This is a genomic window from Flavobacterium selenitireducens, from assembly GCF_014748335.1.
In the GTDB taxonomy this organism is placed as follows: domain Bacteria; phylum Bacteroidota; class Bacteroidia; order Flavobacteriales; family Flavobacteriaceae; genus Flavobacterium; species Flavobacterium selenitireducens.
Window position 1 is genome coordinate 173,015 of record NZ_JAAVIY010000004.1, and the last position, 57,671, is coordinate 230,685.

Annotated in this window: 52 protein-coding genes and 2 tRNA genes (2 of these 54 running past the window's edge); 26 read left to right on the forward strand and 28 right to left on the reverse strand. The window is 48.4% G+C overall.

Features of this window, described 5'->3' with window-relative positions; genetic code table 11:
• The 10 genes from HC229_RS08565 to HC229_RS08610 form a co-directional block, all read left to right on the forward strand.
• Window positions 1-212: the final stretch of a 3'-5' exonuclease gene (locus tag HC229_RS08565; protein WP_191020066.1), read on the forward strand. 562 nt of this gene lie to the left of the window's left edge; only the last 212 of its 774 coding nucleotides appear in the window; its start codon lies beyond the left edge, outside the window; its stop codon occupies window positions 210-212.
• A gap of 303 nt (window positions 213-515) precedes the next feature.
• Window positions 516-1,127, forward strand: coding sequence for a fumarylacetoacetate hydrolase family protein (locus tag HC229_RS08570; protein WP_191020067.1), 612 nt, complete (start codon window positions 516-518; stop codon window positions 1,125-1,127).
• The gene (locus HC229_RS08575; RefSeq protein WP_191020068.1) at window positions 1,127-1,474 is read left to right on the forward strand and encodes an Hpt domain-containing protein; all 348 of its coding nucleotides are present in this window, start codon (window positions 1,127-1,129) and stop codon (window positions 1,472-1,474) included. Before HC229_RS08570 ends, HC229_RS08575 begins: the two co-directional genes overlap by 1 nt.
• Window positions 1,475-2,082: 608 nt before the next feature.
• Entirely contained in the window at window positions 2,083-3,342 is a 1,260-nt protein-coding gene (locus tag HC229_RS08580) for a CinA family nicotinamide mononucleotide deamidase-related protein (RefSeq protein ID WP_191020069.1), read from the forward strand.
• A gap of 73 nt (window positions 3,343-3,415) precedes the next feature.
• Entirely contained in the window at window positions 3,416-3,652 is a 237-nt protein-coding gene (gene rpmB, locus HC229_RS08585) for a 50S ribosomal protein L28 (RefSeq protein ID WP_191020070.1), read from the forward strand.
• A 27-nt stretch (window positions 3,653-3,679) separates the two neighbouring features.
• The gene (rpmG, locus tag HC229_RS08590; protein ID WP_176005939.1) at window positions 3,680-3,862 is read left to right on the forward strand and encodes a 50S ribosomal protein L33; all 183 of its coding nucleotides are present in this window, start codon (window positions 3,680-3,682) and stop codon (window positions 3,860-3,862) included.
• A gap of 10 nt (window positions 3,863-3,872) precedes the next feature.
• Entirely contained in the window at window positions 3,873-4,025 is a 153-nt protein-coding gene (locus HC229_RS08595; protein WP_169528377.1) for a DUF4295 domain-containing protein, read from the forward strand.
• A gap of 361 nt (window positions 4,026-4,386) precedes the next feature.
• Entirely contained in the window at window positions 4,387-5,340 is a 954-nt protein-coding gene (gene ftsY / locus HC229_RS08600; protein ID WP_191020071.1) for a signal recognition particle-docking protein FtsY, read from the forward strand.
• Window positions 5,340-5,519 carry a hypothetical protein gene (locus HC229_RS08605; RefSeq protein ID WP_191020072.1) on the forward strand — a complete coding sequence of 60 codons (180 nt, stop codon included), beginning with the start codon at window positions 5,340-5,342 and terminating at the stop codon, window positions 5,517-5,519. Before ftsY ends, HC229_RS08605 begins: the two co-directional genes overlap by 1 nt.
• On the forward strand, window positions 5,512-5,718 hold the full coding sequence (locus tag HC229_RS08610) for a hypothetical protein (protein WP_191020073.1): 207 nt from the start codon (window positions 5,512-5,514) through the stop codon (window positions 5,716-5,718). Before HC229_RS08605 ends, HC229_RS08610 begins: the two co-directional genes overlap by 8 nt.
• A 2-nt stretch (window positions 5,719-5,720) precedes the next feature.
• Here the strand turns inward: HC229_RS08610 and HC229_RS08615 are convergent, their stop codons facing one another.
• Both HC229_RS08615 and HC229_RS08620 read right to left on the reverse strand, forming a co-directional pair.
• A complete protein-coding gene (locus HC229_RS08615) occupies window positions 5,721-6,521 on the reverse strand; it encodes a hypothetical protein (RefSeq protein ID WP_191020074.1) in 801 nt (266 codons plus the stop codon).
• An 18-nt stretch (window positions 6,522-6,539) separates the two neighbouring features.
• Complete coding sequence (locus HC229_RS08620; RefSeq protein WP_191020075.1) at window positions 6,540-7,601, reverse strand: serine hydrolase domain-containing protein; 1,062 nt, start codon at window positions 7,599-7,601, stop codon at window positions 6,540-6,542.
• 250 nt (window positions 7,602-7,851) lie between these two features.
• On the opposite strand from HC229_RS08620, the gene HC229_RS08625 reads away from it, so the two are divergent.
• Entirely contained in the window at window positions 7,852-8,271 is a 420-nt protein-coding gene (locus tag HC229_RS08625; protein ID WP_191020076.1) for a lipocalin-like domain-containing protein, read from the forward strand.
• 1 nt (window position 8,272) lies between these two features.
• The gene (locus HC229_RS08630; RefSeq protein ID WP_191020077.1) at window positions 8,273-8,569 is read left to right on the forward strand and encodes a DUF721 domain-containing protein; all 297 of its coding nucleotides are present in this window, start codon (window positions 8,273-8,275) and stop codon (window positions 8,567-8,569) included.
• A 331-nt stretch (window positions 8,570-8,900) separates the two neighbouring features.
• On the opposite strand, the gene HC229_RS08635 is transcribed toward HC229_RS08630, so the two are convergent.
• The 3 genes from HC229_RS08635 to HC229_RS08645 form a co-directional block, all read right to left on the reverse strand.
• Window positions 8,901-9,320 (reverse strand): nucleoside-diphosphate kinase, encoded by a 420-nt coding sequence (locus HC229_RS08635; RefSeq protein WP_191020078.1) that lies wholly within the window; start codon window positions 9,318-9,320, stop codon window positions 8,901-8,903.
• Between the two features lie 133 nt (window positions 9,321-9,453).
• Window positions 9,454-11,043 carry a bacillithiol biosynthesis cysteine-adding enzyme BshC gene (gene bshC, locus HC229_RS08640; RefSeq protein WP_191020079.1) on the reverse strand — a complete coding sequence of 530 codons (1,590 nt, stop codon included), beginning with the start codon at window positions 11,041-11,043 and terminating at the stop codon, window positions 9,454-9,456.
• A 197-nt stretch (window positions 11,044-11,240) separates the two neighbouring features.
• Window positions 11,241-14,603, reverse strand: coding sequence for a T9SS type B sorting domain-containing protein (locus HC229_RS08645; RefSeq protein WP_191020080.1), 3,363 nt, complete (start codon window positions 14,601-14,603; stop codon window positions 11,241-11,243).
• A gap of 287 nt (window positions 14,604-14,890) precedes the next feature.
• Here HC229_RS08645 and HC229_RS08650 point away from each other — a divergent pair, with 287 nt between their 5' ends.
• Window positions 14,891-17,092: a B12-binding domain-containing radical SAM protein gene (locus HC229_RS08650; RefSeq protein ID WP_191020081.1), complete on the forward strand. Its 2,202-nt coding sequence runs from the start codon at window positions 14,891-14,893 to the stop codon at window positions 17,090-17,092.
• On the opposite strand, the gene HC229_RS08655 is transcribed toward HC229_RS08650, so the two are convergent.
• Window positions 17,089-17,769, reverse strand: coding sequence for a response regulator transcription factor (locus HC229_RS08655; protein WP_191020082.1), 681 nt, complete (start codon window positions 17,767-17,769; stop codon window positions 17,089-17,091). The two genes, HC229_RS08650 and HC229_RS08655, sit on opposite strands and share 4 nt — an antisense overlap.
• Before the next feature lie 46 nt (window positions 17,770-17,815).
• Window positions 17,816-19,069: a sensor histidine kinase gene (locus tag HC229_RS08660; protein ID WP_191020083.1), complete on the reverse strand. Its 1,254-nt coding sequence runs from the start codon at window positions 19,067-19,069 to the stop codon at window positions 17,816-17,818.
• Between the two features lie 147 nt (window positions 19,070-19,216).
• Here HC229_RS08660 and HC229_RS08665 point away from each other — a divergent pair, with 147 nt between their 5' ends.
• Together HC229_RS08665 and HC229_RS08670 are read left to right on the forward strand one after the other, a co-directional pair.
• Window positions 19,217-19,621 (forward strand): DUF1573 domain-containing protein, encoded by a 405-nt coding sequence (locus HC229_RS08665; protein ID WP_191020084.1) that lies wholly within the window; start codon window positions 19,217-19,219, stop codon window positions 19,619-19,621.
• A gap of 159 nt (window positions 19,622-19,780) precedes the next feature.
• Window positions 19,781-20,305: a hypothetical protein gene (locus HC229_RS08670; RefSeq protein ID WP_191020085.1), complete on the forward strand. Its 525-nt coding sequence runs from the start codon at window positions 19,781-19,783 to the stop codon at window positions 20,303-20,305.
• Window positions 20,306-20,311: 6 nt separating this feature from the next.
• Here the strand turns inward: HC229_RS08670 and rimO are convergent, their stop codons facing one another.
• The 3 genes from rimO to HC229_RS08685 all read right to left on the reverse strand — a co-directional run bounded on the left by rimO (window position 20,312) and on the right by HC229_RS08685 (window position 24,440).
• The gene (gene rimO / locus HC229_RS08675) at window positions 20,312-21,625 is read right to left on the reverse strand and encodes a 30S ribosomal protein S12 methylthiotransferase RimO (protein ID WP_191020086.1); all 1,314 of its coding nucleotides are present in this window, start codon (window positions 21,623-21,625) and stop codon (window positions 20,312-20,314) included.
• Window positions 21,626-21,939: 314 nt separating this feature from the next.
• A complete protein-coding gene (locus HC229_RS08680) occupies window positions 21,940-23,397 on the reverse strand; it encodes an OmpP1/FadL family transporter (protein WP_191020087.1) in 1,458 nt (485 codons plus the stop codon).
• Between the two features lie 86 nt (window positions 23,398-23,483).
• Window positions 23,484-24,440: a hypothetical protein gene (locus tag HC229_RS08685; RefSeq protein WP_191020088.1), complete on the reverse strand. Its 957-nt coding sequence runs from the start codon at window positions 24,438-24,440 to the stop codon at window positions 23,484-23,486.
• Between the two features lie 113 nt (window positions 24,441-24,553).
• Here HC229_RS08685 and proS point away from each other — a divergent pair, with 113 nt between their 5' ends.
• The 4 genes from proS (at window position 24,554) to rpsT (ending at window position 26,701) form a co-directional block, all read left to right on the forward strand.
• Entirely contained in the window at window positions 24,554-26,032 is a 1,479-nt protein-coding gene (proS, locus tag HC229_RS08690; protein WP_191020089.1) for a proline--tRNA ligase, read from the forward strand.
• Between the two features lie 77 nt (window positions 26,033-26,109).
• Window positions 26,110-26,181: transfer RNA gene (locus HC229_RS08695), tRNA-Glu, on the forward strand.
• Window positions 26,182-26,226: 45 nt separating this feature from the next.
• Window positions 26,227-26,298: transfer RNA gene (locus HC229_RS08700), tRNA-Glu, on the forward strand.
• A 148-nt stretch (window positions 26,299-26,446) separates the two neighbouring features.
• Complete coding sequence (rpsT, locus tag HC229_RS08705) at window positions 26,447-26,701, forward strand: 30S ribosomal protein S20 (RefSeq protein ID WP_191020090.1); 255 nt, start codon at window positions 26,447-26,449, stop codon at window positions 26,699-26,701.
• A gap of 59 nt (window positions 26,702-26,760) precedes the next feature.
• Here rpsT and HC229_RS08710 read toward each other — a convergent pair whose 3' ends face one another.
• The 3 genes from HC229_RS08710 to HC229_RS08720 all read right to left on the reverse strand — a co-directional run bounded on the left by HC229_RS08710 (window position 26,761) and on the right by HC229_RS08720 (window position 31,857).
• A complete protein-coding gene (locus HC229_RS08710; protein ID WP_191020091.1) occupies window positions 26,761-27,153 on the reverse strand; it encodes a response regulator in 393 nt (130 codons plus the stop codon).
• 24 nt (window positions 27,154-27,177) lie between these two features.
• The gene (locus tag HC229_RS08715) at window positions 27,178-30,684 is read right to left on the reverse strand and encodes a PAS domain S-box protein (protein ID WP_191020092.1); all 3,507 of its coding nucleotides are present in this window, start codon (window positions 30,682-30,684) and stop codon (window positions 27,178-27,180) included.
• Window positions 30,685-30,921: 237 nt separating this feature from the next.
• Window positions 30,922-31,857, reverse strand: coding sequence for a sensor histidine kinase (locus tag HC229_RS08720; protein WP_191020093.1), 936 nt, complete (start codon window positions 31,855-31,857; stop codon window positions 30,922-30,924).
• A 177-nt stretch (window positions 31,858-32,034) separates the two neighbouring features.
• Here HC229_RS08720 and typA point away from each other — a divergent pair, with 177 nt between their 5' ends.
• Window positions 32,035-33,834, forward strand: a complete 1,800-nt coding sequence (typA, locus tag HC229_RS08725) for a translational GTPase TypA (RefSeq protein ID WP_191020094.1) — start codon at window positions 32,035-32,037, stop codon at window positions 33,832-33,834.
• 72 nt (window positions 33,835-33,906) lie between these two features.
• Here typA and HC229_RS08730 read toward each other — a convergent pair whose 3' ends face one another.
• The 10 genes from HC229_RS08730 to HC229_RS08775 all read right to left on the reverse strand — a co-directional run bounded on the left by HC229_RS08730 (window position 33,907) and on the right by HC229_RS08775 (window position 48,761).
• Window positions 33,907-34,965, reverse strand: a complete 1,059-nt coding sequence (locus tag HC229_RS08730) for an alpha/beta hydrolase (RefSeq protein WP_191020095.1) — start codon at window positions 34,963-34,965, stop codon at window positions 33,907-33,909.
• 4 nt (window positions 34,966-34,969) lie between these two features.
• Window positions 34,970-39,424, reverse strand: coding sequence for a T9SS type B sorting domain-containing protein (locus HC229_RS08735; RefSeq protein ID WP_191020096.1), 4,455 nt, complete (start codon window positions 39,422-39,424; stop codon window positions 34,970-34,972).
• A 24-nt stretch (window positions 39,425-39,448) separates the two neighbouring features.
• Complete coding sequence (locus tag HC229_RS08740; protein WP_191020097.1) at window positions 39,449-41,734, reverse strand: choice-of-anchor L domain-containing protein; 2,286 nt, start codon at window positions 41,732-41,734, stop codon at window positions 39,449-39,451.
• Between the two features lie 16 nt (window positions 41,735-41,750).
• Window positions 41,751-42,584: an ABC transporter permease gene (locus HC229_RS08745; protein WP_191020098.1), complete on the reverse strand. Its 834-nt coding sequence runs from the start codon at window positions 42,582-42,584 to the stop codon at window positions 41,751-41,753.
• Complete coding sequence (locus tag HC229_RS08750) at window positions 42,581-43,486, reverse strand: ABC transporter ATP-binding protein (protein WP_191020099.1); 906 nt, start codon at window positions 43,484-43,486, stop codon at window positions 42,581-42,583. The genes HC229_RS08745 and HC229_RS08750 overlap by 4 nt, the downstream gene beginning before the upstream one ends.
• Before the next feature lie 140 nt (window positions 43,487-43,626).
• Window positions 43,627-44,205: a hypothetical protein gene (locus tag HC229_RS08755; protein ID WP_191020100.1), complete on the reverse strand. Its 579-nt coding sequence runs from the start codon at window positions 44,203-44,205 to the stop codon at window positions 43,627-43,629.
• A gap of 558 nt (window positions 44,206-44,763) precedes the next feature.
• Window positions 44,764-45,822 carry a nucleoid-associated protein gene (locus tag HC229_RS08760; protein WP_191020101.1) on the reverse strand — a complete coding sequence of 353 codons (1,059 nt, stop codon included), beginning with the start codon at window positions 45,820-45,822 and terminating at the stop codon, window positions 44,764-44,766.
• Window positions 45,823-46,147: 325 nt separating this feature from the next.
• On the reverse strand, window positions 46,148-46,681 hold the full coding sequence (locus HC229_RS08765) for an IS1096 element passenger TnpR family protein (protein WP_191020102.1): 534 nt from the start codon (window positions 46,679-46,681) through the stop codon (window positions 46,148-46,150).
• Window positions 46,682-46,786: 105 nt separating this feature from the next.
• The gene (locus tag HC229_RS08770) at window positions 46,787-47,173 is read right to left on the reverse strand and encodes a hypothetical protein (RefSeq protein WP_191020103.1); all 387 of its coding nucleotides are present in this window, start codon (window positions 47,171-47,173) and stop codon (window positions 46,787-46,789) included.
• A gap of 400 nt (window positions 47,174-47,573) precedes the next feature.
• Window positions 47,574-48,761, reverse strand: a complete 1,188-nt coding sequence (locus HC229_RS08775) for an outer membrane beta-barrel protein (protein ID WP_191020104.1) — start codon at window positions 48,759-48,761, stop codon at window positions 47,574-47,576.
• Window positions 48,762-48,938: 177 nt separating this feature from the next.
• Between HC229_RS08775 and HC229_RS08780 the strand changes: the two genes are divergently transcribed.
• From HC229_RS08780 to HC229_RS08805, 6 genes are all read left to right on the forward strand, one after another.
• Window positions 48,939-51,101 (forward strand): TonB-dependent receptor, encoded by a 2,163-nt coding sequence (locus HC229_RS08780; protein WP_191020105.1) that lies wholly within the window; start codon window positions 48,939-48,941, stop codon window positions 51,099-51,101.
• Window positions 51,102-51,335: 234 nt separating this feature from the next.
• Window positions 51,336-51,962 carry a hypothetical protein gene (locus HC229_RS08785; protein ID WP_191020106.1) on the forward strand — a complete coding sequence of 209 codons (627 nt, stop codon included), beginning with the start codon at window positions 51,336-51,338 and terminating at the stop codon, window positions 51,960-51,962.
• 18 nt (window positions 51,963-51,980) lie between these two features.
• The gene (locus HC229_RS08790) at window positions 51,981-53,324 is read left to right on the forward strand and encodes a 2TM domain-containing protein (RefSeq protein ID WP_191020107.1); all 1,344 of its coding nucleotides are present in this window, start codon (window positions 51,981-51,983) and stop codon (window positions 53,322-53,324) included.
• Window positions 53,315-53,635 carry a 2TM domain-containing protein gene (locus HC229_RS08795; protein WP_223845561.1) on the forward strand — a complete coding sequence of 107 codons (321 nt, stop codon included), beginning with the start codon at window positions 53,315-53,317 and terminating at the stop codon, window positions 53,633-53,635. The genes HC229_RS08790 and HC229_RS08795 overlap by 10 nt, the downstream gene beginning before the upstream one ends.
• Window position 53,636: 1 nt before the next feature.
• Entirely contained in the window at window positions 53,637-53,966 is a 330-nt protein-coding gene (locus HC229_RS08800) for a 2TM domain-containing protein (protein WP_191020108.1), read from the forward strand.
• A gap of 73 nt (window positions 53,967-54,039) precedes the next feature.
• Window positions 54,040-54,795, forward strand: coding sequence for a LytR/AlgR family response regulator transcription factor (locus HC229_RS08805; RefSeq protein ID WP_191020109.1), 756 nt, complete (start codon window positions 54,040-54,042; stop codon window positions 54,793-54,795).
• Here the strand turns inward: HC229_RS08805 and HC229_RS08810 are convergent.
• The 5 genes from HC229_RS08810 to HC229_RS08830 all read right to left on the reverse strand — a co-directional run.
• Window positions 54,792-55,469: a DUF2490 domain-containing protein gene (locus tag HC229_RS08810; RefSeq protein WP_191020110.1), complete on the reverse strand. Its 678-nt coding sequence runs from the start codon at window positions 55,467-55,469 to the stop codon at window positions 54,792-54,794. The two genes, HC229_RS08805 and HC229_RS08810, sit on opposite strands and share 4 nt — an antisense overlap.
• Window positions 55,470-55,622: 153 nt before the next feature.
• Window positions 55,623-55,805 (reverse strand): CsbD family protein, encoded by a 183-nt coding sequence (locus HC229_RS08815; protein ID WP_191020111.1) that lies wholly within the window; start codon window positions 55,803-55,805, stop codon window positions 55,623-55,625.
• Window positions 55,806-56,010: 205 nt separating this feature from the next.
• Window positions 56,011-57,036, reverse strand: coding sequence for a COX15/CtaA family protein (locus HC229_RS08820; protein WP_191020112.1), 1,026 nt, complete (start codon window positions 57,034-57,036; stop codon window positions 56,011-56,013).
• Window positions 57,037-57,137: 101 nt separating this feature from the next.
• Complete coding sequence (locus HC229_RS08825; protein ID WP_191020113.1) at window positions 57,138-57,503, reverse strand: hypothetical protein; 366 nt, start codon at window positions 57,501-57,503, stop codon at window positions 57,138-57,140.
• Window positions 57,500-57,671, reverse strand: partial view of a CCA tRNA nucleotidyltransferase gene (locus tag HC229_RS08830; RefSeq protein WP_191020114.1) — the end only. 1,259 nt of this gene lie beyond the right edge of the window; 172 of the gene's 1,431 nt are visible here — the last part of the coding sequence; its start codon lies beyond the right edge, outside the window; it ends in the stop codon at window positions 57,500-57,502. The genes HC229_RS08825 and HC229_RS08830 overlap by 4 nt, the downstream gene beginning before the upstream one ends.

Sequence of the window (57,671 nt, forward strand, 5' to 3'; positions counted from 1 at the left end):
GTAAAAAATCGGTCGACTTTGCCGGATTTATCGCCCTCGACGACAAAGGGCGCGAAATCTTTACTTTCGGAAAGCATAAAGGCGTGCTTGTCGACACGGTTTTCGATAACGAGCCCGGCTATTTCGGCTGGATACAAAACGCCGATTTTCCGTTGTACACGAAGAAGGTTTTGACGGCGATTAAGCTTAGGAGGTTGAACAATAAATTTTAATTAGATAATTAGATAATTAGATAATTAGCGAATTAGCGAATGAAAAATGAAGTTAATTACAGCTAGTTGTTTCCGATTTGGAACAATAAGTTTAATTAGCGAATTAGTCAATTAGCAAATTATCGAATGGAAAATGAAGTCAATTACAGTTAGTTGTTTCCGATAATCAAAAAATCATTTACCAAACATTTACTAAAGATCGAATTGCATTCGCTATTACCGCATTACCAATTGTCACAATTCGCTAATTGCCACGTTCGCTAATTATCACATTGAATCCGCTAATTACCACATTCGCTAATTATGAAAATCATCTGCATCGGTCGCAACTACGCCTCACACATAGCCGAACTCCAAAATGAGCGTCCGGACGAGCCGGTCATTTTCCTCAAACCGGATACGGCCGTTCTTCCAAAGCAATTTCCGTTTGTCATTCCCGAATTTACCGACGATGTGCACCATGAAGTAGAGCTCTTGGTCAAAATCAACAAGGTCGGTAAGTATATCGATGCGAGGTTTGCCCATAAATACTACGACGAGATCGGAATCGGCATTGATTTTACGGCCCGCGATGTGCAGCAAAAACTCAAAGACAAAGGTTTGCCCTGGGAAAAAGCAAAGGCTTTTGACGGTTCAGCGGTGATTGGCGACTTCTTGTCGAAAAAAGTTTTCAGTTCTCTTGAATCCATTACCTTTGAACTCACCAAAAACGGAAAAACCGTACAAAAAGGTGATTCTGCACACATGTTGTGGAAGATTGACGAGATAATTTCCTACGTTTCCCAATACTTCACGCTGCGCACCGGAGACATCATTTTTACGGGAACGCCCTCCGGGGTCGCAAAGGTAGCTTCGGGCGACGTGCTTGAAGGTTTTATTGAAGAAAAAAAACTATTCAGAATACAAATCAAGTAATGGCCCTACACTATAATTTAGCCAAAGTTCACGCACTTTCGGACAACGACGACGAATTCGTGATGCAAATCATCACTTTGTTCGTGACCGAGGTGCCTCAGGACGTGATGCAGATCAAACTCGGCATCAAAACCAAAGACCACAAGCTCGCTTACAGCTACGCACACAAGATAAAACCGACGCTCGATTTGCTCGGCATGACCCAGGCATTCGAAGAAATTCTCGAGGTAGAGGCCTGGACAAAGCGCGAAGGCAAGCGAAAGGAAATTAACGATACGTTTGAGAGTATTGAAAATCAAGTGGATAAGGCGGTTAAGGAGCTGAAGAAGGATTTTGATCTTAATTAGTCAATTAGTCAATTAGTCAATTAGATGATTAGTCGATTAGATAATTAGTCAATTAGATGATTAGTCGATTAGATGATTGGTCGATTGAATGATTGGTCGATTGAATGATTGGTCGATTGAATGATTAGTCGATTGAATGATTAGTCGATTGATTGTTAGTCAATTGAATATTAGCGGATTGAATAATTGGTCGATTGAATATTAGTGGATTGAATGATTAGTCACTTAGATGATCAGACAATGGAATTGTGCCATTGTATCGATCGGTCTCCAATTATCTCATTATCTCAATTATCTAATAATCTCATTATCTCATTATCTAATTGTCTCCCATCGATTTGAAGCTATTCCGGCTGTCCGCTGCAGCTTCTTTAAAAAATAAGGTTTTGCACGATTTTGCGCGAGCTTCCTTTGGTCGCTGCGCAAAATCGGCAAAACCTTTTATTTTTTCGCAAAAGGCTGCCTGCTTCCATCCGGGCTAGGCAATTAGCGAATTAGATAAATAGCGAATTAGCCAATGTGTGAACCTGCGAATTTTGTACCTTTGGGAACCACTTGTACGAGCGACCGTTCGCTAAATCGCTAATTGCCAAATTCGCTAATTCAAATTGACCGCAACCATAATCACCATTGGCGATGAAATCCTCATCGGCCAAATCCTCGACACGAATTCACAGTATATCGCAAAGGCGTTCGACCGCATTGGTATTGACGTTCGTGAAATGATCTCCATTTCGGACGATCGCGCCCAAATTCTCGACACGTTTTCTCGCTTGCAGGACAAGGTCGATTTCGTGATCATAACTGGCGGGCTCGGGCCCACGAAAGACGATATTACAAAAAAGACACTGGCCGATTATTTCGAAGACGATCTCGTCAGCGATCCAAAAGTCCTGGCGCACGTCGAACAGCTTTTCAGGAACTTTACCGGAACCGATAAGCCGTTGCTGCAAACCAATATCGACCAGGCCCTCGTGCCGTCCAAAGCCACGGTGTTGCACAACCAATACGGGACAGCTCCCGGAATCTGGCTCCAAAAAGGGAAAACCGTTTTTATTTCGATGCCTGGCGTTCCGTACGAAATGAAAGGATTGATCGATGAGATCGTCATCCCGAAGATTTCCCGGGATTACCAGCGCCCGTATATCATTCATCAAACCGTCATGACGTATGGCGTGGGTGAGAGCTTGCTGGCCGACAAGATTTCAGGTTGGGAAGACGCACTCCCGGGTTTCATCAAACTTGCTTATCTGCCATCGCCGGGGCGCGTCAGGTTGCGGCTTTCCGCCAGAGGAACCGACAAGTTCCAGCTCGAGCAAGCCCTGGCTGACAATATCGCAAAACTCACACAAATCCTGGGTCGCATCATCACCGGGTTTGACGAAGGAGAAACCATTGAAGCCGTACTGGGCCGCCAGCTCACACAGATAGGACAAACGCTGGCCACTGCCGAAAGTTGCACGGGCGGCAAGATCGCCCAGGTCATCACGTCGATTCCCGGATCTTCAAAATATTACAAAGGAAGCATCGTGAGTTATGCCAAAGAGGTCAAGCTTGAAACCCTGGGTGTATCCCAAAAGACCATTGACGAGCATTCCGTCGTGAGTGCCGAAGTAGCGACGGAAATGGCCCAAAACGTCCGCAACATACTCAAGACAGATTACGGGATAGCCGTCACGGGAAATGCCGGCCCGGCTTCGGACGACACAGACGAGGAAATCGGAGTTGTATTCATTGCCGTAGCCACGCCCGAAAATACCGTAACGGAGCGCTTCAACTTTGGCCAGCCGCGTGAAAAAGTCATCGACAGGGCGGTAAATAAATCGCTCGAAATGTTGCAGAAAGAAATTTTAAAAAATGTCGGATAAATGTTTTGCGCAAACGTTTATTTTTCTTTTCTTTGCACCCTGATTTTGAATAACGACTAAAGAGAAAGCAATAATGTCAAGAGTTTGTGACCTTACCGGTAAAAGAGCGATGGTTGGAAATAACGTTTCCCACGCTATGAACAAGACCAAGAGAAAGTTTGCGGTGAACCTCGTGAAAAAGCGCTTCTACCTTGCTGAGGAAGACAGATGGATCACGCTCCGCGTAGCTGCCTCTACTATCAAAACAATTAACAAGAACGGGATTGCCGCTGTTTTGAAACAAGCAAAGGCGAACGGATTCATTAAGTAATCTTTTCCCGAAAACCACTATAGCAAAATGGCAAAAAAAGGCAACAGAATCCAAGTGATTTTAGAGTGTACTGAACACAAAGGGACTGGTCTTCCAGGAACTTCGCGTTACATCACGACCAAGAACAAAAAGAACACTCCAGATCGTTTGGAGATCAAGAAATTCAACCCTGTTTTGAAAAGGGTAACCGTTCATAAAGAAATTAAATAACAGTTAAGTCATGGCAAAGAAGACCGTTGCAACCCTGCAAACTCAGTCAAAGAGATTATCAAAAGCCATCAAAATGGTGAAATCTCCAAAAACAGGCGCCTACACGTTCGTAGAGTCTATCATGGCTCCTGAACTTGTTGACGAGTTTTTGAAAAAGAAATAATTTGCTGAAAGGCAAATGGAAAAGCTGCTTCGATTGAAGTGGCTTTTTTTTTGGTGTAAAGCCTAAATTTTTTTGACACAAAGTACAATGGCACGAAGGCGTAAAGAAATTCTGCTTTCTCGATGAGAAGTTTTTATATTTGCAGCTAATCCGGCTTTTCGCTGCAGATGCTTGCCTTCACCCAACACAATTTATAAATTTGAGTGTGAGGTAATGGCTTTTAGTCCGGGCTACAATGAGTCAATTAGCGAATTAGCGAATTAGCGAATTATATCGCGATCGCATTCACATTCGCTAATTGCTCCGCCCGTTCGGCAGAATGCCTCGGGTCGCTAATTAACTAATTCGCTAATTATCAAGAATGTCATTCTTCAAACGAATATTCTCCTCCGAAAAAAAGGAAACCCTCGACAAAGGTCTCGAGCAGTCCAAGACGTCGTTCTTTTCCAAACTCACCAAAGCCGTTGCCGGTAAATCCAAAGTCGACGATGAAGTTCTCGACAATCTTGAAGAGATTCTCGTTTCGAGCGATGTCGGCGTAGAAACCACGCTAAAGATCATACAACGCATCGAAAAGCGTGTGGCTGACGACAAATACCTCGGTACGGACGAGCTCAATAGGATACTAAGGGAGGAAATCGCGGCGCTGCTGTCTGAAACCAACAACGGCGAAGCCACCGAATTTTCGATCCCACCGAATAAAAAACCGTACGTCATCATGGTCGTCGGCGTGAACGGCGTGGGGAAAACGACCACGATCGGCAAACTGGCCAACCAATTTACCAAAGCCGGTCATAAAGTGGTACTTGGCGCTGCCGATACGTTCCGAGCCGCGGCCATCGACCAGCTTCAGATTTGGGCCGATCGGGTGGGAGTTCCTATCGTCAAGCAGCAAATGGGTTCGGATCCGGCTTCGGTCGCTTTCGATACGCTTCAGTCTGCGGTTTCCCAAAATGCCGATGTCGTAATCATCGATACGGCCGGTCGCCTTCACAATAAGATCAACCTGATGAACGAACTCACGAAGGTCAAGCGCGTCATGCAGAAAGTAGTGGAAGACGCGCCCCACGACGTCCTTCTCGTACTCGATGGTTCGACGGGCCAGAATGCGTTCGAACAAGCCAAGCAGTTCACGGCTGCCACGGAGGTTTCAGCCCTAGCCGTAACCAAACTCGATGGAACGGCAAAAGGAGGCGTTGTCATCGGCATATCCGACCAATTCCAGATTCCCGTGAAATACATTGGTGTTGGGGAAGGCATCAACGATCTTCAGGTGTTCAATAAATATGAATTCGTAGATTCTTTTTTTAAGTAATGGGAAGAAGGCGTCGCAGCAATTTGCCTCCGGGCCTGGCCACTTTCTTAGGTGGCGTGCTCATTTTTGCGGCGGCCCAGTCGGTGCGGCAATTCGCGACCGCCTATTATATCCTTACCGGATTGGCTGTCTTGGTCGCATTGGCCGCAATTTATCAGTATCTGAAGCGCAATGGCTAAAGCGAAGGCAAAATCCAAAAAGCCGAATTCGGCAAAGGGTATTTCCCCTCGCATCCTCTATTTGTCGGCGGTGGCTTGTTTTGTACTGTCGAAGATATTTCACAAAGCCGATCTCGTAAATTATGCGTTCGCGATTACTGGCTTTGCGCTTTTCGGGATAGCGTTCTACCGCTTCTTTACATCACGCCGGAAACGCTGATCTCACATTTGGGATTGCTCATACCTACCGATATAAATCCGAACGTGTTTTTCGATTGCGGAAGCGTCCTTGTCGAATTCTGCCAGCTCGAGCGCGTGGTCGGATAAGTTGGCGATGCGATAACGGAAGTGGGTTTGGGAAACGTCAATTCGGCTTAGCAGTTGCCATTCCATGAACGGCCCGTCTTTTACCTGCATGCCCTGTTCATTTAGCGTCAGCTGAGGTTCCCGGTTGCGCATTTGCCTGTAACTTTTGATAGCGAGGTAATCGCCGGCAAGGAAAATGGCGGCCATCGCGAATTGATCTTTCAAAATTCCATAAATTCCGATAGCGATGAGGAATGATCCGATGCAAAAGGCGATCATTTTATCGCGTTTGGAAAATCGGATGATGGTTTCGGACGGAATGCTGGGATCGTCGTAAAAAATGTCCGGTTGTTCAAGCCGTTGTTCAAGTTCGAGGAGTTTGAGGCGCTGTGCCCGGGTGCGGATTTCGGTTCGCTCGAAAAAACTGCCTCGCGGCCAGATCAATTTTTGGCTCACTGCTTTGGCCTGCAACTCGTGAGCGTTTCTCACGTTGGTAAACGCCCAAATGCGCCAATGCGTCACCGCCAGGCTCCAGGTGAGCCACGCCAGGATGATACAAAAAGCGATCAGGGGCAGCGCTAGAATCCCGTTTGCGCCGGTTTCCGAAATGAGGATGGCGCCGGATATAAGCGTCAAGAGAAAAATTAGCAACGGCATGATGATCAGCATCAGTTTGCCTCTTTTTAATGCTTGTATGACGGTAATCCCTTGTTCCACAATGCCAAAAATAACCACTTAATTGATAACTGCGTTTATTTTTTGCCAAAGTACGTCGTCAAATTTCGATAGGGTGAAATTGGTACCTTCAGCCGATTCTCCCATTCGGATCACGACCATGTTCCGGCTCGGGATCACGTAGATTTTCTGGTCGTTTTTTCCCAGGGCCATGTACATATCGCTCGGGCCGTTGGGGATCAGGCTGCCTTGGAACTCCAATTGGGTTTGTGGGAGGTGGTAGTTTTCCTGTCCGTTTATCCACCACAAATACCCATAGGCATTGTTGAGGTTTTGGGAAACCGACGTCGCTTGTTCCATATAACCTTGAGGTACGACCGCCTGATCCTGCCATTCGCCCTGACGAAGCGCTAACAGGCCAAAACGCGCCATACTTCTCGTAGTGCTGAAGTAAACGCTCAGTGCGTTCATTTGCATCCAGGTGCCGCTCATCCCGATCTTATTCTTCAGGTTAGTGTTGAAAAAGCTCTCCCAGGACTGCCCTGAAGCTTGGGCCACAATTTTCTGGAGCAATACATAAACGTTCGAATAGGCCCATGGTGTTCCGGCGTTTGCGGAATATTCGAGGCACTCCGGTAGCACGCATTCGCCATGGCTTTGGTCGTCGAGCCCGGAAGTCATCGTGAGCAAATGTCGAATCGTGATCTGGTTTTCTTGTTGGGGCGTGAGGCTTGACCAACCGCTTCCGAGGTGCGTCGAGACGGGATCTTCTAAGTGGAGAAGCCCTTGTTGTTGCGCAATTCCTACAGCCGTCGCGGTAAGGGTTTTTCCTGCACTGGCCCAATACCAGGGTGTTGCCGCGGTGTGCTCATTAAAGTAGCTCTCGATGACGATTCGGCCGTTGACGAGGATCAAGAAGCTTTTGGAGTTCTTCTGATCCAGGAAGTCCAGAAGTGGCTGGATTTGGGATGTGTTCCAACCGAGTTGGGACGGTGTCGTGGTTTCCCACGTGCTTCCTGAGGTGGGCGGGAAATAGGCATTTTGGGAAGGAGGATTCTGGTCTTCGTTTTTGTCGCAGGCCAAAAGGACGAAAATAATGGTGGCGACGATCAGATTTTTCATCGGTTCGGTTTAGGGAACGAATGCGAATATACGCAATGGTTTAACCGGGACCTTCCGAGAACGCAATTTGGTTTGTTTACGGCGTCCCAGCCGGGATGGAAGTGGATAGCCTTTTGCCCGAAAATTGTGGTTTTGCCGCAAAGTGAGGGCGACCGAAGGAAGCCACGAAACTGCGTTGCAAAAGCCAATTTTTTGGTAAAAGCTAAAAACGGACAGCCCGAAAAGCTGGCAAAATCACTATTTTTGCGATATGAAGCATCTTACCGCCCTAATTGTTTTTTCGCTGTTTTTGATTTCCTGTCAAACCAAGATTTCGAGGGAGCAGATGGCCCACCTTAACGGCTATTGGCAGATCGAAAAAGTAATGACGGCCGATGGCGAGCAAAAGGATTACCAGGCCAATACGTCTTATGATTTTTTTGAAATCAACGGCGACAAGGGTTTTAGGGCGAAAGTGATGCCTCAGCTCGACGGATCTTTTATCACGAACAATCTGAAGGAGCAAATTTTGGTAACGTATGAGCAGGATGGCACTTTCCTGAATTATGTTACCCAATACGCAAAGTGGCGTGAACAAATTAAAACTCTTACTGAGGACGAACTCGTTGTGGAGAACGCCCAGAAAATCGAATACCACTACAAAAAGGCAGGTCCTATCAACCTAGACTGACATGGCAAAACGGCACAGCAACGAAGGTTCGATCGCCGACGTCCTGAAGATCATTTTTTCTGACAGCAAGTTGCAGCCGGGAATGGATGCCGTCGACGTGCAACAAGCCTGGTTTGCCTTGATGGGAAACGGCGTCAAGACGTACACACGCAATGTCGTCCTAAAAGGCGCTACACTTTACGTGGAATTGACCTCGGCAGTTTTGCGTGAGGAATTGAGCTACGGAAAGGAGAAAATCGTCGCGATGATCAACGAGGAATTGGGTAGGGAGGTCGTGAAGGATGTCGTGTTGAGGTAGTCTGCAAGCCGTAAATGGCACTTTGTAGGAATACTTCAGTATTTTGGCTACATAAAAAAGCCGCCACCACCCACCCGTAAAAATACCGGGATTCGCTATTGCCCACGTACAGAAAAACTGTATAAAATCTTAAATGTTATCCGACCGTGCGACTTGCGTCAGCAAGGCATCGCGTTCCCGGCCGGAGTATCCAACCGCCACGCCCGCTGATGAAACCCGTGAACCAGTACAAATTCGGGTTGAAGACGCCTCTACACCACAAAAAAATCCCGCTTGAAAACCAAACGGGATTTTTATTTTCGCCTAGAGCCTAAAGCCTAAAGCCTAAAGCTTAAAACTGCTCACGACCGGCAAAGTGGAACGCTCCTTCAATGGCAGCATTCTCGTCGCTGTCTGAACCGTGAACCGCGTTTTCACCAATCGATTTGGCGTATTTTTTACGGATGGTACCCTCGGCAGCGTCAGCAGGATTCGTAGCCCCGATCAGCGTGCGGAATGCCTCCACCGCGTTGTCTTTTTCAAGAATGGCGGCAACGATTGGCCCGCGCGTCATAAATTCCACCAACTCCCCGAAAAACGGGCGAGCGTTGTGAACCGCGTAAAACTGTTCGGCATCAGCCTTTGTCAATTGCGTAAGTTTAAGGGAAACGATCTTGAAGCCCGCTTCTGTAATCATATTCAAGATACCACCGATGTTGCCAGCCTCGACAGCATCAGGCTTGATCATTGTAAAAGTTCTGTTAGTTGCCATAGTGCGTTTAAATTTTAACGTTGTTAAATTCGGCCTCCGGCCAAGGTGCGCAAAAGTAAGCTGATAAACCGAATAAAAAAAGATTTTTCGCCCGGTTTTCAAGCCCTTGTTTAAAAAAAATAAAAGAGGAGATTTAGATCACGACAACCTCAAACTGCTGATCCAACGGCTTAAGGCGCGACAGCAATAACGGAATCAAACGGTCGCCTTCGCTGAGGAAGAATTCGGAGAAGTTCGCTTTGCGTTCCTGCAAACCCTGGAACGGAAAAAGTTCATTCTGCAGTTGCGTCAACCGTTCCAGTTCGTCGGCGTGCTTGCGCTTTTGGGCTTTTATGAAGCGCTTTTCCAAATTTTCGAGCCCTTTTAGCTGCTTGGCTTGTTGCGCTTTTACGGCTCCGGTAAATGATTTATCCGTTTGTTCGGCCAACGCCAAAAGATCGTCAAATTGCTTTTGGAGTGCAAGTTTATGAGGTAGCAAATGCAGCGGAAAGTCACTGATTTGGGAAACTTTTAGGTTGATGAGTTCGGATTGTTTGCGGAATAAATCCTTCCAGCTCAAACCCAAAGTGTCCGCTTTTTTGGCTTGTTTTTCGGATGACAGCAACACCGAATTCCGAACGAGCAGCATCGGAAACGTCACGCCGACCGCGTCAAAAAACGACTTGATTTCCAGCCAATAAGCAATTTCGCCTCCCCCGCCGATGTAGCAAAGATTCGGCAAAATCACTTCCTGGTAAAGCGGGCGCATAATGACGTTCGGGCTGAATTTTTCGGGATGGTTTTCTACTTCCGACAAGATTTCAGCCTCCGAAAAAGAAAGAGACGTCCCGTTGACGCGATAACTCCCGTCCTCGAAAACGATGCGTTCGCGCAGGTTGTCCTCGAGGTAAAATAAGTTTATCTCCCGCGGATTCACCTGCACGTCATAAGGTGCGAAATTCCGGATGGTTTCCGATACTTTCGAAAACGAAACCTGTTGCGTCAGCTCCTGCTTTACGTAAGGCGCAAAAATGCTTTTGAGGCTTTTGTCGTCACCGTCGACGATGACCAGTCCGTAGCTCCCGAAAAGCGCATTAGCCAGCCATCTTGTGGCATCGGCGAGATTTTCGTGTTGGAGATAGGCATTTTCAAAAAGAGTCGCAATCTTTTTTGCGTTTTCCGAAGGGCCCAGGTCAAGTTTGAAAAGCTCGAGGACATCGTCAAGGCCTTTTGCAGACAAACGCCCGACCGCGCCGGAACTTTCACGGTTCCACCTGAATTTTTTCCCCTTGAAATTGAAATGGGAAATTTCTTCGAAGTCGTGGTCTTCCGTCGCCATCCAATAAACAGGTACAAAATCGTATTCCGGGTACTTGGATTTGAGCTCACGGGCGAGATTTATAGCCGAAACGATTTTGTACAAAAAATACAGCGGGCCGGTAAAGAGATTAAGCTGGTGGCCTGTCGTGACAGTAAACGTGGTTTTTTTTGCCAGTAGGTCAAGGTTCGTTTTCGTGCCGTCGGACAAATCGAAATTCTCGTATTGTTTTGTCAGGGACGCCAACAGGACAGCGCGTTTCTCGTCCGTAAAGGACAGCGCTTTCTCCTCGATCTGGTCCTTGAAGTTGTCGAGGGTCGGGAACCGGTTGTACCAACTTTTGAGTTCGGGCTTTTGATTGAGGTAGTCGACGATCAAATTTGAAAAATAACCCGAATCCTGATAGCTGATACAGTCGCTTGGCATAGTGAATGGAAAAAGTGGCGTAAAAATACAAAAAGAATTTGGCCGCCTTTTCGCATAGGGAAAGATTTATGACGGTCGCATTACCGCTGTTCTTCCATGCGCTGACAGGTAAAAAGCGAAAGGCAACTCAAATGGAGCTGACCAAGCAAACTTGGGAAAAGCAAACGAAAAATAGCCGAATGAAAGCCCTTTTTGTGTTATCGTTTCATCGCGAAATGCCCTTTGAATTCTTTTCCGTCGGCTCGGGTCACGGTAAACCAATAATCAGATGACGGAAGCGCGTGTCCGTTCATCGTGCCGTCCCATCCCGCTCCGTCACCGAGAAGTTGGGTAATAAATTTACCGTGTCGGTCGAAAATCTTCACGTCAAGAGCTTTTTCATATCGAGCGAATTTGACGTGCCAAAAATCGTTGCTGGAGTCGCCGTTTGGCGTGAAAAACCTCGGATACGTGAGCAGGAATACATCCTGGTCCACGATGCCGCACTCATTGCGATCCCTGACATACACTGTGTAAATCCCGGGTGCCAAACCGGTAAACGTATTGCTCGACTGATAGTGTTCCCCGTCAAGGGAATATTCGTAATCGCCTATGCTCGAATCACTGAGGTAAACCGTTATAGTATTGTTGTCATCGGTCCAATCGACAGTTTCTATGTCGAGGATCGTGGCCGGATTAGATAGCGTGACGGTCATATCGGTCGTCGTCGTACAAACGATGCCACCGTGATTTTCCGAAACCGTTACCCAATAGTTTCCAGCCTGGCTCACCACGATGGTGTGACCGGTTTGCCCGGTCGACCACAAATAGCCATCAAAGCCCTGTTCGGCTCGCAAAATGGCCACGCTGTTTTCGCACAGAATGTAAGACGTTCGCATATCGTTGAACGGGGACGGAATCAGGTCCAGTTTCAAGACAGCGACTTTCCAGCAACCGTTAGGGGCGGATATCCTGATGTAAATCGTCTCAAGGCCGATCCCGAGATCGTAGTTCGCGAAGTTGGTAATCTGCTGGGCAGACGAAGCCGTATCCGCACCGTCAAATGTCGTATAGTACGAAAATTGGTAAAGCGAAGGATCGGTAGTGACAGACGAGAGATAATCCGAGAGATCCACCCGTTGTGAGCCGTCGTTGAGATCATCGCAAACCAGGGTCCCGAAATCAAACGCCGGCAAATCGTAGGCAATCACCGAAACGGTTACGGCCAGGCGTATCTGGCTTTCGCAATTGTTGGAGCCTGTTTGGGTAGCGTAATACGTCATGCCGTCAACCAAAGGCGTGTCCGGGGAAAGCGCAGTAGTCGCTGCGGCGGATGCATACCACAGCAGGTTTGATCCCTGGGCGGTTAAATCGGCGACGGTAGGGTTGTTGAAGATACAGAACAATTGGTTGGCACTTCCCGTTGGAACCGGTGGAATGCCGCTCGGGTCGTTGATATACAGATACAAAATGTCCGATTCGCATCCCAAAACGCTTCTAACTTTAATCACATAAGGTCCGGGCGACAGCGGGCCACTCACATTTGAAGCCTGATACGTCATTCCGCCATCGAAACTGTACGAATAATTGGCTTCAGGCGTAATGGCAATCGTCCCCGTCGTTTCGGTACAAAAAGGATGGGTGACGGTAAACGTCGGAGCCATGAGATAGGATTGCTGCAAATAAACGAAGATGTGGTCCGACACGCATCCGTTGGCGTCACGCGTCCTGATTTCGTAATATCCGGCACTCAAACCAGTCAGTTCGTTAGAGGTTTGCCAGGTCGTGCCTCCGTCAAAGGAATATTCCGCCGCTACTGTTGTCACGACGATGTTTCCGAGGTTCTCGCACGTTGGTTGGGTCGCCGAAAGAGTAGGCGCCGGCGGCAACTGCGGGTACAAATACACATACGATGGATAGGATTTGCAACCCTGGGCATTTATGGTTTGGATGGTGTACGCGCCCTCAGGCAAATTTGTCGCAATGTTCGAGGTTCCCCAGGTGAGGCCTCCGTCAAAACTGAACTGGATGCCTGGGGACGTGATCGTAATGCTGCCGGAGGGAGAGCACGTCAGGTAGCTCCAGGTCGAGGTCGGAGCGTCAGAAAATATTTCGTAGAGGTAAACTTCCTGGGCGCCGGACTGGCAACCTTCGGCATCTTTTACACGAATGAGATGAGAGCCCGGCAGAAGCCCTGAAGCCGTATTGCTCGTAGTCCAGGTGACGCCATTGTCGAAACTGTATTCGGTCGCTATGGTCGAGGTCACGGTAATGGTGCCGGTGCCGCCGCAAACCTGTGGCTGTATCGTCGAAATCCCGCCGCCGGTCAACATTTGGGGCTCCACGATCCCGACACCCGTCGTAGCGGAAATACAACCGCTAACGGTCTTTGTCTTTACGAAATAATTTCCGATAGGCAGTCCGGTTTTTGTCGGGCTGGTTTGCCAGGTGGCGCCGTTGTCAAAACTATATTGATCGGCCGGCGACGTGATCGTGATGGAACCGGTCAATTCGATACAGGTCGGCTGGACACTCGTAACCTCCGGGGCCGGGACGGTATTGTTGACAGTAAGCTTGGAACTTATGTAGCAGGTATTCCCGTTGGTAACCCTTACGCAATATTCCCCTAAATTGGCCGGGTTCCCGGATACTGCGTAAGTGGAAGAAGTCGCGCCGACTATCGCAATGCCGTTTCGGTACCATTGATAAGTAAGTGCGCCCTGGGTCGCAGCCGTCACGTTGGCCTCGAGCACCAGGTTGTTATAGCAAAAGAAACCCGTCTGCGCGATATTCACGCCAAAAGCCGAGGCCAGGTTGAGCAACAGCCTGTCGTAAACAATATAGGGCAATTCACCCGAATTTGAAATCGGATACGTAGGCGGCAGCACCTTTGGCGGTCCCAACATAATCGCGTTGACATTAAAAGCAGGAGTGAAGGTCATCGTGATTTCGCCCCATCCGGAAACCGGAGTGTAAGTGGCGCTGCCCAATTCTATCCATGTCGGATCGGCCGTATTGGGATCGCTCGTGATGTCCAGCGGGAGATTGCTGCCGTTTGCGCATCCGTAAAGGGTGACGTTTACAGGCTCGTAAATGCTCACGGGCGAAGTTCCCGTTGTTCCGTCTCCGTAAAGGCTTACCGAACCAATGCTGAACGTCATTTGGTAATTCTGGCCCATTACCATGGGAGAAGACAAGGTCGTGCCGAGGTATTCGTTCCAATCCCGAAGGTAAAGCGCGCCTACTATGCCGTTTCCGTGTGGGAAAGGCGACAACGCAGAGGCTGCGACCGCAGGAACCACATATCCGCAAGTGTTGTAATAATCGGTAGTGGCGGTAGTGGCCTGGATCCAGGATGTGGACTGATTCAGCTGTGAGAAAGACGTGGGGCAATTCGCATAGCTCTCGAACGACGGGTTCGGGATGATCGAAGGAACCGATGTCGTGCTTCCGCAGAGACAGTCGCTGTCGTTGAGATCGATCCGTCCGTCCGCATCGTCATCAATGCCATTGTCGCAAATTTCCTGGCCGAAGCCCGCAAAAGATAGAAAAAGGAAGACCAATAAGTAATGTAGTTTCATAAAAATCACGCATTTCCCTCCATGAAGCCGAAGCGATCCGTTTGAGCCGTCCCGGTCCGACAGGCGATCCCCAAAAGGGAAGTGGCGTCAGGAAACAAGTGAAGTCGCAATCGAATTATCCGAAAGATTGGAAGGTTGTTTGGTTGGCGCAAAAGTATGAAAATGCCGTGATTAATGGAATATAAAACATCACAGTTTGAGAAAATTACGCATGTGCTGATTACAGGGGCTTGCTTTGGCTAAACTGATGCGTATTGTGATATTTAAATCCTATTTTTGCAGCTTCTATGTCCGATGTTTTCCTCATAACGCCGCCGTTTACCCAGCTCAACACGCCTTATCCGGCAACGGCCTACCTAAAAGGATTCCTGAAAACCAAGCACATTTCGTGTTTTCAGGCCGATCTCGGCATTGAAGTGATTCTCGAATTGTTTTCCGGCCGAGGGCTCACGGAGTTGTTCGCACAGATAAAACGGAGTCACGGCAATTTTTCCGATAACGCCCGGCGCATCATCGCCCTTTCCGACGATTACGTCTCCGTCATCGATTCGGTAATCCAGTTTCTCCAGGGCAAAAATCCGACGTTGGCGCTCCAGATCTGCCAGGACGATTTTCTTCCCGAAGCCTCTCGGTTCAGCCAGCTTGAAGAGCTCGACTGGGCGTTTGGCGCGATGGGAACCCAGGACAAAGCCAAGCACCTGGCCACATTGTTCCTCGAGGATATTTCAGATTTGATCGTCGAGTGTGCCGACGGTAACTTCGGTTTTTCCCGATATGCCGAACGCCTCGGGCGCAGCGCGAATTCTTTCGACGAACTATATGAGGAACTGGGCGGCCCGCTCTCGTACATCGACGCGGTTTCGATCAGGATTCTCGAGCAACGCATTGCGACCGTCAAACCTAAAATGGTCCTGATCTCCGTTCCCTTTCCTGGCAACCTTTTCTCCGCATTCCGATGCGCTCAATGGATAAAGCAGCACCATCCTGAGATAAAGATTTCAATGGGAGGCGGTTTTCCGAACACCGAATTGCGTTCGCTATCGGATGCGCGCGTTTTCGAGTTCTTTGATTTCATTACGCTCGACGACGGAGAATTGCCTGTCGAACTGCTGCTCGATTACATCGGTTTGACCGAAAAACCAGCGGGAGGCGAACTCAAGCGTACCTTTTTGCGGGAGAACGACAAAGTGGCCTACCGCAACGATTCGCTTCGGCACGACTACAAGCAACATCAGGTTGGCACACCCGATTACAGCGATTTGATGCTCGACCGCTATATTTCGGTAATCGAAATCGTGAACCCGATGCACCGCATGTGGAGCGACGGCCGGTGGAACAAGCTTACGATGGCTCACGGATGTTATTGGGGAAAGTGTACGTTTTGCGACATTTCGCTCGATTATATCAAAATATACGAGCCAGTAGCGGCGACCTTGCTTTGCGACAGGATGGAGGAGTTAATCTTGCAGACGGGCCAAAACGGCTTCCATTTCGTTGATGAGGCCGCACCTCCGGCCCTGATGCGGGCATTGGCGCTCGAAATCCTCAAACGCAAACTGACCGTGACCTGGTGGACCAACATTCGTTTCGAGAAGAGTTTCACCTACGATTTGGCGCGCCTGCTGAAAGCCTCGGGTTGCATAGCGGTCTCGGGAGGCCTCGAGGTGGCGTCGGATCGGTTGCTGCAACTCATCGACAAAGGCGTGACGGTGGAACAGGTAGCCAAAGTTACGAGGAATTTTACCGAGAACGGCATCTTGGTCCATGCCTATCTCATGTATGGTTATCCGACCCAAACCGTCCAGGAAACAGTGGATAGCCTGGAAATGGTGCGCCAGCTTTTCGAGGCAGGCGTGCTGCAATCAGGATTCTGGCACCAGTTCGCGATGACGACACACAGCCCGGTTGGGATGGAGCCCCAAAAATTTGGCGTGGTCGTGGAATCGGATATCGTCGGGAGTTTTGCCAACAACGACGTCGCGTTTACCGACACCACCGGCATCGATCACGAAAAATTCAGTTTCGGGCTCCGGAAATCCTTGTTCAATTATATGCACGGGATTTGTTTTGACTACGAGCTCCAGGATTGGTTCGATTTTAAGATTCCGAAGACAAAGATCCGTCCTGATTTCATCCAAATGGCCTTGCGCGACGATTCCGACTTTCAGACCAAACCGACCTCGAAAATCGTCTGGACAGGCAAACGCCCGGTGGTGTCAGCTTTCACGAAATCCAAAAAAGGAAATTCCTGGCCTATGCTGTCGCTCGAGTTCCACGACAGGCGTTCGGTCACGACGGTACAGATGGGCGAAAAGGAAGGCGAATGGTTGCTCGGACTGCTAGAAAACATATCGGCAGCGACCGGAAAACCCATGACGTTCGCGCAGGTAAAATCCGGATACGAAAGTACGGTGGCGGACGATTTTGAGTTGTTCTGGTTTTCGAAACCGATGGAAAAACTCAAGGAGGCGGGTCTGCTCGTGCTTTAAGGCGTATCGGAAAATTTAAATCCGATACCGTGAAGATTCTCGATCGTGACGCTTTCGTTGGCCAAAATCTTGCGAAGTCGCGAAATGAACACGTCAAGGCTGCGTCCCATAAAGTAATCGTCATCTCCCCAAACCGCTTTTAGGATCTGCTCGCGTTTGAGCACTTGGTTGCGGTTGTTGAGGAAATATTGAAGCAATTCAGACTCGCGTTGGGTCAGCGTAATCTTCTCCGAACCGTCGAAAAGTGCATAATTGTGACTGTCGAAAGTAAACCTCCCAACTTCGTAAGTAAATTGCGGAGCCACATTCGATTTCTGGGATCGCTTCAGGAACACTTCGATCTTAAGCACCAATTCTTCTATCGAAAAGGGTTTGATGAGATAATCATCGGCCCCAAGCCGCAATCCTTTTATGCGATCTTCCTTTAGCGTTTTGGCCGAGAGGAAAATAATCGGGATGTTCGCATCGATTTTGCGGATGTCGGCGGCAAGCTCAAACCCATCGCGCTTTGGCATCATGATGTCGAGGATGCAAATGTCGAAATCCTGATCTGAAAAACGATCGAAACACGCATTTCCGTCCGGGCAATGCACGACGTCATAACCGTGTTGCTCGAGGTTATCCTTGGTGAGGAAGGCAAGGGTTTCGTCGTCTTCGGCATATAGGATTCTGGGCATCGGTCAAGCTGTTTTTCGTTGTTCAACATTCGTAAGTCGTCACGCATCACGTCGGAATCGCAATCGAAACCGTTATTCCCTTGTCCGGGTTGTTTCGCGCCGCAATCTTCCAGCCATGCAACGTACAAATCTTTTTCACATAATACAAACCAAGTCCAAAGCCGGTCACTTCATTGCTCAGCGAATTGGGAATGCGGTAGAATTTATCGAAGACGTCCGAGAGCTTTTTAGTCGGTATGCCGATTCCGTTATCTGAGAAATCAAGCCTGACAAGATTATTGTCCGACAGGATAGAAATGCGTACAGCCGGCTTTCCGTCGCAGTATTTGACGGAATTGTCGATGAGGTTGTACACGATGTTGGTAAAATGGAAAACGTCCGCCAGGATCGAAATATTTTGGTCACAGGAAATCGCAACTTCGAGATCTTCGTGCTTGAGGCGCATGTTTTCCGAAACCTCATTCAGCACCGCCAGTACCGAAACGGGCTTTTTATCCATCGCCAGCGGAACCGAATCACTCTTGGCAATGCTCAGGATTTCACCAATGTGACTGTTGAGTTTATTGCTTTGGCTGATGATGATGTGGGCATATTTCGAAAGCTTCTCATCGGAGGCGATCGCATTCTGTTTGCTGAGGTAATTCGAGGCGAGCAGGATCGACGAAAGCGGTGTCTTGAACTCGTGCGTCATGTTGTTGATGAAATCGCGTTGGAGTTCCGAATATTTCTTTTGCTGTAAAATCGTCACGATGGAGTAGACATAAACCAACAAAATGATGATAAGCGCACCCGAAAGAAAAAACCAAAACTTTAGCGAGCTGAACAAATATGTGGTTTCGTTCGGGAACCGGATCGCGAAGTAATACACAAGATTTTTGTGTTTGGGGAAGATCACGGGCTTCTTTTCCGAGTTTTTATAAAGCGAAGAAACGTAATCGCCGTAAACCATTTCATCGCTGTGGCAATTGTACATTGCGTATTCAAAGTCCGTGTGGATATCCATTTTTTCAAATTCCCCTTTGAGGTAAAATTCGAGGATATCGGGCTCAAAATCGTTGTTGACATTGACGATGTAGTAATCGTTCGACACCTTGACGACAGGATTTTCAGACGGTAAATCGTGGCTCGTTCCTTCGTACAATTTGCGCGCGACCTCGAGCAAGGCGATGTGTACTTTTTGCGAGAACTTCTTTTCCTCTAGCGAATACGCTTGTTTCGTCCACATCAGTTGGGCGATCAGGATGCCGATGATGGCAACGAGTCCGAGGATGATGATGGCGTTGAGCTTTCCGACTTTCATGGTGCAATTCTACGCAAAAATCGCCCGAAATTCGTCGGTTAACAAGTCATTAACAAACATTTGAAACCGGTTAACAGCCATGCGGCGGCAGGAGGGATACTTTTGGAACATCAAAATCAGATTACGATAACCATTAAATAAAATCTTATGAAAACACTTAAAATTACAATTCTAGCCGTCGCATTCGGAATGATGTCGTTTACCTCGAAACCGGCGATCGGCGATCCGGTCGTCAAAACCGTGACAAGTTCTCCTGTCGCATGGAAAGCCGATGCGGTAGAAGTTGGCAGTATTCCGCAAGGAACGCCAAAATCGATAGAGTTCAGCTTCAAGAACACCGGCAAGTCGGACATCATCATTACCAACGTAAAGCCGGCTTGCGGTTGCACGGCCGCCGATTACACGAAAACGCCGATCAAGCCTGGAGAAACCGCTTATGTAAAGGCGATTTACAACGCAGCGGCAAAAGGAGCGTTCTCCAAAACGGTCACCGTTACTACGAACGCCGACGCTACACCCAAAGTATTGACGTTCAAAGGAACGGTTATCTAAGTCGAGTTGTCTAATGTCGGACAAGCCATCGACGTGAAAAGTTAAGCTCAAAGGTCACTTTTAAAATCCCTTGATTCCGGTAGAAAGCAATTTCACCAGATCAGGGGATTTTTATTTGGTCGAAAACCCGTAACTTTCTGGAATACAAATCGAACAAACATGAAAAGACTATTTTGTATTTCCGCGATGATTGCATTGATTGGCTGCGATCGGCAACCTGCTGAGTTTAACGGATTAGGCGGAATCGATCTCGGAGCGGATTTCAGTTCGATCGCTGACTCGAAGTCGTTCACTAAGATAATGGAGAACGAGTATTTTATTACCGATTATGAAATGGGAGACGGTATCGGCCCGGTTTCGAGATTGAGCGTCACCACTAACCAAAGCGGCAAAATCATCGCGGCAAAATTCCTACAGGATGAAAGAACAGATTATGGGCAGATCGAAAAACGGGTTGCAGGGCTAACGGCTTTCAACGTTCCGTTTAAAGTTCCAGCCGGGACAGATTTCAAAATTTTCGTCAACGCAGATACCACGGTGCTGTTATCCAAGGTAAAATCCGGACACAAAGTGTTCAGCAGTGGGCTTCCACGATGGGAATATGGATATTCGAACAAAGAATACAACGAGCAAAAACGCAGGATGGCCCAGGAACTGTTCCCAAAGTCAAAGCGCGCTAAATAATTTGCATCAAACCGCTTCCCCGTACAAATCGAATTCGGTGGCGTCCACAATCCTGATGTTCACGAATTCTCCCGTTTTCAGATACGTATTTGTGGCATCGATCAAGACCTCATTGTCGACGTCGGGGCTGTCAAATTCGGTGCGTCCGACAAAATATTGGCCTTCTTTGCGGTCGATGATGCAGCGGAACGTCTGACCGATTTTCTCCTGGTTCAATTCCCATGAGATCTGTGACTGAATTTCCATGATTTCATTGGCGCGGTTTTGTTTCACTTCCGCCGGAACATCGTCCTCAAGCAAATAGGCATGCGTATTTTCCTCGTGCGAGTAGGTAAAGCAGCCCAATCGCTCGAAACGCATTTCCTGCACCCAATTTTTCAATATCTCGAAATCTTCTTCGGTTTCTCCGGGATAACCCACAATCAGAGTGGTGCGTATCGTCATGCCTGGAACCGCCTCACGGAATTCCTTCAAAAGTTTAGTAGTCTTCTCCTGGGTCGTGCCGCGTCGCATCGATTTTAGGATCTTATCGGAAATGTGCTGAAGCGGAATGTCGAGGTAATTGCAGATTTTAGGTTCCCGTTTCATCAATTCGAGGACATCCATAGGAAAACCGCTCGGAAACGCATAGTGCAAACGGATCCATTCGATGCCTTCAACGGCCGCCAAAGCCTCGAGCAATTCCGCAAGATTGCGTTTTTTGTACAGGTCGAGTCCGTAATAGGTAAGGTCTTGTGCGATCAGGATCAATTCCTTGACGCCGTTTTTGGCCAAACCTTCGGCTTCTTTCACCAACTTCTCGATCGATTGGGAAACGTGCTTGCCCCGCATGATCGGAATCGCGCAAAACGAGCAAGGTCGGTCGCAACCCTCGGCAATCTTGAGGTAGGCGAAATTTTTCGGCGTCGTCGTCAAACGCTCGCCCAAAAGCTCGTGACGATAATCGGCACCCAAAGCCTTGAGCAAAAGCGGCAATTCCGTAGTCCCGAAAAATTGATCCACATTCGGGATTTCTTTTTCAAGATCCGGACGGTAACGCTCAGACAAACATCCGGTAACGAAAACCTTGTCGACGATGCCGCGTTCTTTCTTATCGGCATACTCCAAAATCATGTTTACCGATTCCTCCTTGGCGTTATCGATAAAACCGCAAGTATTGATCACGATGATGTTGCCTTCGCTTTCCGCCGGCGCCTCGTGTTCGACGTCTTTGCCGGAAGCCTTCAATTGGCCCATCAGCACTTCGCTGTCGTATACATTCTTGCTGCAACCCAACGTGATGACGTTGATCTTATTCTTCTTTAACGTTTTGGTTCTCATGAGGTAAACCCTGTTTTGGGGCTGCAAAAGTACGAAGAAGTGCTCAAGTTTGTACGATCTGGAGTGCTAAAGTTCGGCACACCAACGTCAATTTTTTTGCATTTTGCAGCAATTTCCCGCTGCCGCTGCTAGCTTTCTCGAAAAATCCAGGTTTTATTAGGGCGCGCCGGGCTTCCTTCGGTCGCCCACGCGCCCCAATAAAACCAAGGTTTTTCAGCAAAAGGCTATGCGCTTGCATCGGGGCTGCGAAGCCGAAAAAAACAAAAATCCGCTTTTGTTTTGAAGCGGATTCCTATGCGTAAAGTCGTGCTTTATTATTTAAACTCGAATGTCAGCGATGCCGAGACATTGTGGTTGCGTGTTGTCAGGTTCGCCGCATCGGTCAATCCCGTAGCAAAGAATTGTTGTTGGTAGTCGCGTTCCCAATAATTGTAGGCTAAATCCAGGCGGGTTCGCCCAAAGTTGTAACCCAATCCACCAGAAAATCCGGTCAAATCGCCTAACACGTCATCGTTTTTGTAAGGGCTTTGCTCGTATCGGTAGCCACCTCTGAAACTCCAGCGGGAAGCGCGCAATTCCCCGCCGATGCGCAACGCGCTTGCCTTGTCCATCGTATTTTCGATTTCCGTGTTGAGGGCATCATAATAATTGCCGCCCGATCCGGTCGAACCGTAATGAATGTTGGCGTAATCCTTAATTGAATAATCAACGCTGATCAAGCCGCGCGTGCCAAAAATATAGGCAAGGCTTCCCGTCCATTTACCCGGAGTTCGTAATTTATACGTCTCATAATCGTTGACAGGCAGCCAAAACCTTGCATTGCCTTCGTTGGCTTCTTCATAAGCGAACGACTGCAAAAGCTCGTCATTGAGCCACATCCAGGTAGGCGTGACAAAGGCCACTCCGGCACGCAGTCCGCCTGCGATTTTTACGATTGTTCCCACTTGTAGTGACACACCGCTTCCGTAAGTGCGCAACTCGTTGTTGAATTCAAGGGATTGAAGTCCGTTTGCCGGGTCGTTCGTATTGCTTTCGTAAAAGCTCGTCCATTTATAGTAGTCTGAAAAATGAGCGTTGAGGTTCACGCCAAAATGCCAGCGATCCCCGTATTGAGCCGCTCCGTTCACTGACAGCTTTCCATTGTAACCGCGGGTTTCCATCAGGAAGTCATGATAATAATTTCCTCCGGCCGGTATGTTCGATTCGTAAGGAACCGCCGGATTTCCGGTTTCGTTAAGTACGAATCCTTCATACCCGATGTACGTTTGCTGGTCAGCGAAATCATTGCTGCCGCCGTTGGCATATCCTAAGAAATAGCTGTCGACGGAATTCGTCGGGTTCGTCCCGGCAATGTAATAGTCGTTGTCGAAATTGTTTTGGTTCTCATAGTTCACGGCAATCGCGAACTTTCTCCAATTGCTATCTGGATTGTAATTGTTGAACACAAATGAGCCGCCCACCTGATTCACATCGAAAGAATTATAATGGTCAGAAGTGTTCGTCCCGAAGTAATTCGATTTGTTCTTCGAATTGTAGCTCGTCAATGTAAAACCGACAAGACTGTTGCTGAAAATTGCGGAACCCGCCGGGTTGACACTTATCGACGACAAATCACCTCCAAGGGCTCCGAACGCGCCGCTCATCGCACGGAATCGCGCCGTTCCGTTTAGGTTATCCTGTGCGTACAAAAGCGCATCGGCACTTGAAAGTTCCTGTGCCTGCAAACTTGAGACAGCGCAGGAAACCGCAAAAACAAGTAAGTATTTTTTCATGACATTTTATTTTGGTTAAAAAAAATACCTATGCCGTAACGTAACGTCGCCAGTAGACATAGGTATTCAGTAATTTTTTGAAGGTGTTACCTGCGGCCTCCGCCACCGCCTCCGGAACGACCTCCGCCGCCTCCGTAGCTGCCGCCTCCGCTTGAACGTCCGCCTCCGCCAGATGGGCTTGGGCTGTAACTGCGAGTCGGTGCCGACGGTGCAGAATAAGATCGGGTAGGCTGGGAGTTTCTCGGCGTGTTGTAATTCTGGTTGTTGTTCCTAGGCGTGTTGTAAGTTCGTACACCGTTTGAGTTGGAGCGCGTTCCGTTATTATTGGTAAACGTGCGGGTTCCGCGGGTTCCGTCGTATCGGGTTCCACGAGTGCCCTCATATCGCGTTCCACGGGTTCCGTTGGTGGAATACGTCAGGTTGCGTCTTCCGCTTGGCATTGAGGAATACTGACGTCCGACATTATCGCGACGACCTGGAGAAACGTAACCGCGGGTCCCTCTGGGATAATTCTGGGCGTAGCCGTAATGGTAAGGGTAACCGCCGTAGTAGCCACCGTAATACGGGTAGCCGCCCCATCCGCCATACCAGGAATTCCAGCCCCAGCCGTAATTGAATCCCCAGCCCCATCCGGGACCGTACCAGGAATTCCAGCCCCAACCGGTATTCCAATAAGGGCTATACCAGTAATTGTTCCAGTAACCCATTCCCCAATTGTTGTCGTAGACGTTAATCGTGACGTTGTCGGCAGAACCTTCCCAGGAACCCTGGCCGTTGGCATAACCTCTTTCGGTCTGGGTGCTGTCGTTCACGGACGAATATTGCTCCACATCGGTAATGATGTCGCTATCCTGTAACGAATTGAAATATTGCTTGTAGCCACTGCCGGAATCGGAAGTTTGGCGTTGGTTGCGTTGACCATCGCCATAAATCCCATCGCCCGAGGCAGTGCTTTGGGAGGCACCGCAGGAAGCGAGCAGCCCCAGCATTCCGACGAGCAGGCCGAAGGAAGCTAAACGTGTAGGAAAATAATGAGTTTTCATAAGGAAGTGCATTTTTTTTATAGTCGGTTTGATGCCCGACATAACAAATTTAGTTAGTTTTGCCGGACTTTATAGTTAAAAAAATCAAACAATTTTTGTGCCAAAGAAAGAGTATGAGTAAGAATCTAACTACAAGATCGGAAGATTATTCAAAGTGGTACAACGAGCTCGTTGTCAAGGCTGATCTGGCCGAAAATTCAGGAGTTCGTGGCTGTATGGTGATCAAGCCTTACGGGTATGCCATTTGGGAAAAAATGCAGGCGGAATTGGATCGCATGTTCAAGGAAACCGGACACTCCAACGCCTATTTTCCGCTTTTTGTGCCCAAGAGCATGTTTGAGGCCGAAGAAAAGAACGCCGAAGGGTTTGCAAAAGAGTGTGCCATCGTGACGCATTACCGTCTGAAAAACGATCCGGACAAGCCAGGAAAACTTATGGTCGACCCGAACGCGAAGCTCGAAGAAGAACTTATCGTGCGTCCGACTTCTGAGGCCATCATCTGGTCAACTTATAAAAATTGGGTGCAATCTTACCGCGACCTGCCGCTATTGATCAACCAATGGGCCAATGTCGTGCGATGGGAAATGCGTACGCGTCTTTTTTTGAGAACTGCTGAGTTTCTCTGGCAGGAAGGGCACACCGCTCATGCTACTAAGGCTGAAGCCATCACGGAATCGGAAACGATGATGCAGGTTTATGCCGATTTCGCGCAAAATTTCATGGCAATTCCAGTTGTGAAAGGGTTAAAAACGGAAAGCGAGCGTTTTGCCGGTGCCGAAGAAACCTATTGCATAGAGGCGTTGATGCAGGACGGCAAGGCGCTTCAGGCGGGAACCTCTCACTTTTTAGGTCAGAATTTCGCCAAGGCTTTCGATGTGAAATTTACATCCAACGAAGGAAAGATGGATTACGTATGGGGAACTTCTTGGGGCGTTTCAACGCGTCTCATGGGTGCTTTGGTCATGACGCATTCGGACGATAAAGGATTGGTCCTGCCTCCGAATCTTGCTCCGACACAAATCGTCATCGTGCCGATCCATAAAACCGACGAGCAATTGGCGGCCATCACCGAAGAGGTTGACAAACTGGTTTCGGAATTGAAAAAAATGCGTATTTCGGTCAAATTCGATAACCGGACGAATATGTCGCCAGGATTCAAGTTCAACGAATACGAGTTGAAAGGCGTGCCGGTGCGTTTGGCGATTGGCCCGAAAGACCTGGAGAACGGTACATTCGAAGTGGCCCGACGCGATACTCTGACAAAAGAAGCGGTATCCAAAGATGGAATCGCAGCCTATTTGCGCGACTTATTGGAGCAAATTCAAAGCGATCTATTTCAACGCGCTCTCGATTACCGCGATTCCCATATTACCGAAGTGAACGATTTTGAGGAGTTCAAATCGGTGTTGGAAGTCAAAGGCGGCTTCCTTTCGGCGCACTGGGACGGAACGCCTGAAACCGAAGAAAAGATCAAGGAATTGACCAAGGCGACCATCCGTTGCATCCCGTTGGATAGGGTGGAAGAAGACGGAAAATGTGTCCTCACCGGAAAAAATTCAAAAGGCAGAGTGCTGTTTGCCAAGGCCTATTAAGATTTTTTTCAAAAAAATATTGTGTACTATTGCGAGAATAGAAATTAGTTGTATTTTTGCATCCGCAATAGAGCAATGGCCCGTTCGTCTATCGGTTAGGACGCCAGGTTTTCATCCTGGTAAGGGGGGTTCGATTCCCCCACGGGCTACTAAAAAATCCTGAAGTCATTCGGGAATTTTTTTTCCAAACCGATGGTCCGTTCGTCTAGGGGTTAGGACGCCAGGTTTTCATCCTGGTAACAGGGGTTCGATTCCCCTACGGACTACTAAAATTAGTTGTAAATTAGTTTTATAAAACAAAACGTCAGTGTCTCGGCCTTTGTTTTATTAGTTAAAACCAAAGTGATCGTAGATTGTGGGAGGTTTTTCTTTTTTAACTAAGCATTTTTTCACTTACAATTAAATTAAAAGAAAATGGCAAACCATAAGTCAGCCCTTAAGAGAATCAGAAGTAACGAGAAGAAGCGCGTGCTTAACCGTTACCAACACAAAACCACTCGTAATGCTATCAAAGCGCTTCGTTTGGCTACTGATAAGAATGAAGCTTCGTCAAAACTGTCTGCAGTGATCTCAATGATCGACAAGCTCGCCAAGAAAAACATCATACACGACAACAAGGCATCGAACCTGAAGTCGAAATTGACTAAGCACGTTTCGAAACTCGCTTAATCTTTTTACGATAAAAAAACAAAAAGCTCCCAAATCGGGAGCTTTTTTTATGCCTTGTTTCAAGAGATGTCCTGAAGTTCGGAGAGCATTTCCTTTGAGATAGGCTTTGAACGGAAATCGATAACCTGCTTGTATGATTTCGATTTTTCGATATCCTGCGGATCGATCGTCGACGAAAGCACGATAACCTTCACCGTCGAAAAAGCTTCGTATTTTGAAGTTGAGAATAAGTCGAGGAATTCCCATCCACCCATTACGGGCATGTTGAGATCGAGAAAAATCAGTTTTGGATGCTCGGCCCCGCTTTTGAGCAAACCGTCGAAGTAGGCGATGGCTTCCTCACCGTTCTGCGCTGTGTCGACCTGCTCGGCAAATTCCGCTTTCGAAATCACCATTTTGTAAAGCATGAGCGTGATAGGGTCATCGTCGACGCATAAGATTTTTTGTAGCATTTTGGATTTGAGGTATTATGGTAATTAAATAGTTGTCTGTTTTTTAAAAGTCAACGTAAAAGATGTCCCTTTGTCTACCGTACTGTCGACGGTTATGTTTCCGCCCATGCTTTCCACTTGGGATTTTACGAGATAAAGCCCCAATCCCTTACTGTCGGGATAGTTGTGGAAGCGTTGGTACAACCCGAAGATTTTTTCGCGGTTGCGCTCCATGTCGATGCCGATGCCATTGTCTTTGAAAACCAGTTGAACCGAATCGCCAATAATTTTTGAAGATACGAAAATTTTGAGTTTTCGGTCCGGTGAGCGGTATTTGATCGCATTTGTGAGTAGGTTCAGCAAGATGCTTTCAAGATAGGCTTTGTTGATATTGAGGATAGAGACTTTTTCGAGTTTAAGGTTGATGATGGGCTTATACATACCTATCATAAAGTTGAGCTGATGGAATACGTTTTCGAAAACATCTTTTATCAATACCTCCTCTTTTTGTATCGACGGATTGTCCTTGATGATGACCACTTTGACCAGGTCGCTGATCGTTTCGTTCAGCAAATGCGTCGACTTGTGGAAGCCGTTAAGAATTTCCTTGAGTTCCGGATTCTCGATCGGCATGTCTTCGATAAGGTTGAGCAACCCGGTAAGGTTCGATAAAGGCGCACGCAAATTGTGTGATGTGATGTAGGAAAATTGCTTCAGATCCTTATTATTCTGGGTTAGCTCGCGAATCAGTTGTTCTTTTTCCTTTTCCTGCCGCTTTTCTTCGGTGATGTCGCGCTGTATCGAAATCCAGTGGGTGTGTTCGGCTTCTTTGTTCCAAATCGGAGTCAGCGATACGTTCACCCAATATTCTTCCCCGTCTTTGTGGGCGTTGAGCGTTTCGTAACTGAATTCCTGTTTGTTCTCGATGGCCTGCATCAACCGCTCATAATCGCGTTGGGCGGGTTTGCGGTTCATAAAGATATTTGGCGATTTCCCGATGATTTCGTTGGGACGGAAGCCGGTCATGGCCGAAAACGAAGGGTTTACGAAAATGATGCGGGGCGAAGTCTCACCGCTTTTGTCCGCTTCAGCGATGATTACCGAATCTTTCATTTGCGTGATCACCGTTTCCATGAGCTTCAGGCGGTGTTCTTCCTGCTTTTGTCGCGTGACGTCCTGCATGGCTCCGATCATCCTGATGGCCTTTCCGTTTTCATCCTTTACGAGAAAAGCCCGGTCGTATACATATTTGTACGAACCGTCGGCACAAGCAAAACGGTATTCGTCCTGCCATTTTTCCGTTTTTTGTTCGAGAAACGAATATAATTTTACCGACATCTTGATGCTGTCTTCGGGATGGATGCGGTCAAACCACCATCTTGAGCTGTTGCCCACGTCCGACCTTTTATATCCGAAGACACCTTGTATGCCTCGGTTCCATTCGAATTTGTCGTCTACGATATTCCAATCCCAGATCGTATCGCTCGTCGCCTTGGCCACGATGTCGTAGCGTTCTTTGGCGCGCTCGGTTTCCTCGAACGAATTCCGGTTTTCGATAAGCACGCCTATCATGTTGGCCACGCGTTCCACGAGATTGATTTCGTCCGGATGAGGCGCTTTCGGCATTTTGTAATACATCGCAAAACTGCCTACGACCTTGCCGTTGCCTTTTTTTACCGGAACCGACCAACAGGCCTTCAACCCGAATCGATCCTTGAGTTCGGTAAAATCTTCCCACAACGGGTCGTTGTCGATATCGGTAACGATGACCTTTTTGCCGGTGTACATCGCCGTGCCGCACGAGCCTGCTTTCGGGCCGATCTTAAGCCCGTTCACCGCTAACGGATAATCGTCGCCCAGCGATTCTCCGGCAATGTGCGTCGCGGTGCCGTCGTCGTTGAGCATCAGGATCGTGCAGTACGAATCCGGAATCATGTCCTCGATGTTCGATACCAATTTATTGATGACGGTCGTAAACCCGATTTTGGGATTGGCGTTCAGCTCGTAAATCTGTTTCTCGAACGAGAGAATCGTCTCTTGCAGCTTTCGGGTCGAGATGTCCTGCATCGCTCCGACTTTTTTAGACGGCACGCCTTTTTCGCGTATGATGTCGAAACGGTCGAGGATATAAGCGTAGCTGCCGTTTTGTCGGCGAAACCGGTATTCGATCTCGAAGTGGCTGTTCTTTTTGTCTTTGATGGCTTCGCGAAGCGCATGCATGGTTTTGTCCCTGTCTTCGGGATGGAGATGATCGCGAAAGAAGCCGTTCGGGGCGATGTCGTCTGGGAACTTATAACCAAAAAGTGTCGTGTAATTCATTCCCAGCAGCGAAATTTCCCGTGTGTCGTAATCAAAACTGTAAATAGCGTCACTCGTGGCTTTGGCAATTGCGGTAAGCCGTTCGTTAATTTCCTGTATGCGTCTTTCATGCGTAACCCTGGCCGTCACGTCCCGGGAGTTGAGCACAAGTCCCTGAATGGCGCTATCGTTGATCGCATTCGTGCCTATGGATTCGATCCAAAGGTAATTTCCATTGATATGCCGCAACCGGAAGGGTGGCGAATATATCCTGTTCTCGGTCAGCAATGCTTCGTAAAACGTTCGCACTTTCGCTACGTCGTCCATGTGGACAAGGTCGAGCAAATTCTTTTCGGCAATCTGGGCGCTTTTCCTTCCGAGGATCGCCTCATGGTTAGGGCTTACGTAGATAAAATTCCCTTCGGTGTCGAGTATCGTGATAAGATCACCGCTTTCCTGGACCAAAGTCTTGAAACGCTGTTCGCTTGTCAGGATCGCTTTTTCGGCGTGCAGCGTTTGGGTGATGTCGTTGGATATGACCATGCGCGCCGGCTTCCCGTCAAAGTCCACATCGCTGCTTTGCACGGCGACCGAAATGATGTTTCCATTTTTCAGCCGATGCTCGAAATGCCCGTTATTTGGGCCATCTTCACAACAACCAGGGTTGGCGTTCGCTTCTTGGGAGCAAAGATCTTCCGTTTTCATTGAAAGAAATTCCTCACGCGAAAAGCCGTAGTGCGAAATGGCGGCATCGTTGACATCGAGTATCAGATGGGAATCAGAAGCATAAATCCATTTCGGGATCGGGCTCGTCCTGAATAAGTTGTGGTAATTCTGCTGGGAGCGCCTGAGTTTTTGGCTGATGCGGTAGCGCTCCAAACTATATGTGATGCTTTTGAACAAGACCAAAGGCGTCAGGCCTTCTTTCTCAAGATAATCGGAAACGCCGTACGATAACGCGCGATAGGCAAAAGAAGCGTTGATGAGGCCGGTCAGCACGATAACCGGAAGTTGCTTGATGACGGGCTCCATTTCGGTTAACAGCGCTTCTCCGCTAACGTCGGGCAACGACAAGTCGAGCAGCACGGCGTCGAAAACCTCGTGTCCAATTAAGTAATGCGCCTGTTCGTAGGATTCGGCCCGTTGGCATCGGACCTCTTCGAAAACTTCAGAAAGGTAATCGCATATCAGTATATAATCTCCCGGATTATCCTCAACGATTAAAAAATGCAATCCGGTAGTTTTATATTCCATCACGGCAATTTAAGGGATGGGACATTGGAACGTACAACAGGATCGCTGCCGTTTTTCCAGCCTTGGCCGAAGATATATCGCGACTGGCGGAAACTGCTGTGTTGTCCAGGTTTACGCCATTGAAGAGTTGATGCGGAATCCGCACGGTTTCTTCAGACCTGAATTTAGGGAAGCCAGGACTCATTCGCGCCAACGACATAAAGGATGTATTAGTATAGAGGACAAAACAAATATAGCTTATTTTTTCAACGAAAAATAAAAAGTACTGCCGCTACCTGGTTCACTTATGGCCCAAATCTGCCCGCCGTGGTTTTCTACGATCTTTTTACACACCGAAAGCCCGATCCCGGAACCCGAATAACGGTCGCGCGAATGCAGTCGCTGGAACAACACGAAAATCCTGTCGAGATGGTCGGCCCTGATGCCGATTCCGTTGTCCGAGACCGAAAACTCCCAGAAATCAGGTGTTTCGTTGTAATCAAGTGTGATCAGCGTGTTGGTTTCGGGATTGCGATACTTGACCGCGTTGGCCAGTAAATTCTGGAAAACCTGACGGATCAGCGGCTTGCCGGCCGTGATGGTCGGCATCGCACCTTTAAAGATGGTGACCTTGTTTTCGGCAAACATCGGTTTGTTGAGCGTGATCACTTCTTCGATGACATCACTAACGGGAAACGTTTCGTATTTGACTTTTTTTGTCCCGACCCTTGAATATTCGAGCAGGTCGGAAATGATTTGTTTCATGCGGGAAGCTCCATCGACCGCATAATGTATGTATTCGCGCCCTTTGTCGTCAAGGTTTTCGGAATAGCGCTTCTCGATCTGGGCCAAAAAACCTGTTACCATGCGCAACGGTTCCTGGAGATCGTGAGAGGCGATGTAGGCAAATTGTTCCAGTTCGATATTGGACGCCGCCAGTTCGCCATTGCGCTGTTCCAGTTCGCGGTTCATATCGCGCAGCCGGTCGAGATAGCGCCGGTTGCGTGTTTCGTATTTCCGGAGCATGTACCAGAACAATATCCCGGATATGACAATGAAGCCACAGCCTTTCACCGTTTGATAAAAATGTTCCTGCGGATATTGGAATTTGCCAAAAAACCAGTCGCTGGCCAGTATCCATCCCAGGCCGGTCAAGAGGTAAATAAGAAAGATTCGCGTAGAAGTTCTTTTCACTTGATTCTTTAAGCAGCGTAAAGATAACGAAATCGGAATCGACCTGTGGTGGCGTCCATAAAAAATTCCCAGGCTGCCATCGTCTTCGGATCGCTTATTATGAATAAGTTAAGCGTAAATTGAAAAAGATTTTTTATCGGAAAATAAAGTGTACCTTTGCCGCTTCAAAAAAAGGATATGGAATCTATCAGAAATATTGCGATCATCGCCCACGTTGACCACGGAAAGACCACATTGGTTGACAAAATCATGTACCATTGCCAACTTTTCCGCGAGAGCGAGAACGCAGGCGATCTGATCCTTGACAACAACGATCTCGAACGGGAAAGAGGAATCACGATTACCTCGAAGAACGTTTCGGTTACGTACAAAGGCACAAAAATCAACATTATCGACACTCCGGGCCACGCCGATTTCGGTGGGGAAGTGGAGCGCGTATTGAACATGGCCGACGGCGTTTTGCTTTTGGTCGATGCCTTCGAAGGTCCGATGCCGCAAACCCGTTTCGTGCTTCAAAAAGCGCTTGACCTTGGCCTGAAGCCGTGCGTGGTAATCAATAAGGTCGACAAGGAGAACTGTACGCCGGAAGAGGTTCACGAAAAAGTATTCGATTTGATGTTCGAACTTGGAGCGGAAGAGTGGCAGCTTGACTTTCCGACCGTTTACGGATCGGCCAAAAACAACTGGATGAGCGAAGATTTCAGGAATGTAACAGACAATATCGAGCCGCTTTTGGACATGGTATTAGCTCACGTTCCGGCTCCGAAAGTTTCAGAAGGGACGCCTCAGATGCTTATTACTTCGCTTGACTTTTCCTCATTTACGGGACGTATCGCCATCGGACGTCTGCAAAGAGGCGAACTCAAAGAAGGACAAAATATCTCTTTGGTAAAAAGAGATGGCAAGGTCATAAAATCAAAAATCAAGGAACTTCACGTTTTCGACGGACTCGGTCGCAAAAAAGTTGGGTCGGTCATTGCCGGCGACATTTGTGCATTGGTCGGGCTTGAAGGGTTTGAGATCGGGGACACCGTTGCCGACTTTGAAAATCCTGAAGCGCTTCAGACGATCACGATCGACGAGCCGACGATGAGCATGTTGTTTACGATCAACGATTCCCCTTTCTTCGGAAAAGAAGGAAAATTCGTAACCTCGCGCCATATCAAAGACAGATTGGCGAAAGAACTGGAAAAAAACCTAGCGCTTCGTGTAAACGATACCAACAGTGCCGATAAATTCATGGTTTTCGGACGAGGCGTATTGCACTTGTCCGTCCTTATCGAGACGATGCGTCGCGAAGGATACGAACTCCAGATCGGCCAGCCGCAGGTAATCATAAAAGAGATCGACGGCGTCAAATGCGAGCCTGTAGAAGAATTGACGATCGACCTTCCCGAGCACGTTTCGGGACGCGCCGTTGAATTCGTGACCGTCCGCAAAGGCGAAATGTTGTCGATGGAGCCTAAAGGCGATCGCATGACGATACAGTTCCAGATTCCGTCACGCGGCATCATCGGATTGCGTAACCAATTGTTGACCGCTACGGCCGGCGAGGCGATCATGTCGCACCGTTTCTTGGAATACCAGCCGTTCAAAGGTGAAATTCCGGGTCGTATCAACGGATCTTTGATTTCCATGGAAAACGGGAAAGCGATTCCGTATTCGATCAACAAGCTACAGGATCGCGGCAAGTTCTTCGTCGATCCTAACGAAGATATCTACGAAGGACAGGTTGTCGGCGAAAACTCTCGCGCAGACGATATGACGATCAATATCACCAAGACCAAACAGCTTACAAACTTCCGCTCCGCCGGTGCAGACGACAAAACACGTATCGTGCCTGCGATCAAGTTTTCGCTTGAGGAGGCTTTGGAATATATCCAAAAGGATGAGTACGTAGAAGTGACGCCGAAATCCCTGCGTTTGCGCAAGATTTACCTGAGCGAAACCGATCGCAAGCGTTTCAAGATCGACTAATCCAAGAATAGTGTATAAAAAAAACCATCAGCGTCAACTGATGGTTTTTTTATGTCCGGAAGTTTTGGCGTGTTATTTTTTCGGTGTTGCCGATGGCGAAGCGGTGGATTTATGTCCTTCCTTTTTCGTTTCGCCCGTCTTCCCGGTCTTGATCGTTTTGGGTTTGTCCTGATTTTCCACAGCGGACTTTCCGTCTGCGGTTTTCTTGATTGCCGTCGGATCCCACAAAAGGAAGTTCAGTGGTTCGGACAGCCGCACAGCCCAGGCTTTTTCGTTGTGGTCGTCTCCCTTGAACTCTTTTGTCATCCAGTTCTTTTTCGTGTAGCCGTGTTTGGCCATGAGGGCGTCCACTTTTTTCTGGGTGACGCCATAGTTGGCATCAAGGCCTTCGGTTCCGTGATCAAAATAGATTTTATGGTTCACGGCTGGCGGCAGTTTTTTGTCGAGGTATTTCAGGAAAGCGCCCGGAATCGGGTTTTGCGCAACTCCCGTAGCACCTATCCAATGCGTCGAAAGGCAAGCCGCGCCTCCAAAAACATCGGGATATTCGCAAATGGCGTAAAGTGAAATGAGTCCGCCCATGCTAGAGCCGGCGATAAAGGTGTTGGCCGCGTCGGTTTTGACAGAAAAGTTCTTGTCGATAAAAGGCTTGAGTTCGGTAACGATGAACTTGAGATAATTGTCGGAATTGACCTTTTCGCTGAACATCGGTTTTTCCCCGAAATACAGTCCGTAAATCGAGTCTTTCGTTTTCTGCGTCAGCGATTCAAACGGCTTTTGCGGAAAGTATTCGCTGAACCGCAGTTCCGGGATATTCGAAATTCCGACTACGATGAATTTCCGCGTCGATCCTTCCCGCATTAAACGAGCCGCGGTATTGTCTACGTTCCACGAAAGTTTATTCCAAGTAATCGATTCGTCGAAAAGCATTTGCCCATCGTGCATGTAAAGTACCGAATATTTCTCGTTTTTGCTGTAACCAGGCGGCACCCAGACATCGACCGTCCTGCCTTTGATGATTTTCGATTCGAAAGGCGCCAGGTGCTTGATCGCGCCCTGTTTTACGTTTGGCTGGGCAAATGCCGAAAGTCCCGAAAGGGCAAAAACGGCAATGAGGAGTTTTAATCGCATGTAGTTATCGTTTTAAAGTAAAATGTCCTTTTGCACTGCGACCATCTTCGAGTTCAATCACGAACCAGTAGTCGTCTGACGGCATAGCGCGTCCGTTAAAAGTGCCGTCCCACCCGGAGCCCAAAGCGTCGAGTTGTTTGAGCAGTTTTCCATATCGGTCAAAGATTCTTACCGTAGCTTTTCCGTTTCTGGTAAAGGTGGCGCCTTTGAGGTTCCAGGTGTCGTGGTAACCGTCTGCATTAGGCGTGAAGAATTTCGGGAAACCCATAACCGAAACCTGCCATACCGCCGATGGGCAACCATTTGCATCCATTACGTAAATCGTATGGCTGCCGGGCGCCACGTCCGTAAGGACATTGCTGTATTGGCCGGCATTCTCATGGTCGAGGCTGTACGTATAATTGCCGTAGCTGTTAGGGCCAAGCGTGACCGTAACGGTATTGGTTTGGGAAAAATCGACGACTTCCACGTTTTCGATGATAGCCTGGCTCGAGTGTATGACCGGAATGAAACGCAACTTGGAACAACCATTTGCGTTGGTCACCACGACGGTGTATAAACCCTCCGCCGTAGCGATAATCGTTGGAGTGCTTCCCATCGGGATGCCTTGTAACATCCATTGGTAAGTATAATCGGAGGCAGGCGAGCCATCGAGGATACCGCCGTCGAGCACCGTTGAAAAAGTGGGCGTATTGGTGCACACCACATGTGGGACCAAATCGATGTTTTGGTCGATGTCCGGCAGTCGATACACCTCGAGATTGAGTATGTACAGACGCGAACAGCTATTGGCTACCGTGTTTTCCAAACGTGCGAACACTTGGGAATTATAGGCTTGCGGATTCGTATATGACCCAGGGTTGCCAATTTCGTTTTGCTCGAGCAACGCGTCATTTATATTCGTGTAAAACCGAACGGATTGATTGCCGCCTCCCGGGATGTTCGCCTGTGTGAGGTCGAATTGGGTAAACCCGTCTTCCGATTCGAGTTCATCGCAAATCCCAGGTAAATCGATCGCGACGTTGGCCAGCAAATTGACCGACAGGTTCAGCGTACTCAAGCTTAGGCAGCCGGTAGTGAGATTCGTCAGTTTGACAGTCAGTTGCTGTGGGTTCGAACTGTTAGTAAAATCGTTGGGCAATTGTCCGATGTCGCCCAAAGCATCGGCCGGATTCAAATAATAGCCGATTGAAAGGTTGGTATCTCCATTCGTAAAGCTGGCGTCGGCTTCCGATAGATTAAAAATCGTGATGCCATCGGGCGCCGTTCCGGTATCGCATTGCACAAGATTTCGCGTGACTATGGCCGGAGTCGGATCGACCTGGATCGAGACGGTTTGGGATACGCTTCCGCAGACATTTCCCGCCCGCGAAAGCAACGCCCGGTATTGATAACCGCTTGTCGATGCCGCCGCCGAAATGATGGTCAGGGTATTCGTCGTGGCTCCGGAGTATTGGGCGCCGTCGGAAATATTCGAAAAGGTCGTACCGTTTGCCGAAATCTGCCATTGGATGCTCGCCTCGGGATTAGTATCGATCGCAATCACGGCGTTTTCCGTCTCGCAGATGACCGTCGGAGTGGCGATCGGTTGGGCGTTTATGACGATCGGAGCCGGAATATTGTAGTTCGGATTTGGAGCCGTGTAACCGCCCGAGTTGAGCACGACGCCCCACTGATTGACCGTTACCGGTGCATTGCCGATGAATCCGTCGCCATCGGGATCGTTAAAGCCCGCTTCCCTCACGTCCGGACATCCATCGTTGTCATTGTCGCTTTCGGCAAAATCCCAAACGTTGTCCGCATCGGCGTCCGCCATGCTGAAGTTGATCGTACCGCTGTTGGTTGCCGTTTCGATGGAATTAGAAAGTCCGTTGCTGCCAAAACTCGCCGGCGGACCATCGATGATGCCGTTGTTGTTGGCGTCGGTTGCCCCGCTTCCCGATTCGACGAGGTCAAAAACGCCGTTGTTGTCACTGTCGAGATCCAGGAAATCAGGATGTCCGTCTGCGTCGGTGTCCGCTGCGATAAAACCGGCAGCAAAAGCATCGTCTAGCCCGTCGTTGTTGCTGTCGGATCCCGAAAGGGGCGTAAACGAAACGCCTTGGGATTCGTAGAGATCGGGAATGGCATCGTTGTCACTGTCGAGATCGAGAGCGTCGGGAACGCCGTCTCCGTCGCTGTCACGCGGGACGCAACTGGCCACAATGCGAAAAGTCGCCCGGTTTTCGGCTGCATCGTCAAGATTTTTATGGGTGAAGGTGAAGCTTCCCGCTAAATGGCATCGGAAACTGAAAGTGCCACTTCCCGCCGGCAGCGAGGTCTGGCCGTTGAGCCTGAAGCGAATCTCAAACGATGAGAATTGCGTGATGCCGCTTTCGTATATTCCGTCGTAATTAGTATCAATGAGCAATTGATTGTCCGGATTGATAACGGTAATCGTGCGGTTATTGGGCGCACTCACGATAAATTCCGACTGTGAATTCAAGAGGTTCGAGGCGTTCGCCGTCTGGACATATTCAAGCGAAAAACTGACGGGTTGTGCGAACGTCATGCGGTACACCATCGAATTTCCTTGTCCCGCGCTGACCGACGAAACAAAATTGCCATTCGCATCGCCAACAAATGGACTTGGCGCAGGCGTGCCGACCGGCGTCGGGAAATTCCCCGTAAACGAATTGGCATAAGCACCGTTTCCGGCGGTGACGTTTCCGCTCAACGGATTGCTCAAGTTAAAAGGCGCGTCCCCAAACGATTCCTGGCAATTGGCAATGCCGTCGTTGTCGAGGTCGATGTCGGCATTGTCGTTGGTTCCGTCGGCGTCGGTGTCAGGAGCGCAAAGGCTCACCGGGATGTTGTCTGAGATCAGTTCCGTGCCGCAAGCCGCAATTCCTGCTTTTACGTAATAATACCCAGGTTGCGAAGGCGTGTAGGCGCTGGTGGTGGCGCCCGGAATTTCAGCGTCGTTCATATACCACTGAAAGGTGTCGAACCCGGTTATCGTATTGACCGTAAGTTGCACGTTCGGCAAACAGTTTTCCTGGGAAATGTCGATCTGGTCGAAGGTAACCTCCGGTTTGAACGTAAATCCGGAATAGTAGCCTCCAAACGTGGCCGCATCGCTCGAGCCGTAAGAGGCGAGGTACAATTGGGTTGTCGAAAACACCGAGACATTTCCGCTAAGGCCATTGATAATGTACGTTTCAAAATTCGCATTCCCGCTTATCCCGAACGGACCGTCGACCGTCGCTCCGGTAGAAACTAGGCTCGTCAGGGTGTGAGGTGTCCCGTTGACGAGGAAGTTTATCGCGGACCCGGTTTCAGTTACCATCGTGATTTTACCGTTAAAGACGCGATTTCCGACGCGGTCGATGAACGGGATATTGTCGATTGCCTTGGGCGTTTCACAACTCAAAGGTGGGACGAAAAACATTTCCTGGTTGGCCTGGTCGGACCGCAAATTGTCGCCCACACTCTGGTAAGCGAACACATTTTTGTTGGTATGGATCGACATGTTGCCGTTACCGTCAAAATCGCCTCCTTCAAAAAAAACGAATTCACCGGCGTTTAAGGTAGTGACGCCCGAATCGTTGTTGCGCGTGATTTCGGTCCCGTCTTCGTCTGCAATGATAAGCACGGTTTCAACTTCATCCATGCCCGTACTCCTGATAAAGACGTACTCTTTCCCGGTGCGTTCAGCCGATACGATCTGGTCGAAGCCAAGGTCGAGGTTGGCCATCGTGCCGTTGGTTCCTCCGAAAGCGCCGCAGTTCACGGCAATCGGTTTATCTGAGGTGACAAGCGATCCTATCATGCCGAGGCGGTTCGCATTGGTCGGACCCTGAACCGCACACACGAAGCTTTCCCCGTTGTTGAGAACGACCGAAAACGGAGCGTTACCGGCCGATGCGTTGTTGATCAGCGTAGTTCCGGGGCCAAAACCGCTAAAGTTGACAGTAGTATTGTTGTCGGTGGCAAGTACCGAAATAAAGTTAAGGCCGTTTGCACTATAGGTGTCATTCGGATTTCGGAAACCGCCTATCCGGAATCGTGTACCTAGTGCCGCCATTCCCTTTGAAACGATTTCCCCGGCCTGGTTCCCGCTGCCGGCAATGAGCCTTGCGGTAACGTAAACCAGATCGTCCGCCTCGACGACAAAGCCACGGTCGGAACGGGTGGAGTGGGATAGGCCGGCGCCCATGACGAGCTGGGTATTGCTGCCAAATCCGACGCTGTGCACATAAGGCGCATCGCGCGAAACGCTACCGGTTACGATGCTTCCTCCTATGTTGATGATCCTGAAGTTGACAGCGGTAACGCTTGGGGTCGATATGTATAGGAATTGTTCTTCCCCGGTAACGTTGAACGAGGAGACCAAAGGTGGGATGTAATGTGTTTTGCTGAACTGGGCCACTGCGCTGAACGACAATAGCCAAAGCAGCAAGAGTAAAGTCTTTTTCATCGGCTAAAAATAGGAAATAAACTGTTACCTTTTTAGCGCGAAGTGCCCTTTAACGCTGCGTCCGTCCTCTAATTCGAGAATAAACCAATAGTCGGTGGAAGGCATTTCCCTGGAATTGAATTTTCCGTCCCATCCGATGCCATTTCCAAGGAATTGATGCAGCAATTTTCCATATCGGTCAAAGATGTACACTTTGCTCGACGGTTGGGAAGACAGTGCGCTGATACGCCAAACATCGTTGAGGCCATCTCCGTTGGGCGTAAAAAATTTCGGATAGGCAACCAGTAATACCGGGAACGGCCCAATCTGGAAACAGCCATCGGGATCGCGAATGTAAATTGAGTAGTTTCCTCCGGCCAGGTTTTCAAATACCGGAGACGACTGGAAATTTTGTCCGTCGATGGAGAAGACGTAAGGTCCGGCTCCCGAATATTGTATCGTGATCGTATCGTTTCCGGATATGTCGGCCGAGACGAAAACGGGAGGTTGCGGAATCGTCACGGTAAAGCTCTTCGTAGCCGTGCAACCGTCGGCGTTGGTTACCGTGACCGAATAATTGCCTGCCGCCGTTGTGGATATGTGATTCGTGGTTTCTCCGGTCGACCAAAGATAGGAGGAAAATGTATTTGCAACCGACAGTGTAACCGCCTGGCCTGGACAGGTTGCCAGCGTTTCGGGCTCAAAATTTGCCGGCTGCAGGGCGGAAACGTTGAGCGTGACTTTAACGACGTCATAACAGGCGATGCCACTGAAAACGCGGGCGTAAATTACCTGTTGGTTTGGTGTCGTGTTCGTAAACAAGTTGCCCAGTGGATTGGTTTGCTGAAGCGCGTCCTGGGTCGTCAGGTAATAGCCGACACTCATCCCGACCGGCATTCCGGCTAAAATCACCGGGCTGACCTCGGCGCCAAGGTCAAACTCGGTCTTGCCGTCAATCTGGCCGTCTGTGTCGCAAACCGTGATCGTTTGTGGAGAAGCGGGTTGGAAGGTCAGCTCGAGATGAACCGTGGAATACACATAGCACGATGCGCCGTACGCCATGCGGGCAATTACCGTGGTGCCGTCAGGAGCGTTATAAGCGGAAGGGTTCAGAATCCCATCGTTTCCTGCCATGGCATCGACCATGGATGTAAAGAACATCGTGGAACCAAATGTTCCGGGAACGATGTTCAGCGTGTCGATTATCGAGGTAAGATCGAATATCGAATAGCCGTCGTTTTCAGGGTCGCATTGCACGAGTGCGGCGTCGGCGAGATACGGAGGTTCTACGTAATATTCTATCCTGGATTCGCCGGTTCCGGTGCAGCCGCCAGGCAATGCGATTTCGACGCGATAAGTTCCGGGAGCGGTCACAAGGTAGGTCGGATTGGTTTCTCCCGAAAGCAATTGGTCGTTTTTATACCACGAATAGGAAAGCGCGCCGGTTTCAGTGGCGTCGAGCCCTACGCTAAAACCCGGACAGATCCCGCTGTTTTGCGAAATCAGCCGGTCGCCAAGGAATTTGTTGATCCTGAAACTTCCGCCTTCGAGAAAAATCGCGGAATCATAGAGATTGTTACCCTGATCGGCCACGACGATTTTTATGTGGTAGAGAACACCGGCTTCGACTATGGCCTGTGCCGTCAGCGGTTTGGTTTGTCCGTTGTAATTCGTCGGATGCTCGTAATCGTTGAACGCATCGAAATATTCCTCATTCGACGGAGGGCAGATCGTTCCCGGCCCTCTTACCGTATTGACCGTTACCGGAATGTCCGTAAAGGGCACGACGGCCAAATTCTGGTAGGGTTCAGCCGTGTTGGCCTTCTTCAGCAAAAAGGCGAATCCGTCCGTGTAACCGCATTGGTTCTGGGACGGATTCGACAAGTATTGTTCGGACGAAAAAATGTAATTGAAACTGAAAAAGTTCGAGTTCGGCAAAAAGTCAAATTCGAGAACCGTTGCATTCGTGGAATTGCCGAGTTGCAGCGCCTGTTCAAGGTCGCTGTCGCCGGCCCAGTCGGTCGGGCCTTCGCTTAAAATATCGGAATTTGGCCCTACGGCCGATGCCGCGCGACCCGTCGTAAGCACCACGCCTTCCTGAAAAGGGAATGTGCTGCCGTTGGCATTGAAATATCCGAAAGTGTTGCCGCTGCTAAAATTCCATCCCGTAACGACAATGTTGCTGGCCTGTCCGCAAGGGCTGTCGATGAGGATATCGTTGACGAGCTGATCCGTAGTGTAATCTTCGTCTATCGCGATATACTGGCCAAAAGCGAGATGACCCAACAAAAACGAAAGCACCATAAAAAATTTCTCCCAGACCCTATCCATAGCAGGGGCAAAGATACTACAAATCCCGTTTTTCGAGAATTTTATACGAGAAATACACGAAAAAAGCGATCCAGAAACACACGATCAATGCGGCGATGATACTCACGTCGGAATTCCCGAAATCATCTATCCCCAACGTGTTTCCAGCCTTGCGAACGACGCTGAGTTTCGTCCACGGTTCCTTGATGAGGTTCGACATTGACTCTAACGGAAGCACCGAAATCGCCTTGGACGCGAGCTCGCGGTTGTTGGAAAGATACCATATAAGCAGCCAGCTGAGTTTTTCGACAATATACCAGAGAATGATGAAGCCCAGAGAAAATGCCGAGCGCTTGACGAGAATCCCTGCGAAAAGGCACATCGAGAAAAATCCGGCGAGTTTGAGGAAATAAGCAGGAATGTACTCCATCCGCATAAAAATCACAGCAAGTTCGTTCATCGAGGAAAACGCCAGTCCCAAGAGTAGGGAAACCACGAAAACAAACAGGGACGAAACGCTGGCAAAAACAAGGACCGTCAGGAATTTTGAAGTAATGAATTCTTTTTTGCTGAGACCGTCAATAAGGTTTTGCTTCAAGGTTCCGTACGAATATTCGTTCGCCATCATAGAGACGATGATCACGGCCAGGAATAATTTGAAACCGGAAGCGATATACGTATTGAAATGCCAGATATACGGAAAGTTGAAAATACCCATGTCGGCGAGGTGAAACTTGAAATTGCCGATGTCTAACTTGATCGAGGCGACCAGCGCTATGGCCGTCAGCAAGACAAAATAACTGATCGTCAGGATTTTGCTCGAGCGGTTCATCCAGATTTTCTGGAGTTCTATGGAGAGGAGGCGTTTCATGCTTTGGATTGTGTGTTGGTGAGTTCAAGGAATTGCTCTTCGAGACTTGTCTTGCGGAAGACCAGGTGGCAAATCGCAATGTTTTTCGAAAACAGGTAGCGGTTCATTTCAGAAGGGTGCAGGCCAGATTTGAGGTAAGCGATGATTTTGCCGTTCTCTTCTTTTACCTTTTCGACGGCTTCGTGGGTTTCCACTGCAGATTTGAGGGCCTGCATGTCCGATGCTTCGAGTTCGAAAAAACCTTCGTTGGACGACATGCCGTCGACGCTGCCCGAATACAACATTTCTCCTTTGCGCAACACCACGACATGCGAACACACTTTTTCCACTTCGTCAAGCAAATGGGAAGCGAGCAGGATCGTCGTTCCCATTGAGGCGATTTTTCGGATGATGTCGCGTATTTGATGGATTCCCTGAGGGTCGAGACCGTTCGTAGGTTCGTCGAGAATCAGGATTTCGGGATCGTTGAGCAAGGCCGATGCAATGGCCAGGCGTTGTTTCATCCCGAGTGAAAACGTGCGGAATTTACTGTCTTTTCGCTCTAAAAGTCCAACAAGCGACAGTTTTTCCTCGACTTTAGAGAACGGAATGCTCTTGATTTTGCAGACGAGTTCCAGATTCTGAACCGCCGTCATGTACGGATAGAAATTCGGGCGTTCGATGATCGCGCCGACTTTCTTGAGCGCCTCGTGGGTTTCGAGCTTGCCGTCGAACCAGGCATAATCGCCTCCGGTGCGGTTCACGACGTTAAGTACTATTCCCAGCGTCGTCGACTTTCCGGATCCGTTAGGACCGAGAATGCCGTAGACATTGCCTTTGTGGATTTCGAAAGAAACGTTCCTGACCGCGTGAACGGCCCCGTATTTCTTGTCGAGGTTTTTGATGGATAGGATTGTTTCCAAGGTTGGTTAGGTTTTAGTTTGAAACGAACGGGTTTGGCGTTTGTTACCGCTAAATGTAAAAAAATCCGCTTGAGTGCCGAAAATAAAAACGAAAAGCGCCCAAATACGGACGCTTCCCAACTAACCTTATCACAAAATAATCAATTCTTAAGTAAGATGATCCAATCCCAATCGGCGGGATTGCCGATGCCAACACTTGGCGTATAAAGAAAAATCTTCGCAGTCGCCGTCGGGTTGGCTTGCAGGTATTGACGCACCTTGACCAAGCCCTGAACGTGTGACCAAGGCTGATGGTAATCGAATTCCTGGCCTGAAGGGTTGAAGACGTTCTCGAACCCGTTCAGGGGAGTTTGATAATCGTCTGTAAGTACGTGTTCGAACGAACCGGCTGGATCGAACGCGTCCGGAAAGTGAAGCTGGCCGAGTCCCATCCAATGGATTTCCCCGTAGAAAATTTCGGTGTCGAGTTCGTCGTAATACAGTTTCACCCAACCGAAGTCGCCGGGTTCCTGGTATTCGTGGGTAACTGTAAAATCGGTGGTGGCTTGTTCGAACGTGAATTCCTTTCCGCCTTCAAAAGTGTTCGTGGTGTAATCGACCTTGAGCATCAGCAGTTTGTTGCCGTCCACGGGATCGATGGTGTTGGCGGGGGAGGCGTCTTCCCCGCTACAGCTTGCCAGCAACAAAAGCGGCAAGGCCAAAAGCGCAAATTTTTTCATATCTGTTTTGATTGATTCAGATTGCAGATGTGAAAATTTCGGGATGGTTGCGGGATTAAATGTTAATTTTAGGATTGTGTTTGGGTGGTTTAACATTTTCGGTAGATTTTCTGTAGTTTACAGGTTGTTGAAAATGATAAATTTACCACGGGTGGGGCCGGGGAATGCTGCCGATTTAAAACGTGTCGAAATAAGCGGTTTATCGATGTCGTATTACCGTCATCAAAATCGAGCTCGAACAATAGAAACATTTGGTTAACATTTTCGGCAGATTTTCTGTAGTTTACAGATTATGAAAAAATGTTAAATTTACCACGGGTGGGGCCGGGGAATGCTGTCTATTTAAAATGTTTAGAAACTAACAGGCATATCGCAAACAACATGTTATAAAAAAAACGGCATCCAATGCTACCGGAAGCCGTTTTTTTAATTTTGCTTAAACCTTAAACCTTAAACCTTAAACCTTAAACCTTAAACCTTAAACCTTAAACCTTAAACCTTAAACCTTAAACCTTAAACCTTAAACCTTAAACCTTAAACCTTAAATCTTAAATCCCGTCAAGATTTGTTCTCCTTGTTAAAATACACGAGATAATAATACATCTGCTTCTCTTCATCCCAACCTTTTTCAACGAATTTTTCGGCGCTTTCCGGATTGATGAAGTCAAGCTTTATCTGGATGTTCGTGTCCAGGTTGATCACATTCTTGATCGATTTTCGCACGTCCGACACCGCCGCATTGGCAATAGGGAAGCTGGTCACGTCCTCAATGCTGAACTTTTCGCCTTTGTCCACTTTGTAATTCTTAAACTCCGGGATAAGATCCGGGTTATCGATGACCTCGTTCAAAAATGCGGTTTCTTCGAATTCGTCATTTTTGGCGAAGTAATTGACCGATCGGTTCATGAACATGACTTCCTCTTTTTTGTCTTCGGCCGGAAGCACGACGTCTTTGGCGAAACTCTGGCAAAATTTCAGATACTTCTTAGTCATGAAATTCTCGTCCTCGAACAAATCGACGTTGAGGAAATGCTCGAGCCAATAACGGGCGTCGTAGCGATTTGAATCCACCGAAAGAATCTTGAAGCCTTCCTCTTTTTTGTAATTGAAGATGATGCAGCCTTTGTCCAAACGGTTCAGGCTGATACCTTGCTCAAGGCGCATTTCGAGGTTTTCGCCTTTCTCGTCGAATTGCAAAAAGTCTGCTTGGATTTCGCTTTTGAAAATCCCGATGGCATCCACTTGATTGTTGTCGATCGAGAGATTCGTCAAATGCGCGATATATACTTCTCCGTTTTTGATATGCGGATGGCCCGACTGCTCATAAAGATGGTGGGCGATCTTTTTTGAGATTTCGTGTGCATTCGATGGATTTGCAAAAAGCTCGTTGGCCAGTTTGTACATGTCGTTGTATTCGAGGTCGACCTCGTGCGCGAACTGGTAGTAGTTTTCCTCTTTTTCGCGGAACGGCTTAAAGAAAAATTCCTTTAAAAGCGGCGTCAATTCATCGTTCGGATGAAACGGTTGCTCCGACAAAAACGTGCCTTCGTTTCGGCTTTTGTTACCCACGCGGTGGAGTGAAAGTTCGTGGATTTGGGTGTTGAATAAGTTGATCATATGTTTGGTGCTGAATAACGGAGCGTTGAAGTGCTGAAGTTCCGGCCGAGTAGGACTGCTTCAGCCTCTTGGCAAAGGATCGGGCATGGTTTCTGATTCTCCGCTTTTATTGATGGAATATATTGTTCGTCTGTAAAATGTTTGATGGTTTACCGATTCAGTTTGAGTTGGAAATTCACGATAATAATCGTGAAATCAAAGCTAGGGCGAGGGACGTTCCTGTTGGTTGCACTGCATTGTCGCGAAATTGTCGCAAGCTATGCCAATAGCCGACCCGTCAACTTAGGATATCAAGCCTAAATCTCGAGCTACCGAAGCGGATCACTCAATTCCAATTTTCCTCAAACCCGTAATCTTCGAAATTCCCGCTGTCTCCGAACTCATCGAAGTCGTTATCATCGAATCCGTCTTCGTCGAAATCCATTTCATTGCCGTCGGCCTCGAATTCCTTTTCGGGCGCTTCCCCTGGCATGATTCCATGGCTGAAAAGCATCTCCGGATAGGTCTCTCCTGGTTTTTCCTCCTCTATGGCGGCCAGTTCCACAAGGAACGTCCACATGTTCATAAAATCGTAAACATATATGATTTTAGTCTGCTCCTGGTTGAGCAATCCAGACAATTGGTAGTCGGCCATGACCATTTGTTCACCGGCCACGTCTCCCGTGTCAAAAAGCGGGATTTCGTCCTCCTGGTTCCAGTTGTCGTCGCAGGTATAAAACGAGGCCACTTCGGCACCGTCAAAACCAAAAGCGTTCACCAATGCATTGTGCAGGTCTTCAAGCGTGTCGGCATCCTGAATGGCAATATCCCTGAAAACATCCTCTTCGGCATCCAGAATCGCCCTGAATTTGTAAACCATGATCCAAAAAATTTGAGAACGCAAATATAAGGTACAAAAAAGCGCCTGCGGTAAAAAGTAATCAACAATCGGGTCAAAAAAAAAGCCCGTTTTCACGGGCCTTGTTTATTTTTTTGTCTTCTCGTCGGTCATCGAGGCGAGAATCGTCTGGATTTCTGAGAATTGTTTGCGGAGTTCAGATTCCGGAGCTTTTGCAAGCGCCTTTTTGTTCAAGGCGTCCGCTTTGGCCGAAAGTTGGTTTATCGCGTCCTGCGTCTTTTTATTCTTGAAATTGGCCGGAGCTTCAGATGTTTTCAATTGTTCCACCTGCTGGGCCAACGTCGATGCGAACGAAAACGCAGCGGCGTTGTTTTGCTCGAGGTTCGTGTTGATGCGCGCCGCGACCTCCTTTACGTCGTTTAGTTTTGGCCAGTTGGTTTTTGCCGTCTGGGCCGATACGGCATTGATCGCAAAGAATAGCGCGACGGCTGCCAGAATTTTGATGTGTTTCATGGTTAGTTGAGTTTATATAGCTTTCAAATATAATAATTTATTCATCTTGAGCAACTGTTGCCGCCTCGATTGTGAAGCCGTCACAGTCGACGAAGGTCAAACCAAATCACGCCGTTCACATACGGAATATCGCAACGGGCCTCGTTCATTACGACCGAACTTCCGTCGGGTTGATACTGTTTTTCGTAGTAGACTGACAATTGTCTTGCGAAAGCGACCGGAAATACGTGTCTTCAAACAACCAAATGTCTTTAAGCGGGTTTCGCACGCGAACACAACAACACATATCCGCAAAATAGAAAACCAACTTATTTACGTCGGTTTGGTTAAAAAAAATTTAAGACCGGCAATACAATTGCCTTCACAATCGCTGCCCAATTTGAGATTTCCGGATACTGGCTCACAAAACCTTGTAGGAAACCAGCAAGCCGAAAGATTGGTAATTCGCATCGAGATACACCAAGTCGAGAACGTCGCGTTTTGCGTGGAGCCTGAATTCGGCGGCAAGTCTTCCGTATTGTATTCCCGCCCCGGCCATGACGTTTGACGAGCGCGTAATTTCGACACGATTGTCGAAGCCGCCCGGGGCGCTATTTCTGTACGTGATATGGGAGTCCAGCTTCACCACTACATTATATCCGACATTCAGGAAAACCGCAAGTTTATCGGTGGCGAAAAAATAGTGTCTCAATCCCACAGGTACTTCAATGAAACTGTATTCGGTTTCGAGTGAGCGCGTTGCAGATTGCCTTGCGTCGCTCTTATAAGACTGATAGCCCGCTCCAAGCAAGATTCCCCACTTATTGCGGTTGAACGGAAGTATGTATTCGAATTCTGCACCTATCGAAGGAATCGTCTTTTGCCCGAATTCGACATCGGACCACGCCTGCACGCGCTCATCCGAGAAAGCCATTTTAGCGAACATCACGCCTGCGACAATCCTAACGTTGAAATCACCTTTGCTCTGCGCCGCGCTCAAATCCTGTCGTTGCTCGCCGTTGTACTTGTTAAAGATTCTGACGAGGTCGTCCTCGTTGTAATTTAGGCTTGAAAAGTCAGATTCGACGAGACCGGCGCCACCCATCAAATGAAACAATTGTTGGCGAAACGTATTGTTGTAGCCGATCTTGTCGTTCAAACGATATTCCTTGGCGACCAACTGCTCCGGAACAGCCGTTGTTGAAGTCGAGACGAAAAAGCGCCTCAGGTTGTGATCGTTGTATTCGTAAAGGATCGACTTCCCGGACGTAACGACTTTGAGCAACGCCACTTCAGGTTGCCATTCCGGGTTTTTGTTCGGGCTCAGCCTGTCGATGTCTTTGGAGGAAAGGTCGACCTGGATTTGGAACTTACGGAAAACGTAATCGGATCCGACGCCAAACTCCTTGATCTCAGAAATCCTCACAATCGTAACAGGGGCGGTTGCATCCGACTTGAAATCTATGGCTACAGGATTGTTTTTCCAGCCAAGGTTCCTCACCAGTCCGGATATTTTGGTGCCGTCGACATTGATGTAATAACCCGGTTCGAATTTGATCTGGCCCAAAGCCGAGAATGCACAAAGGCAGCAAAAGAGTAAAAAGCGCATGGTTGAAATGATAAGTTTCGTTTTGATATGCCAATAAAGAGGCGATCGTGCGGCAAAAATAGAATTACCCGCCAAATGAGGATACGATTCATCCGTAAATTTTTACATTTCGGTAAGCATTCTTTTCAAATATCACGCATTCGATGCACTTTTGTCCCGTAATTAAAAACAACCGACATGAAATCGATCTTTACATTTTGGCTATCGTTAATCGCCTCCATCGGATTTGCCCAAACGGAGCTCAAAGGAAGAGTCGTCGACGAGAAAAACAAACCTATCCCCGGCGCCAACGTCTATATCGAGGGTTCTTACGATGGCACGAGTACTGACGACGACGGAGACTTCAGTTTCGTCACAAGCGAAACCGGCACGCAGACACTCGTGATTTCATTTCTGTCTTACGAAACTTCGAAAATAGAGATCGCGATCGAAAGCTATCAGCCCAAAACGCTTAAACTGCGCGAAAGCGTCAATGTGCTCGACGCTGTCGTGGTAAACGCCGGAACGCTCGAAGCCGGGGACAGGGCAAGAGTTTCGGTTTTGAAGCCGTTGGATATCGTGACCACAGCGGGATCGGCCGGGAATATCATCGCAGCGCTGCAAACGCTTCCCGGAACGCAAACAGTAGGCGAGGACGGCCGTCTTTTCGTTCGCGGAGGAGAAGCCGACGAAACCCAGACTTTCGTAGACGGGATGCGTGTTCCCCAGCCTTACGGCGCCACGACGAACAACGTTCCGACACGCGGCCGCTTTTCGCCATTCCTGTTCAGCGGGATCAGTTTTTCCACGGGAGGTTACTCCGCCGAGTACGGGGAAGCGCTTTCGTCTGTGTTGCTGCTCAGCACCCAGGACGATCCGGACCAGAACAAAACCGACATTTCCCTGATGACGGTCGGTTTGGGGCTCGGCCATACGAAAAAGTGGGAAAAGTCGTCGTTGAGCCTCAACGCTGCTTACATGGACCTGGCGCCATATCAGTGGGCGATTCCGCAAAATGTGAACTGGAACCGCGCTTTTCAGCAGATGTCGGGAGAAGCGGTCTATCGCAAGCATTTCGAAAACGGACTTCTCAAGATTTACGCGGCTTTCGATGCGTCTCGTTTCGACCTCGAGCAGCAAAGCATCAATTCGCCAGCCGATACGCGGGTCGACCTGAAAAACGACAACCTGTATTTCAATGCATCCTATAAAGGCGATCTTGGAAATACCTGGCAACTGACGGCTGGTTTGGGTTACGGATTGGCCAAAAACAACATCGGTATCAACCAGGACGATGTACGGAATACCGAAAATGCCGCCCATGTCAAACTCAAATTGGCCAAACGCATTTCGGACCGCATCAAGTTCAGCTTTGGAGGTGACTATTTCATCACGGATTTTGACGAATCGTATCAAGTATTCGAAGGCGACAAGCTCAAGGCAGGTTATACTTCCGGGCTTTCGGCGGCTTTTGCCGAAGCGGATGTGTTTTTTTCCAAACGACTTGCGATGAAAGTGGGCGCCCGGACGGCTTATAACGACTTGCTTCACGAATCGGTATTGTCGCCACGAGCCTCGATCGCGTATAAGTTCGGGAAAAAGGCCGGACAGGTCTCATTCGCTTACGGCGACTTCCAACAGGCGCCGCGACAGGAATACGTGAAGTTCTCTGACTTCCACCGATTCGACAACGAAAAAGCATCCCATTACATTTTCAATTATCAGTACACCCGCGATCGGCAGATGCTTCGTGCCGAAGTGTATTACAAACAGTACCGCGACCTCGTGAAGTTTGAATCGTCTACGCCTTCGTTCGACTCGGATTATACCAACACCGGTTTTGGGTACGCCAAAGGAATCGACCTGTTTTGGAGAGATGGGCGCACGTTTCGCAACTTCGAGTATTGGATTTCGTATTCGTACATAGACAGTGAGCGCAACTACCGCAATTTCCCGATAGAAGCTACGCCAAACTTCGTGGCCAACCAAAGCCTTTCCGTCGTCACCAAGTACTGGATCGAGGACTGGAAATCCCAAGTCAGCCTGACGCATTCGATGGCGACCGGGCGACCGTTCACCAACCCGAACAGACCTGGTTTTTTGCAGGAGAAGACAAAGGCGTACAATAGTTTAAGCCTAAGCTGGGCCTATTTGCTTACCCAACAGAAGATTTTGTACTTTTCTATATCGAATGTGCTCGGAACCCAGAATGTCTTCAATTACGAATATGCGAACAATCCGAATGCATCCGGCGTTTTTGAAAGACGGGAAATCATCCCGACCGCAGACCGTTTCCTGTTCGTGGGCTTCTTTTGGACGATAAGCGGGGATAAGAAGAGCAATCAGTTGCAGAATCTTTAGGGTCAGTTTAAAGTTTAAGGTTTAAAGTTTAAAGTTTAAGGTTTAAAGTTTAGCGTTTAAAGTTTGGACTTCGGAATTGAGGGATCAAGGAGAATTAGCCAGGTTAGATTCAGCAACTCGATACTGCTACGATCCGTCCCTAAAATCCGACAGTTCGGTCGAAATAAATTTCAGGTCGACAAACCGACGCTTACTTTTGAATCACAAAATAACAACAATCAAAAACACATTATCATGGTAAAGACACTCACCGCAATCGCAATGCTCATCTGCACGACGGCATTCGCACAAACCAAGTACGAACAAGGAATGAGCAAGGCTTTGGAACTTTGGGGACAAGGCAAGAATTCCGAAGCATCGGCTATGTTCGAACGCATCGCTTCAGCCGAACCAAATCAATGGCTTCCCAACTATTATGTGGCCATGGTCAACACCGTCGCCTCGTTTTCGACAAAGGACCGCGCCCAGGTCAGTGCGATGCTTGACAAAGCCCAAAAAGCGCTCGAGACCGAAATTCTCAAAAATCCGAACAACGCCGAACTCCTTGTAATGCAGGCCATGATCTTTACCGGATGGGTTGTTTTCGACCCTATGAACAACGGTATGAAATACTCGGGACAGATCAATGACTTGTACCTCCAGGCGCAAAAGCTCGACCCTACCAATCCGAGGGCGGTCTTCGGAAAAGCGGAGTATGAGATTGGTGGAGCGGCATATTTTGGTTCCGACACCACGCCAATGTGCAAGGAGATAGCGCGTTCCATCCCGATGTTCGACGCGTTCAAACTCGAATCGCCCTTTCATCCGAAATGGGGAAAGGACAGGGCAGAGGAAGCCTTGAAGCAATGCGGCAAAAAGTAATTCGGTTAACGTATCAAGATGAAAATAAGTTTCGGACACATTTGGCGGTTACTGACACTGGGAACGATTATTTTCGCCTTCCTTGTCTTGCTGAACTGGTCGCTGGGTTCGCCTCCCATTTTTGACATTAGGCTGCTGTGGACGTATCTTTACACATTAGTTTACACGTTCCTGCTCTATTTTGCAAACGCCGTCGTGTTCCGGTTCCTGGAGAAAAAATTTAAAGGCAACCGATTTTCACCCGTGCGGCTTATATTGGGAATATTGCTCTCGTTCGTGGCTTCGTTGGTTCCGATATTCCTTTTGAGGATTTTTGAGGACGTCGTGATAAACGGTCGTACCGTCGTACAGTATTTTGAAGATGAAAAACCGTCCAATTACATTTTTGCAATCGGAGTTACGTTCGTCATTACGATAACGGCTTACGTGATCGGATTCTACAAGGCTTACAAAGAGAATCAGGTCAAGCAGCAACAGATGATAGCGGGCACGGCGTCGGCCCAGTTCGAGAGCCTGAAAAATCAGATCGATCCCCACTTTTTGTTCAACAGTCTGAACGTTTTGAGTTCGCTTATAGAAGAAAATCAGGAAGCTGCCCAAAAGTTTACGACATCGCTTTCAAAGGTTTATCGATATGTACTTGAACAAAAAGATAAAGAACTCGTAAGTGTAGAAGAGGAGTTGTCGTTCGCCAAGACGTATATGAACCTGCTCAAGATGCGATTCGAAAACAGCTTGTTTTACGAACTTCCGAAAGACATTCCGGGCGCCGATGCCAAAGTAGTGCCGTTGTCGCTCCAGCTTTTGCTGGAGAATACCGTAAAGCACAACGTCGTAAGCGAGAAGCGGCCTTTGCACATCAGGATTTACATAGAGGCGGACTACCTGTGCGTCGAAAACCAACTCCAGAAAAAAGAAGTGCTGCAGGATCGGCAAGGTGTCGGCTTGCAGAATATCGTCGACCGATACGGGATCATGACCAGGCGCAAAGTGCTCGTGGAGCAGACAAACAACCTGTTTGCCGTTAAAATTCCGATTTTGACAAAACAAATAACCATCATGGAAACACAGTTCAAAGCAGAGGAAAACAGCTATTACAAAGCCCAAAAGAAAGTAGAAATGATCAAGGATTTCTACGGCAACGTATGTGCTTACGTCTTGTTCAATGCGGGATTGCTGGTGCTGAACCTGCTGACGTCTCCGGAATATCTCTGGTTTCTTTGGTCGGCGGCGGGCTGGGGAATAGGCGTGCTGATACACGCTGCCAAGGTGTTCGACTGGTTTCCTTTCTTCGGAAACGATTGGGAAGAGCGCAAGATCAGGGAGATAATTGAAAAGGAAAAAAGCAACAAATGGAAATGATGGACGAGCGATTCGAAAAAACAAGCGAATATCTCCAGGCGCGCAAACGGGCAAGGGAGATCAAGGGATTTTACACGCATCTGGTGGTTTATTGCTCGGTAATCCCGATACTGATCGCGGTGAACCTGATATTCGTGCCGGATTTTTATTGGTTCCCGCTGTCGGCGATCGGGTGGGGAACCGGCCTGTTGTTCCACTGGATGGAAGTCCGGAAAATCACGCCCTTCCTGGGTAAAAACTGGGAGGAGCGCAAGATCAGGCAATTGATGGAAAAGGAAAAACAACGATTCGATAAGTTCAAACAACAATAATATGGAAGATTTCAACAAACAACCGCTCGACCACATGCGATTTGAACGAGCGCAAAAACGTGTAAAGCAAATCTCCGGCTTTTACAGACACCTCGCAGTGTATGTGATCATCAACGCCGGAAATCTAATCGTAAAAGCCGTGAACCTGGATCCGGGAGAAACATTTTTTGACTTCGGAACGTTTTCGATGGCGTTCTTTTGGGGAATCGGGCTTTTGGTGCACGCATTGAGCACCTTCGGTCCCGGGCTGTTTTTGGGCAATGATTGGGAAGAGCGCAAGATTCGCGAAATATTGGAAAGAGAAAAGCGCCAGGACAAGAAGTGGGAATGATTCCAATTTCGTGTATCTGTTTAGATAGATAATTTCAACCTGTTTTATATCAAGTAGAAAAGTAAAAAGAATTATGAGAATTATCGTTATTGAAGATGAGAAACCAGCCGCCCGACTTTTGCAGCGCAAACTGGAAAAACTCGGTCTGCAAACCGAAATAATGTTGCATTCGGTACAGGAGTCGCTTGAGTGGTTCGCGGCCAATGAGCATCCGGATCTCATCTTTTTGGATATTCAACTCTCAGATGGTTTGTCGTTTGAAATCTTTGAACATGTCGCAATTGAAAGCGCGGTAATTTTCACCACGGCTTACGACGAATACGCTCTCAAGGCATTTAAGTTAAACAGCATAGACTATTTACTTAAGCCTATAGATGAAGATGATTTGGAAGCGGCGGTTGCCAAATTCCGGAGCCGTTTGCCGAAGCGGGAATCGGGTAGCCTTGATTTTGATGAGATACGGAAGCTGCTCGTCAACCCATTCTCAAACCGTTACAAACAGCGCTTTACCGTTAAGATCGGACAGCATCTCAAGGTGATTCCGGTAGGCGAAATCGAATGCTTTTACAGCGAGAATAAAGGAACTTATCTCCATACGATCGACAACCGCGATTATTTGCTGGAAACGACATTGGAAATGCTCGAAGGGGAACTCGACCCTTTGCAATTTTTCCGTGTGAGTCGCAAGTTCATCGTGTCGTTGGCTGCGAGTCGCGAAATCGTCATGTACAGCAACTCGAGATTGAGAATCAACCTGCCGACCTATAAAGCCGACGAGGTCATCGTCAGTCGCGAAAAAGTAAGCGATTTCAAGCAATGGCTGGCTTAGATGTCGAGGCGGTGGTGGAGCGAAATCATCACCTGGGATTTGTTGCTGGTTTCGAGCATCTGGTTCATCCAGCCCAGCTGCAGGGCGAAATTGTCCGCAAATTTGTAGCCTGCACCCAAATAGATGCGGTCGCGATCAAAAATGTTCCGCGTGTCGTCGGTCTTCATGCCATTGATGAATATTTCGTTGTATAGCGCGATGTAAGCGGCGTTCTTGACCATGGACGGCTTGTTTAGCGGAACGTCGAGGAAAAGGCAATAGCGGTAGCGCGTGTTGAAATCACGACCTTCTACCCAGCGCTGTTCGTATCGAAAGCGGTGACGGAAGAATAAACGGCTCGCGTTCTGGCTCAGGACGCCTTCCTGGTAAGCGCGGTTTTCACGGACAGGGTTGTCGGGCGTGTCTTCGGCTTCGGTAAGAACGTAAGCATAGCCCGCCGTCGCGTTGAAATTGGGTGCGAAATTGTACTTTATGCCAGAGCGCAACAGCAATTGTTGCAAGTCGCCTCCAAGGTTGTGATTGCGATATTGGGCTTCGACGTCAATTGAAAACTTGGATTCTTTTGGCTTGATGTTCCCGAAATAGATGTACCATCCGCCGGTTTTATCGGTTTGGGCGGCAAGATCGGTGCAAAAAAAGGCTAGGGCGGATAGGCTGAACAGGATTCTTCTCATGTCGCAAAAATAAAAATTATATTTCGTTTGTGCGAATCGTGTGCGTTTTGGCGCCGTTCCGCGTACTCAACTGATATTTCGGCAAAAAAAAATACCCTGGAGCCGAGTCTTGGGTTCGGAATCCAGGGTAAGTGTTTTTGGTGGTTGAAACGATTAGTCAAACAATGACATGATTTCCTTTTTGGTTTTGCCGAGTTTCTGTTGCAATTTTCCCCACATCTCATCGTCTTTTCCTTCTTCGTAGGTCAGGTCGTCGTCTGTAAGTTCTGCATATTCCTGTTTAAGCTTTCCTTTTAGCTCATTCCATTTTCCTTTGATTTCATCTGAATTTGGCATAGCGAAATTGTTTTAAGTTGTGTGTTTTCGATTTCGTAAAGCTCGCGATAACTGGCTGGAATCGGCTTACACGTTTTGGTAAACGGTTTGCATGATTCGCATGCAGCAACTTTGGCCCTTAAAAACAATCACTTGATGTGATTCCATTTAACGATTTGGAATACACGAACTTGTATATTAGGTATTGATTTTATCTATTCCGGCTTTAGCCGCGTTTTTTGAGGTCGCTGTATTCCAACAACAAATAAAACTGGGTTCCGAACAGCAGGGACGCCAATACCAAGTGAGCGGTTTGAGAACCGAACGGAAAGTCGAAATATGCCATGGCGATACCCGATAAAATTTCCGCCACGAGCAATCCCATAAACCAATTCATTTTCTCGAATCCGAGGTTCTTGCGTCGGTTGCGAACGATCAGCAAAACGTTCACAAGAAACACGACGATCGAAAAAGAGCGATGGAAATAAAACGATGCGGTCGGATCGTTGAGCACGAGTTCCATTTGGTCGTATCCCAACACTTTTACCCGTCCGTCGACAAATTGCCTCACCTGAGTGCCAATGACGACCTGAACGAGCGTCAACACAAGCGAAAACGATAATACGATACCGAACAGCGCATCACGCCTGCGACCGACGAATTCGGTTTTGGCCTTGCGGATAATCACCAACATGATGGCCACGATGACCAAAGCAACGACCATGTGCACGGTTATCTTGATCGGGTTCAACACCGAATACACAACCGTTGCGCCAAGCCAGGCCTGGAATCCCATCAGGAAAACCGCAAACCACGACAGCCAGACCAACGACGGCTTCTGTTTTCTCCATCCGAACGACATTACCGCCATCGCAAACACGGCAATTCCTGCCAATGCACCGCAAAGCCGGTTGAGGTATTCGATCCAGGTGTGGGTCGGGTTGAAAATCGCATAATCGTGTTTGGTGTACGCGCGGAATTTCGAGCCGTCATACGTTTGTCCGGTAACCATATCCTGTTTCGCTACCCAAAGCGCCTGGTCTTTTATGATGACCTGTCCGGCTTCAAAGGTCTTGTTCGGGCGCCAGGTCAGCTGTTCGACATCGGTAGGCGGAATATAGTACCCGAAACATTTGGGCCAGTCCGGGCAACCCATTCCCGAGCCCGTCATGCGCACCAACGCGCCGGCGACGATAACGGCATAAACAAGGACAAGGCTGGTTTTGGCAATCGCGGAAAAGTGTTTTTTCATGGAGTGTAAGTGTGGTGATGCTATTGTTGTTGGCCTGTCCGATCGGTTTCACAGGGTGCGGATTTGCTAAAAGAGGGTTATTGGCAAGACATCTTTGCTTATTAAGCGTCAGACGTGATTCCGATATCGTCGATCTCGTCCGATTTGAATTTCAGGTAAGCAGCGTTTCGTTTCTTGAGGATGAAATGGGTCGGCACGAAAACCAGCGCGCAGGAAAACAGTGTCGCGACCGCGTCGGAAAGGTACCGGAACGATTCCGATCTTTTCGCAAATGAAGCCAGGAACGCCTCAAATAGCCAGGATGTAAGCAGTATCGATAAAAAAGCCAAGGTGAGCGTGACCAAAAAGCCGATCACAACCGCGCGTGCGATGCTCCGCTTGTGGCGTCTCACCAACACAATCCATCTCGCCCAGTTAACCACGACGGTTGCCGCGAGGATCACATAAATCAGGTTGTCCGTATTCATATCGTTGGATGTAATCCCATTTTTGCTGCTTTTGTCAGCACGAAATCTTTGGCCGCTTCGTATTCGTTCGGGATTTCCCCTTCGAGGATCGCTTCCTTTACGGCTTCCTTGAGCATTCCGATTTCGCGCGACGGCGGAATTTGGAATATCGCCATGATTTCCTCTCCC

Bases quoted from the DNA above. Each gene is read 5' to 3' on its own strand.
- HC229_RS08780 (WP_191020105.1), top strand. From the start codon at position 48,939: ATGAAATCGATCTTTACATTTTGGCTATCGTTAATCGCCTCCATCGGA.
- HC229_RS08810 (WP_191020110.1), bottom strand. From the start codon at position 55,469: ATGAGAAGAATCCTGTTCAGCCTATCCGCCCTAGCCTTTTTTTGCACC.
- HC229_RS08670 (WP_191020085.1), top strand. From the start codon at position 19,781: ATGAAAAGACTATTTTGTATTTCCGCGATGATTGCATTGATTGGCTGC.
- HC229_RS08595 (WP_169528377.1), top strand. From the start codon at position 3,873: ATGGCAAAGAAGACCGTTGCAACCCTGCAAACTCAGTCAAAGAGATTA.
- HC229_RS08815 (WP_191020111.1), bottom strand. From the start codon at position 55,805: ATGCCAAATTCAGATGAAATCAAAGGAAAATGGAATGAGCTAAAAGGA.
- HC229_RS08680 (WP_191020087.1), bottom strand. From the start codon at position 23,397: ATGAAAAAATACTTACTTGTTTTTGCGGTTTCCTGCGCTGTCTCAAGT.
- HC229_RS08795 (WP_223845561.1), top strand. From the start codon at position 53,315: ATGGAAATGATGGACGAGCGATTCGAAAAAACAAGCGAATATCTCCAG.
- HC229_RS08740 (WP_191020097.1), bottom strand. From the start codon at position 41,734: ATGGATAGGGTCTGGGAGAAATTTTTTATGGTGCTTTCGTTTTTGTTG.
- HC229_RS08715 (WP_191020092.1), bottom strand. From the start codon at position 30,684: ATGGAATATAAAACTACCGGATTGCATTTTTTAATCGTTGAGGATAAT.
- HC229_RS08745 (WP_191020098.1), bottom strand. From the start codon at position 42,584: ATGAAACGCCTCCTCTCCATAGAACTCCAGAAAATCTGGATGAACCGC.
- HC229_RS08805 (WP_191020109.1), top strand. From the start codon at position 54,040: ATGAGAATTATCGTTATTGAAGATGAGAAACCAGCCGCCCGACTTTTG.
- HC229_RS08610 (WP_191020073.1), top strand. From the start codon at position 5,512: ATGGCTAAAGCGAAGGCAAAATCCAAAAAGCCGAATTCGGCAAAGGGT.
- ftsY (WP_191020071.1), top strand. From the start codon at position 4,387: ATGTCATTCTTCAAACGAATATTCTCCTCCGAAAAAAAGGAAACCCTC.
- HC229_RS08620 (WP_191020075.1), bottom strand. From the start codon at position 7,601: ATGAAAAATCTGATCGTCGCCACCATTATTTTCGTCCTTTTGGCCTGC.
- HC229_RS08630 (WP_191020077.1), top strand. From the start codon at position 8,273: ATGGCAAAACGGCACAGCAACGAAGGTTCGATCGCCGACGTCCTGAAG.
- rpsT (WP_191020090.1), top strand. From the start codon at position 26,447: ATGGCAAACCATAAGTCAGCCCTTAAGAGAATCAGAAGTAACGAGAAG.
- HC229_RS08605 (WP_191020072.1), top strand. From the start codon at position 5,340: ATGGGAAGAAGGCGTCGCAGCAATTTGCCTCCGGGCCTGGCCACTTTC.
- proS (WP_191020089.1), top strand. From the start codon at position 24,554: ATGAGTAAGAATCTAACTACAAGATCGGAAGATTATTCAAAGTGGTAC.
- HC229_RS08665 (WP_191020084.1), top strand. From the start codon at position 19,217: ATGAAAACACTTAAAATTACAATTCTAGCCGTCGCATTCGGAATGATG.
- rpmB (WP_191020070.1), top strand. From the start codon at position 3,416: ATGTCAAGAGTTTGTGACCTTACCGGTAAAAGAGCGATGGTTGGAAAT.
- HC229_RS08645 (WP_191020080.1), bottom strand. From the start codon at position 14,603: ATGAAACTACATTACTTATTGGTCTTCCTTTTTCTATCTTTTGCGGGC.
- HC229_RS08770 (WP_191020103.1), bottom strand. From the start codon at position 47,173: ATGAAACACATCAAAATTCTGGCAGCCGTCGCGCTATTCTTTGCGATC.
- HC229_RS08825 (WP_191020113.1), bottom strand. From the start codon at position 57,503: ATGAATACGGACAACCTGATTTATGTGATCCTCGCGGCAACCGTCGTG.
- rpmG (WP_176005939.1), top strand. From the start codon at position 3,680: ATGGCAAAAAAAGGCAACAGAATCCAAGTGATTTTAGAGTGTACTGAA.
- HC229_RS08820 (WP_191020112.1), bottom strand. From the start codon at position 57,036: ATGAAAAAACACTTTTCCGCGATTGCCAAAACCAGCCTTGTCCTTGTT.
- HC229_RS08760 (WP_191020101.1), bottom strand. From the start codon at position 45,822: ATGATCAACTTATTCAACACCCAAATCCACGAACTTTCACTCCACCGC.
- HC229_RS08790 (WP_191020107.1), top strand. From the start codon at position 51,981: ATGAAAATAAGTTTCGGACACATTTGGCGGTTACTGACACTGGGAACG.
- HC229_RS08735 (WP_191020096.1), bottom strand. From the start codon at position 39,424: ATGAAAAAGACTTTACTCTTGCTGCTTTGGCTATTGTCGTTCAGCGCA.
- HC229_RS08800 (WP_191020108.1), top strand. From the start codon at position 53,637: ATGGAAGATTTCAACAAACAACCGCTCGACCACATGCGATTTGAACGA.
- HC229_RS08730 (WP_191020095.1), bottom strand. From the start codon at position 34,965: ATGCGATTAAAACTCCTCATTGCCGTTTTTGCCCTTTCGGGACTTTCG.
- HC229_RS08755 (WP_191020100.1), bottom strand. From the start codon at position 44,205: ATGAAAAAATTTGCGCTTTTGGCCTTGCCGCTTTTGTTGCTGGCAAGC.
- HC229_RS08775 (WP_191020104.1), bottom strand. From the start codon at position 48,761: ATGCGCTTTTTACTCTTTTGCTGCCTTTGTGCATTCTCGGCTTTGGGC.
- HC229_RS08625 (WP_191020076.1), top strand. From the start codon at position 7,852: ATGAAGCATCTTACCGCCCTAATTGTTTTTTCGCTGTTTTTGATTTCC.
- HC229_RS08570 (WP_191020067.1), top strand. From the start codon at position 516: ATGAAAATCATCTGCATCGGTCGCAACTACGCCTCACACATAGCCGAA.
- HC229_RS08650 (WP_191020081.1), top strand. From the start codon at position 14,891: ATGTCCGATGTTTTCCTCATAACGCCGCCGTTTACCCAGCTCAACACG.
- HC229_RS08575 (WP_191020068.1), top strand. From the start codon at position 1,127: ATGGCCCTACACTATAATTTAGCCAAAGTTCACGCACTTTCGGACAAC.
- HC229_RS08710 (WP_191020091.1), bottom strand. From the start codon at position 27,153: ATGCTACAAAAAATCTTATGCGTCGACGATGACCCTATCACGCTCATG.
- rimO (WP_191020086.1), bottom strand. From the start codon at position 21,625: ATGAGAACCAAAACGTTAAAGAAGAATAAGATCAACGTCATCACGTTG.
- HC229_RS08655 (WP_191020082.1), bottom strand. From the start codon at position 17,769: ATGCCCAGAATCCTATATGCCGAAGACGACGAAACCCTTGCCTTCCTC.
- HC229_RS08785 (WP_191020106.1), top strand. From the start codon at position 51,336: ATGGTAAAGACACTCACCGCAATCGCAATGCTCATCTGCACGACGGCA.
- typA (WP_191020094.1), top strand. From the start codon at position 32,035: ATGGAATCTATCAGAAATATTGCGATCATCGCCCACGTTGACCACGGA.
- HC229_RS08685 (WP_191020088.1), bottom strand. From the start codon at position 24,440: ATGAAAACTCATTATTTTCCTACACGTTTAGCTTCCTTCGGCCTGCTC.
- HC229_RS08635 (WP_191020078.1), bottom strand. From the start codon at position 9,320: ATGGCAACTAACAGAACTTTTACAATGATCAAGCCTGATGCTGTCGAG.
- HC229_RS08765 (WP_191020102.1), bottom strand. From the start codon at position 46,681: ATGGTTTACAAATTCAGGGCGATTCTGGATGCCGAAGAGGATGTTTTC.
- HC229_RS08660 (WP_191020083.1), bottom strand. From the start codon at position 19,069: ATGAAAGTCGGAAAGCTCAACGCCATCATCATCCTCGGACTCGTTGCC.
- bshC (WP_191020079.1), bottom strand. From the start codon at position 11,043: ATGCCAAGCGACTGTATCAGCTATCAGGATTCGGGTTATTTTTCAAAT.